A 57,671-nucleotide genomic window follows, 5' to 3' on the forward strand; every position below is an offset into this window, starting at 1 on the left:
GCTTGGAGCATCGACCATTAGCACTCCTTTCAATGAAATATACCACAGCCTGGAGACGGGCACGGCAGACGGACAGGAGAACACAATATCCAATATCCTTACCAAACGGTTTTACCAAGTGCAACGCTATATGACCATCAGCAACCACAGCTATCTGGGTTATGCTGTTGTATTTAACAAATCCTATTGGGATAGCCTCCCAAGTGACGCTAAGCTGGTGCTGCAGGAGGCACTTGAGGAAACGACGCGTTGGAACAAACGGGAAACAGATGAAAATACTAATCGGCTTAGCCAGTTGCAACAGACCGGAGACATTAAAATTACCCATCTGTCCGAGGGTGAATATACGCTCTGGAGGGAACGTCTGCGCGTGCTCTATCAGGAGTTCACTCCCATCATCGGGTCGGACCTGATGGATATGATTCAAGGACCATAAAGACCAAAAAGAACGTTATGACCGTATTCTTGTTTGCCAAGAACGTAGCTTTTACACTGGGGATACAAAAATAAAGCGTTTTCATAAACCAAAAGAAAGCGAGAGCGTATCCCTATGAAACTGAGAATTAATTTTAAAAACTTGACGGTTCAAGTCGTTATCGCTATTGTTCTTGGTATTCTTCTAGGCCACTTTTTCCCTACAACAGGCGAAAAGCTCAAAATACTCGGAGACGCCTTTATCAAGCTCATTAAGATGGTCATCGCACCCATTGTATTTTTTACAGTTGTACACGGGATTGCCAGCATGGGAGATATGAAGAAGGTCGGTCGCATCGGCGGAAAGGCCCTTCTCTATTTTGAAATCGTTACCACGATTGCGCTGGCTATTGGTCTAATCGTTGTTAATCTGGTAAGACCTGGAGCGGGCATTGATGTGAGCAAAGCAACCGGAGACGTATCTCAATATGCTCAAAAAGCAGCGGAATCAAGTCATGGGCTCGTTGATTTTATCGTCGGCATTATTCCTGAAAATGTAGTAAGCGCTATGGCAGGCGGAGAGTTACTGCCTATCCTGTTCTTTGCCATCCTCTTCGGGCTGTCACTTACGGCCATGGGACAGCAAGCCAAACCCGTCATTGTCCTGTTTGACAAATTGTCGCACGCCTTCTTTGGCATCGTCAATATGGTCATGAAATTATCGCCAATCGCCGCATTCGGTGCCATGTCATATACGATTGGGAAATTTGGCATCGGGTCGTTAGCCTCTCTCGGCAAGCTGATGGGCTCCGTTTACCTGACCATGGCTCTATTTGTTATCATTGTGCTCGGTCTGATTGCTCGCATGTATGGTTTCAGCATTTTCAAGTTTATCGCCTATATCAAAGAAGAAATTTTGCTTGTACTCGGTACTTCATCCTCCGAGTCTGCCCTGCCCCGTATGATGGACAAAATGGAGAAATACGGCTGTTCCAAATCAGTGGTCGGCCTAGTCATTCCAACGGGCTATTCGTTTAACCTGGATGGTACGGCGATCTATTTGTCCATGGCCGCCATATTCGTAGCTCAGGCATCCGGCGTCGATATGACCATATGGCAGCAGTTGACACTGCTTGGTATCCTCATGCTGACCTCGAAGGGAGCAGCGGGCGTCACTGGCTCCGGGTTTATCACGCTGGCAGCCACACTCGCGGCGTTCCCTTCCATCCCGCTGGCGGGAATGGCGCTGCTGCTCGGTGTGGATCGCTTCATGTCAGAAGCACGCGCCATCACCAATCTGATTGGTAACGGAGTCGCTACCGTCATCGTCGCCAAATCGGAAAATGAGTTTCATCCCGATAGACAGGCGGAAATTGCTTCTGCACCTGTTGAGCTTGAAACCAGCCCCTTAAACAGCCCGATTACGAAATCCATATAGCTAATGCACGCATTATGATAGAGCCGGTTTACGGCTCTTTTTTCGTTTCAACGGGACAGGATTTTAACAGAGGGAGGGATAAATGCTTTCCAGGATTGAAGTTCATGACAAACCGGGAGCGTGCTGATAAACGCTTTTACGAATCATTTGATCAAACGATCTTTTTAAAGCATCAGTTAGTAACTAAACAATTACATGTGTTAAAAGAAGGAGCACTTACCGCTCCTTCCTTAGATATTTCTATTACCAAACACCAACAATATTGAACGTTTAAGCCAAGCTAATACCGGAAAGAGATCTTTTTATTCTTGAGTTACACATTGGGCTCCCGTTTCGCAAACTCTTGTAACATACCTCTTATTTGTTCTACCAATATAGCAGGTGCTTTCTTGGGTGAACCCGTGTCAAACGGAGGCTGAGGATCGTATTCCAAAATCAACTGGACTCCTTTACTCATATCTTCTCCCAATTCCCATGCTATTAGCTGAAGTGCCATATCAATACCAGAGGAGACACCGGCTGCTGTAACCATTTTGCCCTGACGAACCACTCTCTCATCTGTTGGAATGGCTCCAAGAGATTGGAGCAGATCTAAGGAACCCCAATGACTGGTGGCTACGGTTCCATTTAACAAGCCTGCGGCGCTCAATATCAAAGAGCCGTTACAAACCGACGTGGTCCATTTCGTAGTTTCATGTATTTGGCGAATCCAATTTAACGTTTCTTCGTCATTCATTGGAGTTTTATAATTTGGCGGACTGCAACCTGGAACAACAAGAATATCAGCTGAATTAACTTCAGAAAAACTGTAATCGGCATGCAAATAACCCATATTTGAGTCTAGTTTGATTAACCCTTTTTTCTTAGCGACAAACTTCACTTCACATTTCAGTGTAGCAGCAAATACATCGTATGGGCCAATTGCATCTAATGCTGTAATTCCATCGAAAAGCATGATTGCGATTTTCATGATGATCTCTCCTTTGAAGTGGGATTTTATTCTTGCACACCAATACTAACATACATATACGGGGTATGGGTATATTCAATGCTGTGAAAGCAGTATCTTAATTTCAAACGCCTCTTGACACAAATATTGATTGAGAAATGTCCATGTAAACCTTTAATAGTACGTACCGTAAAAAGGCATACTTAAAAAGGGCTACCCCCAGGGTAGTCCTTTTTAGCATCATAAAGCTGCTCCATCATGCCTGCAAATCTGTTTATCGAGAGCCAGCTTAAGAGCTTTGCTTTCTTAACTGACCATAATATAAATCACTGTAAAAGCCTCTGTGAGCCAGCAACTCATCATGGGAGCCTTGCTCATCCAGACGGCCATCCTTTAAGACCAAAATCCGGTCAGCCTGGCGAATGGTATTCAACCGATGCGCGATGACGAAACTTGTTCGACCCTGCATGAGCCGCTCCAGTCCTTCTTGTATTTTTATCTCTGTAATAGTGTCGATGCTGCTGGTTGCCTCGTCGAGTACAAGGATGGAAGGGTTGGCCAAAATAGCACGGGCAATAGCCAGCAGCTGTTTTTGCCCTTGACTGATGCCGCTGCCGTTCGCTTCCAGCACCTTGTCGTATCCGTCCTTCATCCGCATGATAAAGGAATGGGCGTTGGCCAGTTTCGATGCTTGTTCAACCTCCTCATCGGTGGCGTCCAACCTGCCGAAACGGATATTTTCACGAATCGTCCCCTGAAACAGGAAGGAGTCCTGTAGCACAAATGCCATGCGGGAGCGCAAGCTTTCACGCTGTATGGTGGTGATATCGCGCCCGTCCAGCGTAATCATTCCCTTGTCGGGGCTATAAAATCTGGAAAGGAGCTGGATCAGTGTCGTTTTTCCTGCCCCGGTCGGACCAACCAGCGCAATCATTTCACCAGGTTTGGCTTCAAAAGAGATACCTTCCAGCGTAGCGCTTCCCTCATCATAACCGAAGGAAACATCCGTAAACTGCACCGTCCCCTCCACATGCCCTACCTCCACTGCGCCGCGTTCGTCCTTAGACTCTTCATCTTCATCCAATATTTCAAATACACGCTCAGCTCCGGCAATGGCGGACAGCAGGGTGTTCCACTGGTTAGCCAAATCGTTCAGCGGTCTGGTGAACTGGCGGGCATATTCTACGAATACAATAATTGTACCTATAGTGATGGAACCTCGAATGGCCAAAATCCCACCGATCCCCGCTACAATAGCAAAGCTGAGATTATTCAGTCCGTTCATCAGCTTCGGGATAAAGCCTGAAATCGTTTGGGCCCAGAAACCCGATAGCCGAATACGGTCATTACGCTCGCCAAAACCACGGATGACTCTCTTTTCCTGCGAAAATGCTTTAATAATCTGCTGCCCAGACAGTGTTTCTTCGATGTATCCGTTCAGTTCGCCCACATTCTTCTGGCGTTCCTTATATAAAGGCCCGGTGCGACGTGTAATCCAGCGCATCCCGGCAGCCATTAGCGGTACCACGATAAAGGTCAACAGGGTCATCAGCGGGCTTAACCACAGCATCACCGTGAGTGTACCGATTAGCGTCAATATGCTTGAAAAAATCTGAATGGCGGAGCTGTTCAACGTAGAACTGACATTTTCGATATCATTGGTCAGACGGCTCATGATCTCTCCCTGCTGACGTTTGCCGTAGAAAGGAATCGGTAGTCGATGCAAATGTGAAAACAGATCGAAACGCATGCGGTACACCGTCTCTTGGGCAATCTCGATCATCCAGATATTTTGCAGCCAGGAGGTCAGCGAGTTGAGCAGATATACAGCTCCTAATCCGATGAGAAAATAAATCCACGTGCGTCCGCCCGGACCTTCGAGAAAATCATCCACCGCTACACCGACCAGATATGGACCCAGCAGAGCCAGCCCGGAGCTGAGCAGTACCATGAACAATACCAGCATCAGTTTGGCCTTGCGACGGGCCAGATAAGCCCATATCCGTCCTAACGTACTGGACCAGTTCTTCGCTTTGGCCTTGCGGCGTCCTTCAGCTCCCGTCGGATTTCGCAGCACACCGGACGGCGGTGTAGGCTGACGGAACGGTTCAATGAGTTCCTTGAACATGCGACTCCTCCTTTCCGTATTGTGATTCATAGATGCGCCGATACAGATCCGAACTATCCATGAGATGCTCATGACTTCCACTTGCCATCAGGCGCCCCTCATCCAGCAGTAAAATTTGATCTGCTGATGCGGTCGAGCTGATTTTTTGCGTAATGAGAAATGTCGTGCAGGACAGGCCATCGAGTGCATTCAGTAATGCTGATTCCGTCCCTACATCCAGCGCACTTGTGCTGTCGTCCAGAATCAGAACCGCCGGCTGGCGCACCAGTGCGCGGGCAATCGAAAGCCGCTGTTTCTGTCCGCCGGACAGATTTACGCCACGCTGTCCGAGCATGGTGTCATAGCCTTGCGGCAAGCGTTCAATCATATTATGGATTTGCGCCATGCGTGCGGCTTCCTGGATCTGCTCCAGACTGGCATTTTCCAGCCCCCAAGCAATATTATCCCGAATCGAGCCGGTGAATAGCAGCACCTCTTGAGGAACATAGCCAATAGCCTCACGTAGTATGGACGCATCCAGTTCACGAGCGTCCTTTCCGTCAAAACGCACATGACCTTCAGCTTCTTCATACAGACGTGTAATCAACTGCACAAGTGAGGATTTTCCCGAGCCAGTGGCTCCCATAATAGCTATCCGCTCACCTGGTCGCGCCCTAAAAGATATATCCTTTAGTACAGCCAAATCACTGCCCGGATAATGAAAGCTCACCTGGTCCATTTCCACCTGTCCCTCAATCCGTGTGTTATGTGTTGGAACAGAATCCAGCGCTCGCCCATCTTCATTATGTGTTTCCAATACCTCTCGAATCCGCCCCGTAGAAGCAGTTGCCCGGGAAAATACAACAACGATACCAGATAAGGCAGACAAGGCCCCAATCGTCCGCAGTGAATAATTGACGACTGCGACCACCTGTCCTACACTGGCATCCCCAGTGGAAATTTGACCGCGTCCGAACCAAAGTACTGCAATAATCCCTGCATTCATCGTAAACAAAATGAACGGCATTGTCGTTTCCGTCCAACGTAGAGCGGACACCGTCCCCTTCATCAATTCGCCTCCGTAATGGGCAAAACGTTCGATTTCATGCCGCATCCGCACAAACACCCGAATCAGCCGAATTCCGGTCAGATTCTCCTGAATCACCCCGTTAACATCATCTAACCGACGCTGAACACCTTTAAACAAAGTGACCGTCCGCCGCATCATCACCAACACAAACACGAATAGCACTGGGGCCATAACCGCCAGTAGCAGCCCAAGCCTGAAATGTACAACCAGTGCCATCACAATACTGCCGATGACTACAAGCGGAACCCGTGTCATAAACCGCAAGCTCATAAACACCGTATCTTGTACTTGCGTGACATCCCCCGTCAGGCGCGTAATGAGCGACGAGGTAGCAAACCGTTTGAATACTGGATAGGAAAAGGATTGCACTTTACGATACAGCTTTTCACGCAAATCATAGCCGAAGCCCTGACTTGCATGTGAAGCAAAAAAAGAGCTGGATATGCCCGCCATAAAAGCGATAACGGCGCTCCCCACCAGTACACTGCCCCATAACCAGACGACGGACAAATCCTGCTGCCGGATGCCCTCATCAATGATTTTGGAGATCAAATATGGCTGCGATAGCTCTACCGTCAATTCCAGCAGCATCATCACGAGTGCTGCGATGGCTGGAATCCGATATTTTTTTAGAAAAGAGAACATCATCCCCACAAGCATTCCTCCAATTGCCGTCCAGATCAGCGTGTAATCGTTATATGAATCGAACCTGCTGTAAAACCAATCTATACGCACTTTATACAGCACTATATTGTATTATACCCCTCCAAACAACTTCGTTTAACCAGCAAATTGGAGACTTCGGTTGCGCCATAAAAGATATGCAAAAAACAGCTAATGTTTGTCGACCCTGAGGGACTTTGGTTCTTAGATTCATGAAAAAAGCGTTCCAGTCACGGTCACACTTACCGGACGGGAACGCTTTTTCGGTTATTTCGGTAGCTCTGCCGGATAATGCTGCAGCCAGCGCTTTAAGTCCGCGCTGTAGATAACACGCTTGGGGTCTTCACCGACCACGCGAAGCCGCTCCAGCAGAAATTTGATTTCATCGGAGCCTGCCTTGATTCCCTCCTGCTCCAGCATATATTGAACTGCACTTCTGCCCGAATGCTTGCCGAGCACGAACGAATGGTCAGTGCCCAGCTCGGTCGGATCAAGGGCCTGATAAGCGGCGCGCTCCTTCAGCAGACCATTGATATGTATGCCGGATTCATGGGCGAATACCATGTCTCCCACAATAGGCTTGCCTTCGGGAATGATTCGGTTGGAGGCTTTGGACACCAGTACAGCCAGCGGGCTCAGCAGTTCGGGGCGAACGCTGCAGGTTCCTTGATATAAGTCCCTCCAAGACATCACCACCTCCTCCAGCGCCGTATTGCCTGCCCTTTCCCCAAGGCCCGACACCGTGGTACTGGCCCATACAGCTCCCGCCTGCAAAGCTGCCAGGGTATTGGCAAGCGCTAGGCCATAATCGTTGTGGCAGTGGATCTCAAGCTCCACATCCTGCGGCACGCGCGATACAAGCCTGCCTATGCGGGCAGCTATAACATCGGGATGATGAACGGACAGCGTATCGGCATATCTGAACCGCCGTACGCCATCCCTGTAGAGCTGATTCGTCAGCTGCTCCAGGAACAGGTCATCTGCCCTTGAAGCATCCTCAAAACCTACGGAGACAGTTAATCCTTTACACAGACCGTAATCGACAGACTTGCGGATCAGCTCCGTCACCTGCGCAGGAGTCATCCCTAGCTTGGCCTTCATCTGCACCGTCGACACGGGAACCGAAATATGGGCCCAGCCGACACCCGTCGACTCCGCTGCATCAATATCCGAGAACACTGCGCGATTCCAGGTCATTAGCTTCATCTGAAGTCCAAGAGCGGCAATCCTGGCAATAGACCTGCACTCTGCCTTCCCCATTGCCGGAATTCCGATCTCAGCCTGCTCCACCCCCGCCAGGTCCAGCATGATGGCAATTTCAGCTTTCTCTTCGGCCGAAAAGGCAACGCCCGGAGCCTGTTCTCCGTCACGAAGCGTCGTATCACAAACATGTAACCGACTCATCTGCATCTCCTCCTGTTCCGCAGCACGGACAACGCGGGTTGCGCTTGACCGCTATGCTGCAGCTGCTCATATCCAGCACATTCATACGGTGCATGCGGTCAGTGAACAGATTGCCCGCGTCTGTAATCCATTTGACCGCTTCCAGTGCAGCCATGCAGCCAATCAAGCCGGAGGTGGCTCCCAGGACCGGGAATCCCAGAGGCTCCCAAAGCTGTCCTCCTTCCGGGTAGAGACATTCCAGGCATGCCGTCCTGCCGGGAACAATGGTCATCAACGATACTTCATAGCCGTACATGGCGGCTTCTATCATCGGTCTGCCATGTCGAACACATAGTCTGTTCAGCGCATATCTTTCCGGAAAATCATACCGTGCATCAATCACGATATCCGCCGCTTCTACCCATGGTCCAGAGGATTCTTCCGTGATTCTGTCGGCGTGGCCCTCAAGCTCGGTCTCCGGATTGATACGATGCAAATGCTGCAATGCCGTCTCCATCCGTTCCTCCCCGATTCGTCCGCTGTCCATCAGCATCTGCCGGTTCATATCCGGCAGATGGATTACGCCCTCATGGGCCAATATCAGCTTTCCCACTCCGGCAGCGGCCAGGTACATGGCCGCTGTCCCTCCCAATCCTCCGATGCCTGCAACCATAACAGTAGCCTGCTTTAGCCTGTTCTGACCTTCCACTCCCAGCAGCTTCAACTGGCGTCCGTATCTGCTGTCTTCCAGCAGCTGTACCATTCGTCCACCCCCTCCATGTACGGCCCCGCCTTTAAGATATTCGGTCCGCAGGATCTTGACACCCTATATGGTTGCCCTTCCTTACAGAAGGCTCATGATTCGGCTTTGCCGCTGCCCTCCTCAGCGTGCAGGATTTTGGCAAGCCACATGGGCGGATTGCGAGCCAGCATATGCTGGAGACGCTGGAGCTGCTCCTCAATGGTGCTGCCGAAGGCCACCTTCACAGGCATAATGGTCCGCTTGGTCACCTGTGCAGCGGCCGAAGCACCGATCTGTACCAGGAAGATCAGGGCACAGTCCTCGATCAGGCCAATTCGGCTGGCAATCTTGCCCGCTTCGTTCTCATCACTTCCCGGGGCTAACCGCCGATGCTCCAGGAACTGGACACCTGAGAGCCGGATTTCGAATACAGTGAACATGGGACTCTGCCCAAAATGAGCATTCACAAGCACCCCGTCTTCCGTCGCAAATGCAACCTTCATCCTCCCTTCCCCCTCTCGGCAAGCAATACATTGCCCACCTTGTTCACCCACTCCATGGTCCCACGGTACCCGACGCTTACGGATGTGTGGGCACCCAGTTCGTCATACACCGGCAAGCCTGCCGGTACGAAGGAGGCACCAGCCCGTGCCGCTCCCTTTCTTCCATGTGAATTACTGATCCATAAATCCACGCCCTGTGCGCTCTCCTCTGCATCATCCAGATCACCAATCCAGACTTCCCGTTCTGTCTTTTGCAGCGCGGGCGTGCTGCAGGGTGCAATTAGCCGCTTCAGTTCCACTCCCATCTCCTTCAGCCAGGCTGCGGTCGACAGCATATGATCCGGTTCAAGCGCCACTACAGCCGAAGCGCCGGAAAAATAGAAATGGGCATCCAGCATGCTGTCCAACAGATTTTCACGCTGCCAGCGAAAGCGGACGGGGGCAGGCTCGCAGCTGATCTTCTGCAGAAAATGTATAAACGTATCGCTCGCGGCCAAGCCAGACAGACCAGTGAACAAGTGGTAGGGAATGCCTGCGGCATGAGCCAGTCTGCGCGCGGGACGCTCCATGCTTGCGCCAATGGCAATGGTGCAGGAAGACTCCAGCATCTGGCAGGCTGAATCCAGCGGAGTTCCCCCTCTTGTTAAAGGGGAAAAGCCTGTCAGCAGGTGACCGGACAAGGAAGTGGAAATATCGGGGAGCGTAATCACCTCTAGGCCAAAGGAGGAGATAATATCCTTGATTTCCATGACGTCTCCGGCAGTCAGATAAGAAGCCGGCAGCAGATTGACCTGCGTCCGGCGCTGTTTTTTGGGGGTCTTGCCTCCGTTTGACACGAGTATGGCATCCATTAGCGACTCTACTGTGCTGCTGTAGCCCGTCTCCAGGGAACCGTGAAAATCAGGCAGCGATACAGAAAACAGCAGATTGTCCTTCAATGCCCGTTCTCGCTTGAATGCCTTTACCCTGGACTGAAAATCAACGCCTGCCACCTCGGTGAGGGCCGTGCTGATAACGCCGATGACATCTGGATGGTGCTTGGACCAAATATGATCCAGCGCCTCCTCCAGATTCCGGTCTGCGTCAAATATAACGTCCATCTCTTGCAGCGCAGAGGTCTGAACGGCGATCGGCTCGCGAAAATGGCGAGTCAGCAGTGCCTTGGAAAAGGCCGAACAGCCCTGAGCGCCGTGCAGCAAAGGCATTGAGCGATATATCCCCTGCAGAGCCAGCACGCCGCCTAAAGGCTGTCCTACCTTGAGCGGATTGACACTGACAGGCTTCGTGGTGGATTTAATCGGCAAATTCCGTCTCCTCCTCCCATGGAGCCAATTTGGCGGTCAGCTCCCATACTGGATGCTGCAGCGTATGCACAAGCTGTTTCGCCAGGGACAACAGCCCGTCATAACCCGCATAGGCCTTGTGCCGCTCCTGATTGATGTCCACAAAAGGAATCTGTTCCTTAATCGCCATATACATGTTCCGGCCCCCGGCAATGACCATGTCGGCCTTGCGGCTCCGTACGGTTTTGAGAATCTGCCGGGCGCCGCCTTCTGGAATGTATTCCGCATCATCCCCGATACGGGCAGCAATCCGGGATACATCCTCAGCAGTGCTCTTGTTTGTGCCTACACCCACCACCTTAATGCCCAGCTCCTGCAAAGCCGAAATGACAGACCAGCTCTTCACCCCTCCGGTATAGAGCACTGCCCGCTTTCCTTTCAGCTGCTTGCGGTAAGGCTCCAGCTCCAGCGAGAGCCTCATTTCCTCCCGTGCGGCCAGCTTATCCACCCGTCGCTCCACATCACGATCTCCGGTCAGGTAAGCCATCTGCCGCAAGGAATAACTCGTTTCCTTTGCCCCGTAAAATGAACCTTCAAAATAAGGAATGCCGTATTTACGCTCCATTTGGACCGCCAGACCTAGCAAAGCCCGACTGCATACGACCATATTGACCTTGGCACGATGCGCCCAGCCCACCTCACGGAACCGGCCATCCCCGGTAATTCGGGACAGGATACGCATTCCCGTCTGCTGCATCAGCCGCTCGATATGCCACATCTCGCCCGCAATATTGTATTCCCCGATGAGATTGATATCATGGGAGGTTGTCTGTTCCGGCTCGGTGCTGCCGATAATATGCTGGAACAGAACATCTCCGGCCAGCCGGGTCCCAAGATTCTTGCTGCCCACAAATCCCGGACTGTTCACCGGAACGATCGGCGTCCCCAGCCGCTCCGATTCAGCCTTGCAGACCCCCTCGATATCTTCACCAGTGAGGGCTGTGACGCATGTTATATAGACGAACACAGCGGAAGGAGCAAAACGGCTGACAATGTAGCGAATCGATTCATGCAGCTTCTGTTCACCACCAAAAATGATGTCCTGTTCTCCAAGATCAGTAGTGAAGCCATACGCCGACAGCTCCGGGCCGCTGGACAGGCTGCCTCTGCTCTCCCAGCTATTGCCGAGACACGCAATCGGCCCGTGCACCAGATGAGCCGCATCTGCAATGGGGACCAGTGTAATCTGGGCCCCGTCAAAGGAGCAGCCACCCGAAGCCTCCCCCGGCACAGGCCGGGGACAGGGCGTACTTTTGGGAATTTTGTTGCCGCAGGATACCTCCAGCCTTCCGTTAGACACAGCCGCCTCCATCCGCACAACCCCCTTATTTCAGATAGAATCCATTGAAATCACCAGCCAAGCTGCCAACTTCCTTCTACGCGATACAGCAATTAGCGCACCAGATCAAAGCTATGATCCGGAGCCTGCTCTTCCATGACATCCAGTACGGTATTCACGAATTGGGTGAGCAGATTCAGCGCACCCTGGTAGCCGATAATCGGATAACGATGCATATGATGCCTGTCGAAGATCGGGAAGCCTACACGCAGCAAAGGAATGTTCGCCTCTTTGGCCGCAAACTTCAGATGGGAGCTGCCAATAGCCAGGTCCACCGGGTCCTCGAACAGCAGCGAACGCATATGCCACAAATCCTGACCACAATGCACCGTCGATTCTGCACCGTAAGGGCTGGACTTCAGCAGAAGCTCTACTTCCTTCTCAAATTTCCGGTCCCCATTGGAGCAGACAATGTGCACTGGCTCCATGCCCAGTTCCAGACAAAAGCCAATCAGGCCGATGAGCATATCCGGGTCTCCCGCCATAGCCACTCGTTTGCCGTGCAGATAAGCATGCGAATCCATCATGGCATCCAGAATTCGGGCGCGCTCCTGCTTCAATGTCTCGGGAATTTCTCTTCCGGACAGATGGCTTATCTCTTCGAGCAAGCGATCTGTAGCGCGGATGCCCAGCGGCGTGGAGATGGAGGACACTTGTTGCCCCCAGGTTCGCTTCATATAACCTAATGTTTTACGAAGAGAGTGCTGCTGGATTGCCAACGTACCGGCTGCATCTGCGGCCTTGGGCACATCCTCAAGCGGCGTTCCCCCGTAATAGTAGCTGTACTCTCCAGTAGCGCCTGAATCAAAATTACTGCTGTGGTCACCCAGAATGGTATACGCAGCGCCAAACAATTCCAGTATGCGCCGCATTTCTGCAAAATTGCCCGTATACCCATCAAACCCAAGCAGTACATTCAGCTTCAATTCATGACCAGGCTGCGGCGTCCGTCCCGACTTGTTATACAGCGTCTCCAGTACAGAGCGCAGCATGGCGTCATAGCCTGTAATGTGTGAACCGGAAAAGCTGGGGGTATTGGCAAAAGGAACCGGCATATCCTCGGGAAGGGCTCCCTCCTGACGGGCATTGGCCAGGAAGGCAGACAGATCATCCCCGATCACCTCTGCCATGCAAGTCGTGCATACCGCAATCATCTCCGGCTGATACAAGGCAATGCAGTTCTCTATACCGTCAATGAGATTGCGCATGCCGCCGAATACGGCGGCATCCTCGGTCATCGAGGTGGATACGGCAGGAACAGGCTCTTTGAAGTGGCGGGCAAGATGGCTGCGGAAATAGGCCGTGCAGCCCTGTGAGCCATGAATGAACGGGAGCGTTTTTTCGAAGCCCAGCGCAGCCATGACCGCTCCCAGCGGCTGACAAGCCTTGGCCGGGTTCACGACTACGGCGGTACGGGCAAAATTCTTGTCCTTGTATTCCTTGGTCTTGGTGTACTCCAGGGTGGCGGTAACCTCCTCCGGCGAACACGGGGCCTCGAAGGCTCGTTTCTCCTCACGCTGGCGCACATATTTATCCTGCCGAAACAGCTGATTGTGATCGACAATATTCAGACGCTCGCTCATATCGACACCTCCACAGTCTGCTGGGACGACAGCAGGCTCCATACTGGACTGTTGATGGTCATATCCATATCACGCGCAAAAATCTTGAAGCCGTCAAAGCCATGATAAGGCCCGCTGTAATCCCAGGAGTGCATTTGACGGAAGGGAATGCCCATTTTGTGATACACATATTTTTCTTTGACTCCGGCGCCCATCAAGTCAATATTCAGCCGTTGGGCCAATTCCTCCAGCTCATAGGCCGTTGGATCATCGTACAGAATAGTGCCTTCCTTTACATTGGGAAACGTTTTTTCGTAATCATCCTTATGGGCAAATTCATAGCCTGTAGCCACAATTTCCATACCCAGATCCTCATAAGCACCGATGGTATGCCTTGCCCGCAGCCCGCCAATTAGAAGCATCACCTTTTTGCCTTCCAGCCGGGGGCGATATTTACGGATGACCGCCTCCATCTGTGGCATATATTGGGCGATGACCTGTTCACATTTCTCTTGAATCGTCTCGTCAAAGCGGGCGGCAATCGCCCTTAGGCTCTCCGCCGTCTTGGTCGGACCAAAAAAGTTATATTCCATCCAGGGAATTCCGTATTCCTGCTCCATTGTTGTGCACATATAATTCATTGAACGATGACAATGGATCAGGTTGAGCTTGGATTTATGGGCAATCCCCAGCTCATTGATCGTGCCGTCACCTGACCACTGCGCTATGACCCGCAGTCCCATTTCCTCCAGCAGAATGCGCGAGGCCCAGGCATCACCGCCGATATTGTAGTCCCCGATAATGGAGACATCATAAGGTCCGCACTCCTTCAGCTCCCGGCGACCCATCAGAAAATCGCGGATAGCATCATTGGCAATGTGATGGCCCAGAGACTGACTCACCCCGCGAAAGCCCTCACAGCGCACAGGAATGACCGGAATGCCCAGCTCCTCTGTCATCTTCTTGGCCACAGCTCCGATATCATCACCAATCAGCCCAACCGGACACTCGGATTGAACGGAGATACCTTTGGCCAGCGGGAACATCTCCTTAATTTCCCTGCAGATCACCTCCAGCTTCTTATCTCCGCCGAACACGATATCCTTTTCCTGAAAGTTGCTTGTAATCTGCATGGCGGTAAAATTGTTGATTCCCAATACCCCATTCGCATAATTGCGACGGGTGCCCCAGCTGTATTGTCCACAGCCGATGGGACCATGGCTAATGTGCACCATGTCTTTAATCGGGCCCCATACCACGCCCTTGGACCCTGCATAAGCGCAGCCCCTCGCCGTCATGACGCCTGGCCGTGATTTCATGTTGGACTTGATGGAACAGGTTCCGCAGTTCACAAGCTCCTCATCCGCGATCTCAAAATGCTTGGTCCGGTCCTTCTTTGACTTCTTGGGATATACCTCCAGTATCTCCTCTACGATCTGCTTTCCCTTATCCACAATACTGCTCATTTGGCCTATTCCTCCCTCCTGCAAGCTGCGCGCTCAGCTCCCCCATCATCACACAATGGCTCCGTCATTAAGCCTTCTGGCTGCGGTCTACTGCCCCGACGCCTCAGCTTTGTTAATTGCGGTCTCTTCATCCTCAATAATGCCGAATTCCATCAACAGATCCTCCAGCTCTTCCATGGAAATGGGAGTGGGAACCGTTAGCATATCGTTATTCAAAATCTTACCTGCCAGCTCTTCATACTCCGCAGCCTGCTTATGTTCCGGGTTATATTGGGTAACGGTCATACGGCGCAGCTCAGCGTGCTGCACAACATTGTCACGCGGCAAAAAGTGGATCATCTGCGTGTTCAGTCTTCTTGCAAGCTCTGTAATCAATTCCGCTTCCAGGTCCGTATTCCGGCTGTTGCAGATTAAGCCGCCCAAACGCACCCCGCCGCTGTTGGCATACTTCAATATCCCGCGCGCAATATTGTTGGCAGCGTACATAGCCATCATCTCGCCTGAGCATACGATGTAAATTTCCTGAGCCTTCTTCTCCCGGATCGGCATGGCGAAGCCCCCGCACACGACGTCCCCCAGTACATCATAGGACACGAAATCCAGCCCTTCGTAGGCCCCCTCTTCCTCCAGAAAATTAATGGCTGTGATAATGCCGCGCCCTGCACAGCCGACACCAGGCTCTGGCCCGCCGCATTCCACGTTCAGGATGTCTCCGAAGCCCTTCTGGACAACATCCTCCAGCTCCAAATCCTCTACCGTACCCCTTTCAGCCGCCAGATGCAGTACTGTCTGTTGGGCCTTCGTATTGAGAATAAGTCGGGTGGAGTCTGCTTTGGGATCACAGCCTACGATCATAATTTTTTGTTTGAATTTGGTCGCGAGCTGAGCCAGTGTATTCTGCGAGGTTGTCGATTTGCCGATACCGCCCTTACCGTAAAATGCAATTTGTCTCATATTTTCTCAGCCTCCAAAATGTTGAATGGGTGAATGCTTACTTCCCTTACTGCTCTGTACAGGATACATATAACGTAGAAATTTTACATATTCCAGAACGGATTCCTCAATATCCCCTCCGCATACAATAGGCAGCACGCCAGCTTCCTGCAATGCCTCTTTGGGGGCTTCGCCTATGCCGGACGACAGCAGCAATGCACAGTCATGCACCATGGAAAGGATCTCCTTCATCGTCTCGGCCTTGTCCCCATTGCAATCGGCTTTCCCATGACAGTAGGATTGCACCTTGCGGATGCCTATGAAATTTACGATGGTCCCATCGCTTTCATAGATCATGAACTCCTTGGCACGGCCGAAATGCTGATTCACCTTCCCTCCGCCACGGCTGGCCACAGCGATCAGAACCGGCTTTGAGGTAAAGCTTGCTTCAGGCTGATCTCCCGATAACGGGCAGCTGCAGCCGGCCCCAGTTGACGATTGTTTACGATGCGATTGTCCCTCCTTGCGTTCCATTTTCACTCTCACCTTCTCATCCAGTTCTGTCTGAAATTGTGCCCTTGCCCCTTCATCCATGGGGGGAGCAGCCGCTATGTTCTCCCATGTAAAATCCTGATTGCGATCCTCGCCCAGCAGTCCGATCGCATCCGCCCTGCACTGACGGCAATGGCGCATAATGACGGCTCCCGCGTCAGCACATTGCTGCTGCAGCTGCCGGACCAGACGGGGACGGGGGGCCTGTATCCCTTCCTGCTCATACCGGCTGCCGGGAGCGATGATGAGCGGCATAATGTTGTGGAGCACTGCGCCGTGCTCCTTGACCACCCTGGCTACCTCCGGCAGATGGGCATCATTGATTTCGGGAATCAGCACCGAATTCACCTTGCACAAAATGCCTCTCGAAGCTAGCATCTTCAAGCCTGCCAGTTGGCGGTCAATCAACAGCCGTGCGGCCTCCTCTCCTGTATAGCGTTTTCCTTCATCATAGACCCATCCATAAATGCGGCTCCCCACGACGGGATCTACAGCATTGATCGTGATCGTGACATGCGAAATACCCAACTCTACAATCCTGTCGACATGTCTGATCAAGGTAAGGCCATTCGTACTGAGACAGAATATGATATCCTTAACTGTCTCACGGACCCGGCGGAAGGTATCGAAGGTTGCGTCCGCATTGGCCAGCGGATCTCCAGGTCCCGCAATGCCGACAACGGACAGCTGCATGAGCTGTGACGCTACGCCGTAGGTCTTGCGCGCCGCCTGCTCCGGCGTAAGCAGTTCACTGACAACGCCGGGACGACTTTCATTGATGCAATCGAATTTGCGGTTGCAATAATGGCACTGAATATTGCATGCCGGGGCCACCGGAAGATGAATGCGCGCAAAATAGCGATGCGCCTCTTCGTTATAACAGGGATGTCGTCTGAGGATTTCTAATGCTAAGGGGGTCTCCGAGAGATCAGCTAAAGAGTCCATTCATTCCCTCCTCTCAACGTTATATTACCTAACACAAACCTCTTTTTTAGCCTGGAATATAATCACATCTTAGAGTCAGGAGTAAATCCAGTCAATTCACTTCTCCATGAAATCCCTGACATTTGTCCTCATTTCACATATGTGTCAAATTATGCGTTAGATAAGATATCACACTCTTCACATGTGTGCGGTTACATTTCATTTTCTCAATGACATCAAGCCGTAAAAAAAGAGAGTCCGTATACACGGCTCTCCTGATGAATAAGAAAATTTAAATTTTTCCACTCCTGACATGTTGGTAAAAAGCCTGTCCCCCAAATACATTCACACCAAAATATCCCTCAGTAAACGTACCGTCTTCCAGGTCGATGACTGGCTCACCGTCTACGTCAACGCGAATGCGCAGGCCCTCTGCCACGATTTTAATATGATAAAACATATCTGGCAGGACGAACCTCGGAACCTTGGTAAGCACCTGCTGGTCCTCGAATCGACCGTCTTTTTTATAAAACAGACGGATGGATTTCATATTGGGGTCCACATTCAAGTAATAGCCGCTTGATCCGTCAGCATTGGCACGGAAGAGCATGGAGCCTGCACTCCCATGTTCAGATAACTTCACATCTGCCTCATACGTGAAATCTTTCGCCTGCTCACTAGCCATGTAATTCGCATCCATGATATAGCTTCCACGTATCCCATCCGTTGTCACGATCCACTGCGATGCGGTAACATCCGGTTTCCAGCCCGTCAGGTTGGTATGAAACACCCCGCCGTGCACTTTGACCAAGGTACTGCCACGCACCTTACCCTCCAAGTCGGAAGCCGTAATAACAGCTTCTCCGAGCGAACTCGGCTCCATTAATGCACTTCCGTCTCCAGACGCGGTGATCTTCACAATTCCAGGATTACTGGAAGCCCAAATCAGCAAGTTTTCTTTTACCCCAGGCTCATTCTCCACACTCGCATACAAACGCTTTGACTGCTCCCTCGCAAGCTCCACATACGTGTGATCCATGATCACTCTGGCGAACGAAGCATCTGGCAGCCTCCAGCTGTTTCGTAGCGCATATACACGAAGGGAAACGATTTTGACCTCACCCTCTTGGACGAAAAAGCTCATCCCTCTTCGCGCCGAATCGGGCAAAATAATATCCGAAAATACGACTTCTCCGTCATTCCCAAACACCTCGACCGAGGATTCATCCACGAATATTCTCATTTGGATTCGATTTCCGACGGGTGCAAGTGATGCTTCATGAAGCGTTGAAAATAGACTGGAGAAATCAGTAAGCCCTGAATCAGCACGGTTTACAAACAATTGTTGTACGTCTGTTTTATAGCCGACTGCCGTTCTTTGCTCACCGCCATCCCGCACGTAAAAACCAAAAGTCAAGGCAACTCCAACGGAAGGCAGTTCGAACTCCGCTTCAATCTCATAGGCGCCTGCGTTCAAACCTTCCAGTATATTCGGAGAAGATTCCGTGACGCTCTGGTTGTCTAGCGAAAATAAACCAGAACGCAGCGAAGTCAGCTCGGATATCGGATGCTGCACAAGACGAATACCCTCGCGGGTATTTTTTAGCGACAACTCTCTAGGAAGGGTAAACTGGCCCTTCCAGGGAGAGGTCGGAAAGCTGAACGGGTAGTCCCAATTCGTCATCCATGCCAGCATAATGCGCCGCCCATCGGGTATATTCGAGAAGGACATGGAGGCATAGAATTCTTTGCCCCAATCGGTTCTTAACACATTCCCAGGCGAAAGATCATTAAGAAATTTGCCATCAGGCGTCAGCTGACCCATAAAATATTCAGCATCCGAACCCTTAGTGTTCGTGCTGGCTCCTGTGCTAATCATGAGCACCCATTTAAAATTAATTTCATGATTATCTTCATAGTCATCTTCATCATCGACCGGAAGCCGGAATAGATCCGGGCATTCCCACACCCCGCCACGTATATAATCGCCATAGCCGAAATTATCCGTCCATATCCAATCTATTAGATTCGTGGAGGTAAAAAAACGGATATGATCGCCTCCCGACACGACCATGATCCAGCGCTGATAGGTTTCGTCCCATACCACTTTCGGATCACGAAAATCCCAGTTGCCGGGGTCGTCTTCACTTTTGCCCGGATTCTCTATCACAATGGGACGGTCTTTCGGGTATTGCCATGTACGCCCCCGGTCCGTGCTGTAGGCAAGACCGATTCTCTGGTTGCCCCTGGGCTGATCGGGATTGAAAGAAGTATAATAAGCGATCAGCCCTTTTCCGCCATAGTCGCCGAATAAGTCGGAGGCATTGGTTAGGTCTGCTACAGCCGATCCTGACCAGATATGGCCGAGATCATTCCACTCCAATGCAAACGGTAGCCTTTTCCAATCCAATAGATTGGTGCTGACCGCATGTGCCCATTGTCCTCCATCCTGATGGAACAGGTGATACTCGCCTTCGAAATAAACCAATCCGTTCGGATCGCTGGCCGAACCTCTGGCAGGGGAATAATGATATTGGGGTCGGTACTTTTCTGTATAGTAATCCGGGGCCGGGGTGAGGTAGAAATCCTGAAAATAAGCTGTCCCCCCAGCTACCTTCATGCCTGTAAAACCACTGGAATAGCTGTTATCCACAATGTCAATCGCCGCAGGAGTATAGCCATCTATAAATACGCGAATCCGCTCTCCATGTGCGTTGATTTCCAAACTGTGTTTGCCGCCCGTTGTACCCGGATACGTCTGCGCCGACCTTGTAATCACCGTTCCGTCCGCCTTCTTCAGTTGTACACGAACCTGATTGCCTTCGCCTTGCACAGAAGCAACATATCCATCCTTTCCGTTCTGGCTCCCTCTCAAAAATAATCCTGCCTCCATTCCCGGTTCAGAAGGATTCAGCGTCATACTCCCTTCCAGTACCAAGTCTGTAGCTGCGGAGCCATATATTTTCAACGCACCTTCTGCACTTGTTCCCTCAGCCCTCTGTCCCCTCAGGTCAGGCTCCCATTTTCCACGGATCAGCAGCGGCTCACTTACATTGGTATCCATATCACTAACCTGAATGTTCTGAAACAAGGCCGAGCCATTCCAAACATTCAGCCCCAAATATCCTGCTGTATACGTCGTATCGACTATATCCATGATTGGACTATAGCCCTCATCCCAGTACACCTGAAGATGAGATCCTTCCACGCTCACCCTGAGATGATAAATATCTCCTTTTTTAAAATCTACCCGACGTTCCTCTTTCAGTCTTTCAGTGTCTCCGGCAGCATCCCGCAATCGCAACAATCCGGCATCCGGCGCGATCTGGAGCATGTAGGAGGAGCGTCCATCCTCACTGGAACGGAATACAAGCGCAGCCTCTGCATGTGTGTCTATGACCATAACATCTGCTTCAAAACTAAAATCCTTTGACATTGTCCCAGACATAGCTATCACAATTTCCTGTGGCTCCGACCTCAGTAAAAGACCCTGGACGTTATCCTCCATGTGCCCCTGTCCCTTAATCTGCCAATCGGTCAGGTTCGTTCGCGTGTTTGTAAACTCCACCTTCATCCCCTACCTTCTAGTACGGATCAACACCGCGCATCCACTACAAAATAACTGGAAAATCCGCTGTTTAGATCGTCATGGAGAACATCTCATTTCAGCGTATAAAGCTTTAGGGAAAATAATGTGTCGTGAAAATCCGAACAGCCTGACCGTGTCCGGTCTACATATACTTCCTGCGTATCGAAGCATACGACGAGCGTCTCCTGTTCGTCTGATACTCGCAATTCCCCCAATCTGTAATAAACCGTCTGTACAACAAATTTGAAAAGGCTTACAATTTTCATCTTCAATTTACCAAATCGAAATGTCATTCGTCAATTATTTTTGTAAAACAATTTATTTACATTTGACTAAAAATAGTATTAATAAGTTATGCTTTTATAAGAAGAAATGATAACAGTCATAACATATAATCCAACTTTGAAAGTTACCCATTAACAATGACCGCTTCACTTACACAGCATCGATCTGTCCTCTCTGTTTCCCATGCACACTTTTTTTGTCTAGCTTATATAAGATTGAATTTAAATTCATTTGCCGATCCGATGGAGATAAATATAAGTTATCAAATAAACTTTCCAAATGTAAATATTATTTGTTCATTTGTAATGTAAACATTGCTATTTTATGCGAACTATTATACATTTAAGATACATTTAGGGTCTAAACGGAGAGCCGTAAGAGGCAACTGTACCTCTCAGGCAATCCATTTATTAGTGAAGGTGGAACCTGTCTATGAAGAAAGAAAAAGTCACCATTCAAGACATTGCTGACGCTTTGGGAATCTCCCGAAATACCGCATCCAAAGCGATTAACGGTAATGACAACATCCCGGTTGATACTCGAAACAAGGTCATAAAAAAAGCCATTGAGCTCAAATATAAGCAATTTGCCTATATGGAAACGGAGAGTATCATCCCGAAAAATCAAGGTAACATTGCCCTGTTCACATGCAATCTGCCGAACAGCTCACATTTTGGCTCCTTCCTCATCAGTGGTCTGGAGAAAAGAATAAGCGCAGAAGGATATAACCTGTCGATTCATATTGTGCGGGAAAATGAAGTACATGCAGGAACACTTCCTAACAATTTTGAAGCTTCCAAGGTCGATGGAATCATTTGTATTGAAATGTTTGATCCACAATATAGTGAACTCGTTACGGATTTGGGACTGCCCACGATCTTTATTGATTGCTCTGTGGACATTTTTTACCCTGATTTGAAAGCGGATTTATTGTTGATGGAAAATGAACATAGCGTTTATTCTGTCACCAAAAGCCTGATCCAGGGAGGATTTACGCGGATCGGTTTTGCTGGGGATTATAAGCATTGCAAAAGCTTCAACGAGCGGTGGGTTGGATATAACAGAGCTTTAATCGAAGCGGGGCTAAATGTGGATTTATCTTGCTGTATCGTCGATCAAGACCGAAATTTTTTCTCCGAATCGGATTGGATGGATAAACAATTGGAGGGCATGAACGTGCTACCGTCTGCGTTCGTGTGCGCCAATGATTTTATTGCCGTCAGTGTCATGAAAGCGCTCAAAAATAAAAATTTGAAAATTCCTGCGGATATTGCTGTGTTTGGGTTTGATAACGCTCCTGAATCCCGGATTGTGGAGCCTCATTTATCCACCGTGCATATCTACAACAACGAAATGGGCATTACGGCGGCTGAGATGCTATTGGCGCGGATCAAAGATCCCTCCAGACCTTACCAAATCACGCATATCAAAACAGAGCCGATATTTAGAGAGTCCACTCCAGCTTTACAAATAGAAGGGTAAGAGTAAAAGAGGTGTTCTGACGACGCTCCGCGAACGGAACGTTGCTCCAATCGCTGTTGTATCCGGATTTAATTTAATGGCTTAGTGGTTAAAATCCGGATACAAAGGCGACCGCTGACGCTTTTTTGCAATCGTTCCGTCCTCTCCGCTACTTTCAGCGTTTCCCCTCATTTTAGAACTTTTCTAGCTATCTACTAAGGCTTTATGAATACAAAGAAAGAACAAGCCTATCAATGAATGAAACGCTAATGTAGGGAGTTTATGTTGAACACGGAATTAACGCTGTAACACAGAAGGTTTAAAGTAAAAAACAGATTGTATAGAGGAGGTTTTCTATTGGGAGAATTAGTTATTCTATTTTTATTTGCTATTACACTACATAATCTAGAAGAAGCATTATGGTTGCCAGCGTGGTCGAATCAAGCTTCAAAATTCCAGAAGCCTGTGGAGAAAAGCGAATTTTATTTTGCAGTAATTTTTATTACTTCTTTGGCTTATCTTTCAACCTTTTTTTATTTATTCTTCCCAAATTCAACTATAGCTAAATACATTCTTATTGGTTTCCTTGGTTCAATGATTATTAATACTATTTTCCCGCATTTACTTGCAACCATTGTGTTAAAAAGATATGCACCAGGACTCTTAACTGGTATTTTATTAATTATTCCTATTAATAGTTTTATTATTTATCAATTTTTTCAAAACAATGAATTAACATTTAGAGCGTTATTTTTATCAACACTTATTGTAGGAGGAATGTTGTTAAGTTTAATTCCTGGTTTATTTAAAGTAGGAAAATATGTTACTAAACAGTTTTATTAGAAACTGTAAAATCAGTTTATTAAGTTTTTTATTATAATAATAGATACTTTTAATAAATTAGGGAACTCCTTTTCGTTAGGAGTTCCCTAATTTATTAAAACATCAACATTTAAATTTAACAGAGCCAAACATTTAATAACTATTAATGCTGGGAAAGTCTTAGGCTATTCTTTTATAAATCCTTTGTTGATTCCGCCGACTCTACCTTTAATTCTTCTGCATCTATTTCTTTACCATCTATTCCTTTTTCATCTTTCTCCGATGCCTCTACCTCATCCGCTTTGTCGTTGCTCTCTTCCTCAATCGCTGCTTTTGGCGTGTAGAGCTTGGGAATCGGCACGTTCGCCCAATTCATATCGGATGCAAAGTAAAAGCTTGTATAGGATGGCTGGTTATAGGCCGAATTCTGGCGGGCCACGTCCGCCCGATACTGCGGATCATGCATCAACGTGTATAATTTATGTGTTGTAGGTTCGGTGCTCACATAGATACGGATCGCCGAGCTATCCGCTGTACGGACAAGCATTTCCTCGCGCCAATCTCCGAAAACGTCCGCAACCAGCGATGGCGTTCCTTTCGTATAATTGTTCGTTTTAGTTCCAGTTGCGGTCAACAGTGTGCCCCGTCTCCAGTCCTCAATGGTTGGAGTCACGTCAATCGCTCCGTTTACGATTTGGGTGGTCATATCGGCGGCCCATTTGATATTCATATTGGTGCCCGGCATCTTCGTATCGAGCTGTTTACCCGCAGCGGTCCACAAGCCCATGGCCCAGGTTTCCAGCCCTCGCTGTTCAGGGTCTATATCACCGATCATTCCCCGGCCTGTATCTTTACCGGAATATCCTCCGTAAATGACTTTGCCCGTTTTGGCATCCCTTAGAGCATAACCATAAGGAGCATAGGTACCGCCCTCATACACCATAAAGATTTCCTTACCTGGTCGATCCGGGTCAATGTCCGTCACATGCAGCGCATCGCCATGTCCCAGTCTAGCTGTTTGGCCCGGAATCGCGCTTTCAGGAGGCATGACATCAAACGAGCTGTACAGCAAGCTGCCATCGTGGTCGATCGTGGCGGCGCCGTACACGATTTCGTCCTTTCCGTCATCGTCCACATCCGAGACGCCAAACGAATGCGCTCCCTGTGTGGTCAAAGTACCGAATTGCGAGTCCGTTCCGTCACGCCCGTGCGGGCTGTCGTTAAATGGATTGGTCATCGGCGCCCAGCCGCTGTCCACCATCCAATGCTTTTGGAGATGGTGTCCATCCCATGTGTAGGTGACCAAGGTAGAACGTGTATAATAGCCGCGTGCAAATACAGCATAAGGCTTGCGGCCGTCCAGATAAGCCACTCCTGCGAGGAAACGATCGACGCGATTGGCGGGTTCAATCCGGGCCATGGCGTAATCCCCCCACATGAGGCCATCGTCATGACGCTCCGGCTCATAGCGGACGGTATCCAGCTCAGCCCCCGTTTTTCCTTTGAAAATAGTCAAATACTCCGGTCCATCCACAATGAAGCCTTCAAACTCTCTCAGCTTGTTTTTGTCGCTCCGTGCAGGCGCATATACATCCATAAAGTAGTCTGTCAGGCTTTCTGCATCCTTTCGGGATAACGGATAATTATACTTCGGAGCGATGCCAAAGCATTCCTCTAGCGTAGCAGGCCATTGTCCCTTGGCCACTTCTTCATGCTTCGTCCAGTTCATAAACATGTTCACCACATGCTCATAATAATCCGAGCGGCTTAAACGATAATCGTCCTTGTGCGTAATCCCTGCTTTACGATCCTCACGAGGCAGGGTAATATATTTTTCTTTTTTCGGCTTGCCCTTCTTATCAAAAGAAATCGTTTTGGTACCCGGAGCCGTTTTGAACATCAGCTCGGCTTTCCCATCGCCGTCAAAATCGTACACCATCATCTGTGTATAATGCGCACCTGATCGAATATTCACACCCAGGTCGATCCGATATAATAGCTTACCCTCGACCGTATATGCATCAACATACGTATTTCCGGTATACCCCTTCTGAGATACATCTTTGGAGTTGGATGGGTCCCATTTCACAAAAAATTCATATTGCCCGTCTCCGTCCACATCCCCCACACTCATATCGTTGGCCGAATAGGTATAGGATTCACCTGCTGGCGTTACTCCATCGGCAGGCTTTTGGAGAGGAAGTTCATAGTAACCCTGCTGCCATGGCTTCACTTTGACGCTGCGATCCTTTTCCCGCCCATTAACGACCGAAGCCACCCTGTACACTGCATTTCCGGTGCCTTCCTTATCCACATAGTTGGTGCTGTCGGTTACCGTCGCGATCTTCTTGCCGTCACGGTATACGTTAAAGTCCGCTCCCGTCAGCCCTGTTGAGCCGTAGCCATTCACTTCCTGGGCCAGCAATCGCCAGCTTAAAAATACACCCTCCTGCGTCACCGTAGCTATCAGTCCCCGATCCAGCTTTTCCAGTTGGATGCTGCCACTACGGTTCTGTTCAGCAGCGATTGTTGATTCCGCCTGTAGCGTCGTCGGTTCGGACAAGTCTTCCGCAGCCGCTGCTCCAGTCGTACCCGTCATCGCCAGCATCGCTGCCAACGCGGCGGTCAAGCTTCCCTTTCGCCATGCGCCTTTCCTTTGAGCCATCCAAGTCGTCCTCCTCAATTGTGTTGTGATGACAGCAAGTACGCCAAGATGATTGCGCTTACAAAATTCAAATTCTTTATTATTATAGTTTTGCAGTTCTCCCGAACGCGTTTAAATATCCGATGATTTCTCTTCACAAATCCGTGTTGTTGCCCATTTCAATTGAAATAAGCCCCACCAAGCAGCTTTCTTGAAGCTGAATATTGGTGTCCGGCATCTTTTCAGCCCCTGCTGTTCAGGGTCTACGTCGCCAATCAGGATCAATGTTCGTCATATATTGTGCATTCTCGTGTCCCAATGGCTGTCGCCGGAAATCACGCTATACAGCAAATAGCCGTCATGGTCGATGGTTGCAGCCCTGTTAGGCCATAACCGTTCGCTTCGTAAGCCAATAATTGCCAGGCTTAAAAATACTCTCTCTTGTGTAGCCGCAGCTACCAGTCCCCGATCCATCTTTTCCAGCTGTGAATGTTTACTCCCAAGGCCATGTGAGAATATGTGAAAACCATGAGATATGATAAATATGTATAAGCTGTGCTCAAAGGAACCCAACAAATTTTCTAAAAAATGATGTCACAAAAAGGCCAGTTACGATTGTTATATAGACATAAATACAAGGAGGTGAGCTCTTGCAGGCAACCATCCCCGGGGATACACAGGACAAATACAGCCAGATTGAGCTGGCCGTAGAGCGCGTCAAGGCAGGTGAACAGCAGGCTTATGAAATCATTATTCGGCAATTTGAGCGTCAGCTGTACACCTACTGCTTTTATATTTTGAGGAATCATGAAGCAACAGAGGACGCTGTTCAGGACATTTTCATCAGAGCCTATGAGAATCTTCATCAATACAGCAGACAGACCAGCTTCTCGGCGTGGCTATACAAGATGGCCTATCATCACTTAATGAACATCAAAAGGAAACACAGCCGCTGGCTCAAACTGGTTCAGCAGGTCAAGGAACAAGAGTCAATCGCTCAGGTATCCCCTCATAAAAGTGTTATTGAAGAACTGCTGACTTATCTTACACCAGAAGAGCGTCATATTCTGCTACTGAAAGCTGTTGAGCAATACAGCTTTGAGGAGATTAGCAACATTATGGGTTTAAAGTCAGCAACCATCCGCAAAAAATATGAGCGGCTTCGGCGCAAGCTGCTGGACCATAGAAGCAAAGGAGGACTTGTTAATGGACAAACACCCAACACCACCTTATGAGCGCGAAATGGACCAGTTGGAAAATTGGATTAATGAATCAGTCATGCCCAGAGGCAGTATGAGTGATCAGATTATGAAGAAGATTGGAGAAAGAGCCATGCCAAGAAAGACGCCAAAATCAAAGTTCGCAAAACGGGCTGTCGTGGCGGCATCCGTAGTCGGCGTATTAGGGGCAGGAGTGGTAGGCGCCGGATTTATATCACCGACCATGGCGGCCACACTGAAGCATATTCCCGGAATTGGCAGTATTTTTTATGGATTGAGTGTGGATGAAATTCAGACTGCTGTAGATAAGGGCATTCTCAGTCATCCTAATGAAAGTGTGACTCATGACGGGATTACACTGACATTGAGTGATGTTCTGTATGACGGCACGCGCCTGTCCTTCTCTATTGAGCGTAAGGGCGAGAATATGCCGGAAACCTCTATGAGTCCTTATCTACCTATGGATGCCAAAACTGAAAATAGCGATGAGGAATGGGTAAAGAAGCATAAAGTGCCTGAGAAGGATCAGCTTAAGGGGTACTTTCAATCTCATCCGGAAGTACTGATTAATGGCAAGAAGGTAGACTCTCACCAATACTTATACGGTGATGATCCAGAGAAAAAGAATTCAATCGTAGGGGAGTTCATGCAGTTGGGCTCCCTGCCGGACGAGTTTGAGTTGACGGTTAGAACTTCGATGACAGGTGTTGATGAACCCTATGAATTCAAGGTTCCGGTGAAAATAGACAACACGATGATTGTTGTCCAGCCGAATGAGACAAAGACCAGCGGCAGCTTCAGCTATACCGTGAAGGAATTGAAATCCACCTCAACTACGACTCGTCTAATGCTGGACAGTAAAGGTGAAGTACCTGCTTCCCAGGAGCAGACGGGAGAGTATGCGCCAACGATGATGTATTACGATATTGTGGATGATCAGGGCAACATTCTTGAGCAGCGCAGATTCGGATATTTCCATAGCAAGCCTAAGACAGAATACCATGTGGATGAGCTGTATGATGCTCTTAAGCCGAACACGAAATACGTAACGATTAAGCCGTTCACCTTGACCGTCAAGCCGGCTGATTGGAGCATTGTTGGTGAAGGCAAGGGAGCTGACGGCAAGCATAAAAGAGGAGATAAAACATACATCAAGGAACTCGAAATGAAGATTCCCCTGAATAACTAGTCACAAATTTATTCAATACATGAATTTCAAATTACAAGCTTCTATGAAAGGAGAGTATGTCTGATGCAACAGACAAACTTAAAATTTACATTTCTAAAACGGGTATTGCTTACAACATCGGCTTTCGCGATATTGGGATCAGGAGCAGCAATACCAAAATTCATATCCCCCATTGCAGCAGCCGCTAGTGACGCGAAATCCGCGCAAGCCGCTTCTTCCAATCTGAGCCTAACGCAGGACGGGGTTACACTGAAGCTTGGCGATGTGTTCTATGATGGCAAACGCTTGTCCTTCTCCATCGAACGTGGAGGCAAAAATTTACCTGAGGGAGTCATGAGCCTGTACCTCCCAGTAGATGCCAAGGCCAGTAAAAGCCTCAAGAAGTATATGGTTCCTGAGAAAGATCAAAAGAAGGGCTATATCAAGAGGCCTGAAATTCTGATTGATGGGAAGGCATTTAAAGGCTTTGGCTCGTTCGGAGACAAAGTATCTCAAAAGAACGCCGTAGAAGCTGAATACAATCAGTTGGATGCACTTCCAGACGAGTTTGAAATGACTATCCAGGTAGGGGTTACCGGAATCAGCAAGCCTTTTGAGTTTAAAGTCCCTGTTAAAAAGGACGGTAATATGGTGAGTATCAAGCCGAATAAAACCCAAAAGAGCGGGAAATTCAGTTACACAGTCAAACAACTCGATATTACCTCCCGTACAACCCGGCTGGTGCTGGATAGCGAAGGTCAAGTGCCTGCATCTTCCAAGCAGACAGGAAAATACGCTCCATCCATGATGTATTATGACATCGTAGATGATCAGGGGAAAACGCTTCAGCAACGGAAAGTCGGCTTCTATAATAGCAAGCCTAGAACGAAGTATCATATTGATGAGCTGTACAGTGCTATAGGCAGCAAACCCCAATATGTGACGATCAAACCGTATACATTTACAGTCGATCCCTCTAATTGGAGTATTGTCGGTCAAGGCAAGGGAGCCGACGGGAAATATAAAAACGGAGATAAAACATACATTAAGGAACTCGAAATGACCATTCCCGTGCCAGACCAATAACATCGATGCAAGAAGCGAGCAAGCCTGAAAGAGAATCCAGGCTTGCTCGTTTTGTTTACTTTACGTTAAGCCATTCCTTCCCCTGCTTACTTTACTGGTTCTACTGGTTATACTAGTGCCGAAGTGGCTTCCATTATCCGCTCACATTGCACCTGCACCAGTAAGGGAGCATCGGTAAAAAAGCTGGAAAGCGACCGAGCGCTCTACACAGGAGCTTGTCAAGCTTGTACAACATCGTCAAAGATAAGTTTAGGTTATCCTTAATTTGTATACCCCAATTAGTGAGGGACAAATGAACTGAAATCGTCCCGACTCGACTGGTCTGCATGATAAAACACGACATCTCCGTCCTGTAAATGAAAGACGTGTCCGTACGGGTCTTTTATCTCTCTGCGATATCCCTCTAGTTGCCATTGGTTCAGTAGTGGGCCATTAATATATTGCAAATGTGGATGCTCGGTGTCCCCCTGACGGAGCGACTCCAAATTAAAGCGAACCACGATAAAGCCTGTCTTCTTGAAAAAATCTGTATGCTCGTTTAGCTCCCGTTTACGGCTTTCATTACGTAAATCCGTCCCTTTGGTGACGGCGTACACATCGGCAGGCAGACTATATTCGCCATACCAGCGCTGAATCGACGCATTAGCGCGATCCACGCTGACCCCATCCGGGAGGTCTGTCTTCGGACCAATCAAGGTACGCACAGCCGCAGGCAGCACCAGCCAGTCGTAGCGTCCGATCCAGGTCTTGCTGCGTGCAATACGCTGGGCGTACACCGCCACATAACGTTCCAGCGTCGACTGATTCCTCTGCGTTTCGCTCAGCTCATGTTGATAGTGGTAGGCTGCTGTGTCCTGCATTTCCTCCATCGGCACATTGCGTAGCCGTTCATTCAAAATAACATATCGCTTCTCCCGATCCTCCGCCGATCCCAAACGGATAAATTTTCGGCTGCCGGAATGTGTATACAGATCCACCTCTTCCCGCTGTCTCCCATCTTTGCTCACCCAATAGAACGATGGCGTGATACGAATACCATCCTGGGCGCTAAACATATTACCTTTGGTTTTGAGGTCAAACTTGAAATGATAGCCTGTCTTGACCGCCACATTTGCATAACCTTCATAGGGGTGACTGCCGGGGCGAACGGGCAAGGTGAATGGCTCCTGGTTCCCTCTAGGCAACCCGTCAATATTGCCAAGCCCCGTCCAATAGGACAGGCCGCTATGCGTCGAGCTTCCTTTTCGCTGCCGAAACACCCGCTCCCAATGGTAATCTGTAATATCCGTGATATGAAAATCATACATCCTTCCGATGACCTCAATATTTACCACATCATTGGCAACATGATGGGCGATATCCGTGTTGGCATGGCGCTGTTCGATGAAACCATCCGGTGCATTTTCAGCAATGGTACGGAACTCAACTGTATAGTTGCCTTCATCCACCCATACCGGCAAATAAAAGTCTGTATCCAACTGCAGCACCGGAATGTCAATCCAAGTACCTCGCTGATAAAATTGTGTCTTCCCTTTGTCGTACACATCGAACGGAAATCGCACCTGTTTGGTTCGTACGTATTTGGCATACTCCCGATCACCATATCCGGGAATATTCAAATGCGGACCTGCTGTCGAAATCGTCACCCGGAAAGGACGCTCCAAAATAAGCGCCGACCGTCCCTTCGTAGGTTGGGTTTTCTGGTTATGAGCAGCATCGTCCGACACACTAGAAAGATTCACTACGGGAGTGTGGACAGTCACCGTATTGATTCCCTGTATCGGGAACGTTTTATCAGCACCTCCATTGATATTTCCTTTGAGAATAGCGTAAGTGATGTCACCGTTGCTGGGCGTATTGGACTTATTCATCTTATGCTTATCAATCACATGATCCGGACTGTACAACACATCCGGCCCAATCGCTCCCGAAGAGGGAATAACACCCGGCCTAGGGCCATTCACCTTGACGCGCTCCGGATTCATAATGATTTTGTTTTCAAAGGTCAGGGTGTCGTTCTCCACTTCGATTTCCTTAACAGCCCCCTCTGCCTTGGATTTCAGTACACTGCGGTCATCAGGCACACTCGGCTTGCTGCTGCCACCGTTTTTGCTACGGCTACCGCCATCCACTGTCCCTGGTGCAGGTGGCGGATAAAAGTTGCCCGTGGTCGCTGCAATATAGGAAGGGGGTGTATAGGATTGCGGACGTATAGTGATTGCTTCATTGGGTAACGCATAATTTCGGAGCGTAGCCTCCTTGATGCCGTACACCTCCAAATTGTCTATCGTCCAATAAGAGTACGGACGAACAATTTGGTAAGTATAGGTTCGCTTCACAGTTTCACTCCGCCGAGATTTTTTCTTAGGCCGCCAGGTCAACCGATATTCCCGTTTTACATTCACCGTATATGTACACTGGCCAGACATGTTCACAAACTTATGTTGAAAAAGGTATCTCTTGGATTGCACATGACCATACAGGCTCTCAGAAGTAGGAATACCTTTGGATACGTCAAATCGTTCCTGACCACGCTGGTCTGCTTTGATAACGGCAGATACTGACGGGTCCAGTTCGGTAGTTTCCAAGCGCAGGCCAGGAACGGGGCGGGAGCAGACAACACCTTTGGTCGGCTGTTCCTCGCCTTGGCAATCTGCGGGTGCTCCCTCTTGGCTTTCTCCAGGCTTAGGACAGCCCTGACCTTCTTTGTAATACAAATAAGCGGTAAACTGCTCAAAAGAACCGTCATAGGTAAACCCGGGTACAATTCCCGGCAAAATATCTCCGCTCGGCGGTTTACCTGTCGTACTTTTCTTGTAACCCACATACTCATATTTTGGGTTGGTTGGCGGGGTAAAATCATACGGTTGATCAGGTTTTAGTTCATCTTCTATTGGTGTAAATACGTTGTTAAGAGATTTTCCATCAGTGGTAAAATGCTTGACGATTAGACCGCTCTCCAGTTCGATCTTAAATAGAATGGGCTGGTAGATGCGGTATGCTTCAACATTAGCAGCACAATTCGGACAGGATTCATCCTTGATATTTTTAGGCCTAAAGGCATTCAATTTCATGTTTACAGTTATCGGAATAATTGTAGTGTCCGTGCCGATCCCTTTCTTTTGAAAAGGACGAATATTTCCATCGGTTGTTCCGAGACTTATAGAATCACTGTATTCTGCGTAGCTATCTTGTCGCGATTCACTAAAATATTTGGATGGATCTGATGCCGTATATAGTCGAGCCTCGACGTTTTTAATCTTCCTTCCTGGAAATTGAAACTTGTATGTGAAAGTGGCCTCCCCATCCATACCTTTGTTGGGTTGTTTATGATCGGTAACCCATATATTACTGCTATTTTTCCACATGTCAAAGTACATCATACCAACAAAGTAGCGATCATTCTTATCTGCAAAATAGGAAAGCGGCGTAACTTCCGTATCTGCTGCTACTTTGTCAATGGGAAAATAAAAAGGCGGGAGCTGCAATAGCAACAGAACCCCCGCCAGCAATACGACCATAATACGTTTGGCCTTCTTCATCAGCCTAGTTTCCTTTCCACGGATTGACCATCAACGGAATAAAGTCATCTGCTGCCAAGCGAAATCCGATATATTCAATATCTCGCAACTTCAAGGATTTATAGTTCTTAATCCCGTTAAAAAGCTCATCTCCTGATGAATAAATAGGGTAATATAACATTCTCGTACCATCGCCGTTGTCCGTAGTCAGTTCTTCAACAGCATAACGATAGCGTGTGTCATTATTCCTTGAGATATAGAAAAGATTCCCTGCGGTAGATTTAGTTTTAGCTCTAATTCTTAAGTAAGGCGTACCTTTTGCGTTGGTATAAGGTTCAATACTGTAAACGTCACGTACTAGCTTTAGAGGCAGGTCAGAAACTTTGAAAATCATCACTTTGTCATATACTTTTCCTTGCGCATCTTTTAAAAGATATGGGTTAGACGTGAATGCCTTCTTATACGGCTCAATACTCACCGCCTGATGCCCCGTATCCTCCAACGCAGCAATTTCCTTCTTCCCAATCCAGACCCAGCGGCTGACCTTATCCCACTCTACCGTTTGCCCCAATCCTTCACTTACAAGACGAAGTGGCACAAAAGTACGGTTCTGCTTCAAAATAATCTTCGTTTCGTATGTTTTGGTCTGTCCATCCACGGTAGCTGTGTTCTGTCCAACCGTCATATTGACCGCATGTGTATCATTTTTGATCGACACAGCCAACTGACCGTCTGTTTTCTCCCAGCCTACCTTAGCCCCCAGCGCTTCGGATACAAATCGGATCGGAACCATCACATAATCGTTACCATCCTGAAAAGGTTTAGCGTCCGGAAATTGTATTTTTTTCGCGTTTAACAAGACTTCAATTGGTTTGGAGTTGCTTGCCGCCTCCGTCGTTGGAATTCTACTTGTTGCACCCCATAGCAACGTGACTGCGGTCAAACTCAACATCCATTTTTTCATACTCATCTCTCTATCCCCTTTGTCTGCTTAAACTTTAAATTATGTATATCATCTCTAATCTCATAAACTTATCGCATCCCCACTTTCGGAAAATACTGGATACAACTTATATATTATAGGGTTTCCCTATTACAAAATCTATAAGAAAAACTTCTAATACAAAGCAATCCAAACAAATAGACTCTATTGAGCAATCCCTCTCCTAAATTATAGAACTAACTCTTAAAAAAGTTATATTTCTGGAAATCTCAACAAAAAAGGGCTGCCTCTCCCCTATGAAGGAAGAAACAGCCCGTGTGCTTCACGCGCAACAAAACTATGAATATATCAGCTCATACCACCATATGCATTATTCCAGCATCATCCAATATTTCTTACATCATAAATCATACCGGACTAAAAATCAAACGTTACTTTTTTCTGACGAAACATTCCAAAGATCATTCATGTATACCTGAACTTCCAGCTTGATAGAGTTGCTCATACACGTCCTTGTTGACCATCCTCAGCCCAAACAGTCTGCGGATACGCTGTCCCGGCTTGGCCTTGAAGGTCACTGTCGCTCTATCCTTACCTTCGAGATATGCAGCCGGAATAGCGGCATTTATGTTGTAAAACTTGTCGGCCTCATCAAAACCTTCACTAAAATGCTCAAGCGGATGACCGTTAATCAAAATATCAAAACCGCAGTTTGGCATTTCCAGCGTAGCCGTGTAGGTGATCACCAGTAGCATCGGAACATCCGGGTCCGTATTCAAATCCAAAGAGAACCAGCCGTCAATTCCCGCATTCCGGTAAGGTCGGTTATTCACATATCCGGTGCGAGTCGAAGCATCTCCCTGGAAGTTATGATCCCGCTCCGGCTGCATTTCTCCAGGTTGGGCAAAGTCAATCGTGCACTGCTCCAGAATGGCCAGCTTTTCGCGTGCCGCTGTGTATTCCTTTTCCGCCTCCTGCCACGCTTCCTTCGTAAAAATGTCCCAGTATACCGAATAAGTACGGTCATGCATTTTATAAAGAGGAGATAATTCCACATCCCGGGGATGTCCTGCATTCAAGGTGTGGAACGTATTCGTCTTACCCTCCACGGGCTGTATCCAGGCATCCAGCTCTTCCGTTTGGGGGATGAATACTGGTGTGTACAGGAAATCCTTGGCTTTAGGATCTTCTAAGGGCCCCAGGTCGCCTGCCAGCACCAGCGGTCCATACATGACAGCCGCCCGACCCGGGTTATCCGGCATCTGCTCCAGTCTCAGCGACATCGGAATCTTCACCTCTACGACATCACCATCAATCCACGTTCTGGCGATAGAGACAAAGCTGCCCGGCTCGGATACGACCGACTGTTCGTTGCCATTTACACGGATGGTGATCCCTTTTTCAGCCCAATATGGATAGCGAATGAGCAGCATAAATGGGGCAGGTTGATCACATTGAATTTCGAGCGTCGTATGATCCGTATCTGGATAGGATGTGGTTTGTTTTAGCGTAACGCCTGTGTCCTTCCATTCCAGCGTGGAAGCGATGAACTGATTGACATATAGCTTATCGTGATCGTGAAAATAAATACCGCTGCCGTAGCTCGCATGGTTTTCCATCCCTGTACCAACACAGCACGTAAAATCATCAAATTTGCTTTCAAAATGCTTGTGCCCGCCCATCGCCAGCGATAGAAAATACGTTACGCCCCCGTGAACAGGGTCCTGCGAGGCCAAAATATGATTGAATAGACCTCGCTCATAAAAGTCCGCTTCCTTGGCGGAAACATTCCATTGAAACAGATGATTAGTCAGCTTAAGCATGTTATAGGTGTTGCATGTCTCCGTCGTATGCGGCCCGATGCGATCATTTAAACCATCCGGCGCTCCAAAATATTCTCCAAAGCTATTACCGCCAATGACATACGAATGATGATCCACCACCCGCTCCCAAAAAAATTCCACCGTTGCCCGGCGTTTCGTATCATTAGTCAGCTCATATTCCTTGGCAAGCCCGATCAGCTTCGGAATCTGCGTATTGGCGTGAATGCCCTGTAAGCAATCCTCCTGCGAGCTAAGCGGGTCCAGCACCAGCTTGTGCCAGAAGCACTCAGCCAGCCGCAAGTAGCGCTCTTCCCCGGTATCCGCATACAAGTCCGCCAATACCTCATTCATGCCTCCATATTCGCAGAACATCATCTGCTGCATCTGCTCATCGCTCATCGGCTTCAAAATTCCTTCGAGCCAGTCAGCCAGCTTGCGCTCTACACCTAATGCCTTGTCACAGCCTGTCAAATGGTACGCATCACGCAGACCAGCGAATAATTTGTGCAGTGTATACAAGGGAGCCCAGGCACCGTTCAGGTCAAACCCCTTCGAACGAATATTTCCGGCAGACACCTCTTCAAAAAGTTCCTTTCCCCCCGGGATACCAGATACATATCCATCACCATGCGCCTCTTGGCAAACGTCCAGTTCATCCGTAATGTAGTGTGCGATTTCTTTAAAGCGATCATCGCCCGTAGAAGCATACATCATGGAGCAAGCGGACAAATAATGTCCCAGTGTATGACCAGAAATAGTCATGGCTTCCCAGCCTTCATATTGAGGTGCTTTGGGCGTGAGTCCGGCATATTCCCGAAAACGCGCCAGCAGGCGGTCAGGTTGAAGCTCCAACAGATAAGATCGGTTCAGCTCCATCGCCTGTTTGAAGGGACCTTCAGCCAAGACCACCTCGTTCAGTGCGAACGGTCTTGCTTTCATATGGGCTTTTGCTTTAAGAGTCATATTCCGTTCCTCCTTTAAGGCGAATTTGGGATGAAAAAAGCGCATTTCTAGTACAGCGAACCGTTACACGCCGCTGCCAGTTATTTGCCCCCACTGCTGGTACAGCTGTGTTCTCGCCTCTGTAATGCCGGGATGAAACTGAATCAGCGCATTCTTCCGTGTAAAATGGACCTCACGGATCGCCTCCTGTACCCGCTGCTCCCCGCCTGCTCCGCCGAGTCCAGCGGCATGGAGTATTGATGCGGCGGCTAATCGCCCTTGAGCCACCGCGACCAGCCCGCTTTCGATGCCGGTAATATTTCCGGCAACGTACAGCCCTTTGAGCGAGGTTTCCATTCGCTCACCATGCAGTGGAACATGCCCGCCCAGCTCAGGGCTGTACACGAATTTGCACCCGGCTACCGCCGCCAGCTCGGCGAGCGGATACAAGCCGCCGCTTAGCGCTACAAAGTCGGCGGGTTCGACGCGCTCGCTGCCGGGAATAGGTGAGCCGTCCGGTTTAACGTGGACCAGGGTCACGGATTCGACCCGGTCCTGCCCGTTGACGGACAGCACTGCCGTCCGCAAACGGATCGGGATATCCCACAGACGGAAGCCTCTGTGGGGATAGCAGCGCGCGATGAGTTTCTCCATCCGCATCGCCGCTGCCAGCCTGCCGCCTGCACGCATCCAGGCGGCAGGGGCCAGCCCCGACAGCTGAAGCAGCAGCTTCGCGGAGGCTGTCGGATCTGCTGCCGCGCCAGCCAGCGGATTAGCGCACGGTAGTGTAATCGCCGCCACCTTCACCCCGGCGACGGACAGCTCGCGGGCAATCGCCATGGACAATACGTTCATGCCTACAATGATGCCGCGCTCTCCCGGCTTGACGTAATGAACGTTGGTCATCACCTGGGCGGCCCCGATAGACATCACGCCCGGCAACGTCCAGCCGTCCAGTGGGACGGGGATTTCGGCGGCTCCAGTCGCCAGCAGTACGTAATCCGCAGTGAACAATCCACAGGAGGTGGAAATTTCCCACGTTGTCGTATATTCCATACCATGTACGGAAACGCCGCAGCGAATGTCCACCCCAAGCTCCCCGCAACGGGTAATTAGCTCATCCGAAACGTGTTTTCCAACCCACCAGCCTTTACCGCCTTCTTCATGATATTGCCCGGGCATACGTCCACCCGGTTCCGTAAACTCATCCAATACCGTGACTGGCAATCCTTGCTCAGCAGCCGATGCCGCTGCGGACAACCCGGCGGGACCTGCGCCAATGACGATGAGATGCGCCATTTTATTCATGTCACAATTCTCCCTGTGATTTCATTCGAAAGCTGCCGTCCAGTTTCCACCACCATACCTTCCTCCAGCTTGGTCAGGCAGGAACGGACGGTGCCGAGCGGGTGGACCGTCAGGCGGCATTCATTACAATGCCCAATGGCGCAATATACGCCCCTGGCCGTGCCGGATTCCTCATGTCTTCTCAGCATACGGACCCCGCTGGCCAGCAGCGCTGCCGCCAACGGTTCTCCAGCCAATCCCTGCATGGGACGACCGTCAAAAATGAAAGATACCTGCCGTCGCTCCGGCTTCGGTCCCAAAATAGGATGATTCACAATACGCGCGCGGCTCATAGGGAACCTCCCTCTGCCAGCTGACCGAACGTTACGGGACGTACCGGGGGTCTTTGCGATAACAGCTCCGCCTCCCGGCGGGCAGCAGGATACTGATTGTAAAACCACGATTCCACCAATTGTCGGCATACCCTGCCCTGACATGCTCCCATTGTCACTCGCGTAGCCATTTTAAGCTGGCGCACCGTGCCCACTCCCATGCGGCAGGCCTGTTCCATCTGTGCGATACTCACTTCTTCACAGCGACATACGAGCAAATGACCTGACGCGCCAACCGTCTCACTTCGTCCCGTCGCCCGCTTACTCATAGCTGATCGCGCAGGTTTTAATCGCGGAATAAAAATCCAGCGCCGCCTGGCCCTGTTCCCGGGTATGTGAGCTGGATTGCTTGAGACCGCCAAACGGAGCCTGGTATTCAACACCGGCCGTCTCCTGATTAACCCGTACCATTCCGGCGTTCGCTTCATCCAGAAAACGATGAGCGAGCTGCAAATTGCGGGTGAACAGCGAGGCGCTTAACCCGTAAATAGAATCATTGCACAGTCGAATCGCATCCTCGAAGTCGTCCGCCTGCACGACACCAATCACGGGTCCAAAAATCTCCTCCTGAATCAACGGATGGGACGAATCCAGTCCAGTTGCCACCAGTGGACGCACATAATACCCGTTATCTGTCCCGGTGGCGGCTCCGCCTTCGGCCAAAATGTCAGCTTCCCGGCGGGCCATCGAAACATAGGACATGACCTTCTCGTACTGACCTATGGATGCCACAGGTCCAAGATACGCACCGGGGTCGAGCGCAGGGGCGATCTGTATTTTTTCCACCGCTTGGCGTAAGGCTTCCGTGAACGTCTCATAAACAGACCGCTCGACGATCACCCGGCTGGTGGCCGTACATTTTTGCCCGGCTGACCGAAAGGCACCGCTGGCAATCATCGCTACCGCCTGCGCCACATCCGCGTCCTTCAGCACAACGGCGGCATTTTTACCGCCCATTTCGGTCTGGTACTTGATGTTACGGCGCGCGCATCGCTCCGCAATGCCCAAACCTGTGGCGGTAGAACCCGTGAAGCTGACCGCATCCAGTACCGGATGCTCCAGTAAGGCATCGCCAATACGGCTACCCTGCCCAATGACGAGGTTCAGTACCCCGGGCGGAAGCTGTACCGCCTCGAATAGCTCGGCGACCCGTACTGCGGTTAATGAAGCATGTTCGGCAGGCTTCCAGATGACCGTGTTTCCGCACAGGAGTGCAGGCGCGATTTTCCACAGCGGAATGGCTACCGGAAAATTCCATGGCGTAATAACAGCCGTTACACCCAGCGGAATGCGCTTCGTATATTGCAGCACTCCCGGCTCATTCGAAGGAATGACTGTACCGATGGAACGTACGCCCTCTGCCGCATAGTATCGGAGCAGATGGACACCGCGCATGACCTCTCCGCGCATCTCGGTAATCGGCTTTCCCATCTCACGGCTAGCCAGCTCAGCCAATTCAGGTAAAGTTGCCTCCAGTAACCCGGCTGCTTTGAACAAATAAGCTCCCCGTGCTGCGGGACTTAACGCGACCCATCCCGCCTGAGCCAGCCGTGCCGCATCCCCGGCCTGTGTAATATCGCCCGTATCTGAAAAATGGACGACTCCCACCTCCTCCTTCAAGGCCGAAGGATTGCGAACGACCATTTCTTCGCCGGAAGGGCTCAGCCACTCACCGCCGATCCAATTTCGGCTCTCCATCGTCTTCACCTCCATTTAGAATGAAACCCCGCTCGGACGAACCGCCACCTCAAAGGCTTCGCGAATGCCGTCATAATCCGCCTGCGGCAGCGCAAGTCTGGGCGGACGTGTCGAACCGACCGGAAATCCAGCCAGCTCCATCATATATTTAATGGACTGTACCAACTGCGGGCTGGCATCGTAGTGAAATAACGGTAACAGTCTGCGGTATAAAGCGGAAGCTTCCGCCATATTGCCCGCCTGTGCTAGCCGGAACAGCTCTACCCCTTCCTTGGGCAGCGCATTCGGTACCCCCGAAATCCAGCCTGTCGCGCCGAACAACGCTCCCTCCATAGCCAGATTATCCACCCCAACCATGACCTCCAGCTCTGTCTGGTCCAAAATAGCGTGAATACGTCGTACATCACCGGAAAATTCCTTGACTGCTACGATATTTTCAATTTGCGACAAGTCCGCAAGAATATCCGGAGTCAGATCAACCTTGTAATCATGGGGGTTGTTATACGCAATGATCGGCAAGCCCACCTCCGATAACGCTTCATAATGTGCCGTTACCTCGTGGGGAAGTGGGTTGTAATTAATGGGCGGCAGTGCCATGACACCCGCTGCCCCGGCATCCTTCGCATGCTGAACCCAATGCACCGCTTGCTTGGTGGATGGAGCCGCCGAGCCGACAACGACCGGAACACGCCCCGCGGCAGCATCAATTACTGTATGCACAACCTGCGACCGCTCTTCTGGAGACAGAGCCGCATATTCTCCCAGCGATCCCGTAGGAACCAGTCCGCTAATACCGTTTGCAATCAGATGCTCGCACAGCTCGGTCAGACGCTTGTGGTCGACCTCCAGCTCTGTCGTGAACGGTGTAACCAAGGCCACATATACACCTTCAAAACGTGCCATATGCTCACCAACCCTTTCCTAAACCCTTTTTTATACCATCTCCAACGGCAACAACTACATCAGAAGAATTTTGCTTCATTCGATTCCCAACGCTCAAAAATGAAATATTATAGACGAACTAAACCGTTTCTCTCTATATATTGCTGATGGAAAGCCACGCTTGGGAATGATGTAAAAAGCTCACATCAGCAAAAAACCTTCTTTAAGCGGGTCCTCGGGGTCCAGCACAAATTGATGATGTCCCGTCACCCAAGCCGAACCTGTAATTTGTGGAATGACTGCCGGATAAGGACCTATCTGCGTCTCGCCCACGATTTCAGCCCGGAACATGGAGCCTGTGATGCTTTCATGCACAAACGCCTCATGCAAGCCCAGCTTTCCCTTGGCGTGCAGCACCGCTACCTTGGCCGAGGTTCCTGTACCACAAGGGGAACGGTCGATACCTCCCGGTGGAATGACGACGACATTGCGGCAATCGGCCTGTGAAGCCACAGGCTCCCCGTAAAATTCAATATGCGTCAATCCTTGAATAACCGGATTTTCAGGATGTACTACCTCAACAACAGCATTCACTGCCTCCCGAATCTGCACCGCTGTTCGTACAATCTTTGCCCCATTGCTCTGCTCTAGTGCAAGACCGATGGAAGCCGCCTCTACAATGCCGTAGAAGTTACCTCCATACGCAATATCTAGCCTGACTTGACCGATGTCCTCTACATCCACCTCCACCTCACGGCGATACACAAAGGAAGGGATGTTCGTGAACGTTACTTGTCGCACCTTGCCAGCATCCACATCCAGCCGCACTTGAACCGGGCCTGCCGGAGTGTCCAGCAATATAGATTTTTTATCCGCAGCAATCAGTCCGCCTTCCATTAGCGCCGTGCATACTCCAATCGTATCGTGACCGCACATCGGTAAATAGCCACCGGTCTCTATAAAGACCACACCGATATCAGCATCTGGGTGACACGGTTCTGTTAAAATACAGCCCGACATCACCTCATGCCCTCGCGGCTCGAACATCAGCAGACGGCGAAAATCATCATGATGCGCTGCCATATAAGTCATTTTTTCCAGCATCGTATGACCTACCAGCTTAGGCGCGCCGTGAATGACCGTCCGCGTCGGATTTCCTCCCGTATGGGTATCAATTGTAGTAATTCTGCCCGGTACACTCATCCGGTTACCTCCCCATGAACCTCGTGGCTGGTAAAAGCCTCTCCAAATCGGTCATATCGCAGCGGCTCCACCGGAATGCAAGTGGGTTCGCCTCGTACCATTTCGGTCACCAGCTTTCCCGTAACCGCCGCAAGGCTAATGCCATCCCCTTCATGCCCAGAAGCGATAAACAGTCCCGGTACTTCATCCACGGCTGATACAATCGGCAAATGATCAGGTGTCCATGGACGCAGGCCGGTATATGCCCTCATCAGCGGCACGTTTGCCAGAACTGGAAAAAAGCGAATCGCCCTGCGGGCAATTAATCTGATCACCTGCTGGTCGACCCCCATATCCATACCGACAAACTGACGGCTGCTGCCGATCAGAATGTTTTGTGATGCGGTTGGCTCGAATACCAGCGCTACACCGTATTTTTCATAAACGTCTTCCACACTCCGCTGTCCACCGAACTTGCTCATCAGGTACCCGAACTCCATCACCTTTCGGTTCCCAATAGAGGGCATTCGGGCAGACACCAATATATGTCCTTTGCGCGGCATGATCGGAAGGTTCAAACCGAGTGAATGACCGATGCTGCGTGTCCACACACCTGCCGCCAATACCACTGCCCCTGCATGAATCACACCGCCCAGCGTCTCCACCCCGCGGACGTTTCCCCCTTCGTCCTTGAGGACAGACTGTATCGGCGTGCGTGGCAATAGCCTCGCTCCCATCCGACGCGCAGCCCCGGCCAGTGCATACGTCATTAACACCGGATTCACGGTGGAATCTGTCGCACACTCCAGCCCGCCCGGCAAATCTTTTGCCAAATGCGGCCATTCCTCTCGCAAATCCTGCTGATCCAGCATGCGAAACGGAAGTCCTTCCTGCTGCTGCCGGGTTACCCACTGCTCTGCCGCCTGCATCTCCTGATCATTTTCACAGACCAAAATGCTGCCCGGCGCACGGTACTCAAATTCATCCTCCAGTTCTCTAGCCAGCTCTGCCACCAGCTCCTGCGATAACAGCGACATTCGACTGTCGAATCCCGGCTCCTTGTCGATGGCTAAAATATTTCCATCACAACGGGACGAAGTGCCTCCAGCAATCTCCCCCCGCTCAGCCAGCACCACCTTTAAACCCGACTTTGCCGCATAATAAGCGATGGCTGCACCGATGATCCCGCCGCCTACAATGACCAGATCCACCGCATCGTGTTTCATTCGTTTCCCCTCCTTTCGACCGTTTCAACCTGAATGCAAAAACAATCAGGTCGCTCTGCCCCAAATGTCTACTATGGTAAGTTCAGTCAAAGTAAGTTCAGTCAAAAAATTTGGGGCAGCCGCGCTGGGCTTCCAGTTACAACTTGAGCGTAAAGCTTTGTGTCACAGGCTTGCTCAGCTCGTCATAATCCCGTAGCTGTATGGTGAACGTATACGTCTTGTTCGCTGCTTCGCTGTCTGCCGTGCCGCTGATCGTTCCTGTGAAGCGATCCAGTTTGAAGCCTGCGGGCAGCTGACCACGCGTTACCGTCCAATCGTAAAACGGTACGCCTCCCTTGGCCTCCAGCTTGGCCGTGTACGCCTTCCCTTTAACGGGTGCTGGCAATTCCTTCGTCATGATTTCTGGCGCGAGGAAAAGAGTCAGGTCTTTACGCAGCGGCCAGCCTGCTTTTTCTGCTACCAGCAGCGAGAGCTTCGTGTTCATCCAGCGCCGGGTCGGGAACAGATGGCGCCAGCCTCCATTTTGTCCACTCAGTCTGTCGACCTCTGCAAGCTCCCCGGAGAGATGATAACTGTCGTCCAATGCAGCCGGTCTGTGCTGATAAGCCATAATATCCGGGTCATTGCCCGCCGCTTCCTTCAGCGCCTTCACGCCCGGGAACGTGTCGCTGAACACAATCGCATGACCGAATTCATGCATGATCAACCCATGCACATCCGTCACCTTGGACAGATCGGATTGATACCATTCTTCATCGTCCACGGATGTGAATGGAATCGCATCATCATAGAAATCCAGAATCAGACTATACGAACGGTTTAAGTTCCCCGGGACGGTCACGCCGTTACGTGTATGATAATTGCCGTTAGCGGCCGGAAAGCCCGTAGAATAGGGCCCGTTCAGCCCTCTCATAAACACCCACATGCCTTTGTAGGGTTTGTCATTCGTCACCTGTATTTCATTTTGCCAGTCGTCTCCCGGCAGATGGTTTACCTCCGCGTTGGCAGGAACCTCATCGAAAGGAGCCAGATCAAAGAAATAGAACCAGTCCTTTACCGCCAGCTCTGCAGCTTTTTTGGTAGCCGCATCATTGAAATAAGGCATGATCGTATCGAATCTATAGTCAAAATGGAGCGGGACTGTGGGCTCTTTATTATCGTCCTGATCCAACACGCGAATCGGAATGGACTGAGTAGTCGTGTGACCATCATTTCCGGCAATGGACATAGACAGCGTATAGTTCTCTATTTCACCGTTTCCTCCAATCCGGTCAGGATGGATGGCCAGCCGGAAATCTTTTTCCTCCTGCGCACTGGCAAAAGTCAGCGTTTTGCTTGCTCCTTGCGCCGACAACGTACTTGGCAAATCCATCATCAGCCGGGACGTGCCCTGCGCATTCAGCGTAACCGTCACTGGAAAAGCAGCGTCCGCAGGCGGCTTTACCTTTAACTTTACATACGGATTCGCCAGATACCCTTGCCAATCAACCAGTTCTATACCGTAATCGTTTACCGATCGGCTAAAGATGTCGATAACTTTTGCATCTGATTCCGGCTCGGCATAAGCCTGTTGACTCGGAATAGCTGGTGTCAAAGCAACGATGAGAGAAACCGCCAGCGCGGTTAGCCATATTTTCGCATGTCTTTTTTGCGTGTTCATTCGATCCCTCCATATCGTTTTTCGGATGACTTGCAGACCAGATAAATCGAACTGGAAAGTTACAATATTAAAGTAAAAAGTATCCTTACAATAAAAGCAGCTCCTTCGGTGAGGAAGTCAGTACCTGTACACCGTCATTCGTGATTAACACATCATCCTCAATACGAACCCCGCCGAAGCCTGGAATATAAATGCCCGGTTCCACGGTAATGACATGACCCGGTACGAGCACCGACTTACTTTCGCGGGACAGCCTTACCTGCTCATGAATCTCGAGACCAAAGCTGTGACCCAGCCCGTGACCAAACTGCTCCCCATAGCCATAGGAGGCAATCACATCCCGTCCCAGACTGTCCCCCTCCCGACCACTTAGTCCGGGACGAAGTCCTGCAATCGTCTTCATATTCGCTTCCAGTACAATGGCATACAATTCCTCATGTCGTTTTGAGGGCTGGCCCACGAATACGGTACGCGTGATATCCGACAGATAACCACGCACATTTGCGCCAAAATCCATCGTGACGAACTCATTCTGACCAATTTTCTTGTCACTAGCCAGTCCGTGCGGCAGCGCCGAGCGCTCACCTGAAGCGACAATGAATGCAAAACCACCCGATTCCGCGCCTCCGAGCCGGAGCTGGTATTCCAGCTCTGCCGCAATCCGCCGCTCTGTAACCCCAGGCTGAATATAATTTAGCACCTCCGTGAAGGCGGCATCCGTAATACGCGTTGCCTCACTTATGGTCCGAATCTCTTCTTCGTCCTTCACAGCGCGCAACCGTTCAATTACATCCTCCATTTGCACGTACTCCAATGAGCCTAGCGCGGCTTGAAGCTGTCCCGACTGTTGAAGTGAGACATGACGGCTCTCCAAACCTAGCCTGTGGACACCCAATTTACTTGTGAGATCAGCGACGGTTTGGAAGATTTGCGCCTCATGCCGAATCACTGAATATTCCACTGCCTGATCTGTTGCCTGCATCATATAGCGGAAATCCGTCACCAAAAAAGCCTCTTCCTTCGTAACAAGCGCGATTCCAGCCGAGCCTGTAAATCCGGTCATATAACGTCGATTGGGTCCATGTGTAATAAGCAGTGCATCTATCCCTAGAGCCGGGAATTCCGAGCGTAATCGGGCCAGTCTGCCCGGAACACCCTGTAACGGTTTTGCCGAACCGATGGGTTTATCCAAAGCTACAGCCGCCGCCTCCTGATCTTCCTTTTGCGTAGCTTTGCTTCCCGAAACTTTCGCATTTTGAATGCCTTCCTCTTTCACTCGTACGCCTCCTTATTCCACATTTCTTTTCAAGGCATATGCCTTAGAACACACACTCCACTTGCTTTTGAACACATGTATGCTCTTCTCGCTGCCGCTTTCCCGTAAGTCCTGCGCCCACTCCTCCTGCTCTTTTTTCAAGTGTATCCGTGCGCTCCTGCCTTCCTTTTAGCCTTTGATCCCTGTCAATGTGATGCCTTCAATAAAATAGCGTTGTCCGATAAAAAATATCAGGACGATCGGAGCCAAAATCGTGCTGGAAGCTGCCATCAGGTAAGGCCAGTTCGTATTATTCAGCCCCCGAAAGGTCGCTAGCCCCAGCGCTAATGTAAAATGCTTTTCGTCACTCAAATAAATAATCGGACCCAAAAAATCGTTCCACACATCAATAAAAGTAAATATCCCGATCACGATCAGTGCGGGCGAAGATAAAGGAATAATGACACGCCATAGTACCGTTAGAGGTGTGCCTCCGTCCATATAAGCTGCTTCGTCCAGATCGCGTGGGATCGTCAGCATGAATTGTCGCATCAAGAAGATGTTAAACGCCCCTCCACCGAACCATGCAGGAACAATCAGCGGCAGAAATGTATTCAGCCCGCCCAGCTCACGCCACATGACGAAAGTGGGAATCAGCGTCACCGCATAAGGTAGCATCATCGACCCGATTAGCAGGGAAAAGATCAGATTACGTCCAGGCCAGCGCAGGCGGGCAAAGGTAAACGCCGATATAATTGAAGTCAGCATCACTCCTGCCAGCACACACACCTCAATGATGAACGTATTCATAAAATACCTGCCGAACGGTACCGAAGTCAGCGCTTCCGGGTAATTGCTCCATTGAAAAGGAGAGGGTATCCACTCTGGCGGGAACACGAAAATTTGGGATGTCCCCATCAGAGAGCTACGAATGAGCCATACAAATGGCAACAGCATTAAAACACTGCCTATAATTAAAACGATATACAGTACAACACGGCTCATTTGGAATGGCTTGGCACGGGTGGCGGTAGCAGGACTGCGGGAGCGTTCAGGCTGTGGCAGCGGATGTTGCGGTGTTTCTGAAGGATTGACAGAAGAAGTGGCCTGGTTCATGAACGTTCCCCCCCTTCATAGTGAACCCACTTTTTGGACGTGGAGAAAATCAGGACAGTTAGCACCATGATGACGAAAAATAAAATCCAGGCCAGCGCTGAGGCGTAGCCGATTTTAGTCTCCGTAAAGGCCGTACGCCACAAGTAGAACACATAAAACAGGGTTGAGTTGTTAGGTCCCCCGTTGGTCATGACATACGCCTGATTGAATGCCTGAAAGGTACTGATCAAAGACATCACCAGATTGAAGAAAATGGTCGGTGTCATCGAAGGAATGGTAATGTGGAAAAATTTATGCCACCTATTCCCGCCATCCACCTCAGCTGCTTCATACAGATGGGTGGGAACCGACTGAAGTCCCGCCAAAAAGATAATGACCGTGTTCCCGATCCCCCAGGTGCTCATCATGATCAGCGAGGGTATTGCAGTGCTCTCGTCATAAATCCATTTGCTCCCCGGCAGTCCAACGCTCTCCAGCAGCGAATTTAACAGACCAAAATCCGGGTTGAACATCCACAGCCACAGCATCGTGTTGGCAATACTCGGTACAATGGTAGGTAAATAATAAATCGTGCGGAACACCGACAAACCCTTTACCTTTTGATTTAATAACATCGCAATGATAAAAGCCGCCGCCAAGCCGAGAGGCACGCTGCCCAGTGCATAATACGTGGTCACGAACATAGATTGGGAAAAGGTAGCATCCTCGGTCAAAATGGTTCGGTAATTATCCAATCCAATAAAGGTCATCTGTCCACCAATCGTCCAATCGGTTAAGCTGAATACGAACGAGGCCGCGATCGGTCCAATCGTAAATATCATTAATCCCAGGATGGCAGGAAGCGCGAATAGCAGACCCCAGTTTCGCTCCATGCGCATCATTCCTGATTTTGGTCGCTTCATGGGCCGTCCTCCTTTCGCAGCTGTCCTGCCGCATTATTCATCCGGGTATACTCCTTGAAGCAATGGCTGAATGATGGGTTCCAGCTCATCCAGCGCCTGCTGCGGCGTCTTCTTGTTCGTCCAGATCAGATCCAGCCCCGGGGTCAGCTTGGAACCGATATCAGGCCAGTTGCGAAGGGTAGAAGTTGACGGCTTGATTGCATAATCTCTGGCATACTCGATGCCTGCCTTCTGAAATTCCGGTGGATGTGCAGCATTATTCGTCCATGACTGGATGGCCTGCTCATCGGTATAATATTTTTCCTCGATAGGCATCCACAGACCGGACTTGAACAAGTCTACCTTTTCGGGATTGTTATGGTACAAATAAAATTCGAGCGCTTCCTTCGGATGTTTGGTGCTCTGGAAAATGACCGTGGCTCCCGCAACGATCATCGTCTTGGGCTCTTTTAGCTTTGGCAGAACGCCGATACTCCATTGCAGTTGCTTATTGTTCGAAAAATCGAGCAGGGACCATGTCCCGTCCACCACCATGGCGACTTTTCTCGTCTGAAGCCGAATCGTGTTGGACGGCATGTCCTGCTGCTGGATCAAATCAGGAGAAACATGCTCCTTGAAAACCAGATCCTGCAGCTTCTGAAAAACCTCCACCGACTCAGGACTGTTCAGGGTGTACTTCTTGCCTGTTTTGTCGGTCAAACCTCCGCCATTACTCGCCAAAAGCGGTCCCCAGGAGCTGCGGTCGTTGCCGAAGGCAAAGCCGTATTGCACAATACTTTTCGGATCAAATCCGCTGTCCCCCGGATGCTTGCCGTTCTGATCCTTGGTCAGCTTTTTGGCAATTTCCAGAAATTCATCCCATGTCCACGCTTTTTGAGGATCAGCCGGAGGGACGGGTACCCCTGCTTCTGTAAACAACTCCTTGTTGTAAAATAACTGCATCACTTCCAATGCGGTGTAATTGCCGATAGACTTGCCGGGTTCGCTATAGAGATAGGAGGATTTGAGCTTGTTTTTTAATTCGGGATATTCGTCATAATAGGAGGATAAATCCAGGAGTCTGCCTTCACTTGCCCACTTCATCGTGAGCGAATCGCCCAGGTAGGCGATATCAGGAAGCTGATTGGCAGCCATTAACGTGTTAATTTTCGTCGTATAGTCACCAGGGACATGCTCGCCCTTCACTCGGATGTTCGGGTGGGATGCATTAAAGCTTTGAATCATTTTTTCCATCGCCTGCTTCTCGTCATTACTTCCCCAGTACATGAACTTGAGTTCGACCGCATTGGGGTTAACCGGTTCGCCAGCGTTACCACTGCAAGCCGTCAGCCCTGTCAACATCGCAGCCATCACGAGAGCCATCCATGTCCGTAACCTTCGTTTCAGCAAATCAACCGGCCCCTTCCTGAACTGGTTTCTCCTTACAAGCCTATTATGCGCCGAGAGCCTAGAGCCGACCACCCAACGACTCCAGACTCTCTTTGTTTTGGTATGATTTTTTTAACAGCGCGTTTACAAAAATGTTTTACGAAACTCCGTCGGGGTCAGTCCGGTATGCTTTTTGAAGGCAATGCTAAAATAGTTCGTATCTGCGAATCCCACAATCTCTGCCACCTCCGCCACCTTGCGATTGGGGTCCAGCAGCAGTTCTCGGGCTCGCTCGAAGCGAACTCGCGTCTGGTAGTCGGCGAAGCTTTCACCTGTAACCTGCTTGAAACGGGCACTCAAATATTTGGGGCTCATATTCATGTAAGCCGCAAGATGGTTCAGACCGCCATCCTCCTGAAGATGCTCACGAATCCATTCCTTGGCCCGTTGGAATTTGCGCGGAATCCCCTTCTCACGCGATTCCCGGACGTGGCGACCCACCCGGACAAAATAGCGCGATACATAGTCAATCATCTCGGGCCCATGCCGTAATCGGGACAGCTCCAACAACGGGTCCTGCTCCTGTATGGACGTTTGTCCTACAGATGCATCGCTCTGAACGATCCGCATGACGAACAGAACAAGCTGAGTGACGATCATTTTTACCTGCTTGACGGGCAACCCTGCCAATTGTCCTGACCATTCCTGTAAAATCGCATGTACGGCAGCATCATTGCCAGCTCGAATTTCCGTAATCATCAGCAGTTCCTTCTCCAGCAAATGACTGCTGTTCGACTCGGTCGCCTGAATGCTCTCATAGGGGATGATCTGGCTATAGCCCACCCAACCTCGATGCTCCGCCGCCTGCACAGCTTCCTCATATGCTTCGGGAAGTTGCTCCATCCGTTCTACGGGACGGCTAATCCCGATGGATACCGACCGGTTCAATCGTTCCTGCACTGCCTGCCGGATCTGCTGTGCCGTCCGCTCCGCCGCCCTGCAAGATGCTGCCGCCAGCAGCACAACACGCCGATCGCGGGAAACTGCCGCTCCGTGCGCCTTCGCCCCGGCTGCTGCCGCAGCTTCCCAAGCCAACTCGACGAATACATGGCTGCTTCTATGCATGGAACCCTGCGGCTCGCTAGTGGCAGCTGCTGCTTCCTGCTGCGAGGCTTCCTCCAGCTCGCAGCACAGCACGGTATAAGGCGGCCCACTCGTCTCGCCGAAAAACTCCAGCTCGTCCATCTCTCGAATGACCTCAGCTGAGGGGCGCCGCTGCTGGAGCAGATCCAGCAGCAGATGCTCCCTGTACAATGGCTCCAATGAACGATGACGGTGAATGGCTTCCTCCTCGCTTCTTCTCCATTGCGCAATGCGATCCTCAGCGCGCCTCAAAGCCGCTTCAAAATCCCCGCTCGTCACCGGCTTGAGCAAATAATCGACCGCTTGAAGCGAAACCGCCTGACGAATGTACGTCATAGATTCGTACCCTGTCAGGAATAATAACGGAGTCTGCTGATCCTTTTCCCGAATGGTTTTTGCTATGTCTAGTCCACTCATATCCGGTAAATTAATATCCAGTAAAATCATGTCCGGTCGCCGCTCCATATACAAACGTAATGCCGTTGCGCCGTCACCCGCCACATCACTGACTTCCACTGACAGGCCACTTTCCGCCACCATCAGCTTCAGTCCTTCCCGAATATGATATTCGTCGTCCACAATCAGCAGCCGGTACATGCCATCCCCCCTTTCTTATTCGGTTCGAATCGGTGCCAGTAAGGTAACCGAGGTATACTGACCCTGCTCGCTTGTCACGGACAGTCCATATTGCGGACCATAGTGTCGAAGACGTTCATGTACATTGCGCAGGCCAAAGCCAATGGCACTCCCCCGCTCAGCATCGAGCGACTTCCGGATATCGTTCAGACGCTCGGCTCCAATACCGCCCCCATCATCACTGACCGTCAAACGCAACGCATCACCTTCCCTTGTACCGGATAACATGATATATCCACGGTCGGTGCGCCCTTTTAAGCCGTGGTAAATGGCATTTTCGACGAGCGGCTGGAGGATAAGTTTGGGTACATAAAACCCGCAAATATCCTCCTCCACCTCGCAAATCCACTCGAACGAATTCCGGAACCTGAACTGCTGCACCCTCACATAGGCGCTTACATGCTCGACTTCCTGCCCCAAACTAATTTGCTCGCGCCCATAACTTAGCGAGATGCGAAAACATTTACCGAAGGCACCGATTACCTCTGCCATATCCCGTTGCCCATTCGCCAATGCCATTCCCTTGAGCGACTCCAACGTATTGTACAAAAAATGTGGATTAATCTGCGCCTGAAGCGCGCGAAACTCCGCTTGCTTACGCGATAGCAACGCTTCGTAAACCTGCCCGTACAGCTCATGATTTTTTTGCATCATATGAAGAAAACGCTCCCCGATCTGCCCTACTTCATCCTTAGGATTAAAAACAACGGGAGTAGGAGCTTCGAAAGCTTTGGCTGAGCCTGTGGGGCTCACACTCCCATCCACCGCCATTAATCGGCTCAACTGAAGCAGAGGCCGACGAATCGTGTCACTCAGCCGATAAGACAGCATCCAGCCCAGCACTAATGCAATCAAAAAGGTCCAGATGCTCCAGGCACCGATTTTCCGCGCATCCTCGAACAGCACGGACTGATCTACTTTTTGCAGCAGCGTCCACTGTCCTTCATTTAACGGGCCGTAGGAGATCATCACCTGGCGCCCGTTCCATGTTCTCCAGTCCTTCGTAAGCACGGGTCTATCCACAGCGGATTTGGCAATCTGTCGCAATAGCGACTTGTCCGCAACGCCCTGCTCCGGCAATCGGTATACAGGCTCGCCCTCCTGATCCAGCACCCACATCTGGGTATTGCCGTCTGTTTCATGAAAAGCAAGCCCCCGAAACAGACTGGCCTTGTCGATTTCCAGCAGTAAAAATCCGAGTGGTGCATAGTCTCCAGTCGTTTTTCGAAGCAGCTTCCCGACATAAATGCGATCCTCCGCCATCCCGCGCCCTGATTCAAACGGCGAATGAGCCATCCACATCATGGGCCGCTCGGCGAGCAGGCGGCGATAGTACACACGTGCTTCCTCTAATGTAGGAAGGCCGCCAAAACGGACTGAAACATTCCCCTGATAGAGAGAATGCTTGAGCCCGCCATTGGCGGCATATATGAGAGAGGACGTGATATACGGCTTGGTCTGGGTTTGCGTACGGACGACCATGCTGAGTGTTTCATCGTTCCGTAAGTATTCATAATCATCTTCCGGCTTGGTCTCCAGCGTGGATTGCACATCAGGATTGCCGAGAATGGCATTGGTCAGATCATTCAAATCAGAGAGCGTCGCATTGACGTAATTTTCACTCATTTGCCGGGATTGCATAGCTAGCGCTTCCGACTTCTCACCAAGTGAATGGGCCGCGATCCGGTAAAAAGTAAAGGTCAGCACCACCATCGGAATGACGGTGAGCACCAGCGTCAATACAATGAATTTCCCACGAATCGTAGGAATCCCGGTAAACTTTTGACGACCACGGCCTCCCATTCATCTGCCTCCCTTACACATAGGCTGGGAGCCATGCCCCGTGCGCTGCGATCAGGTCATCACACAGAGAAACGATATCATCCATGGACAGCTCGGCTGATGTGTGCGGGTCCAGCATAGCGGCGTGATAGATGTGCTCTTTTTTTCCGGTTATCGCTGCTTCAATCGTCAACAGCTGGGTATTAATGTTCGTCCGGTTCAGTGCAGCGCATTGGGGTGGCAAATCCCCGACAAAGGTCGGCGTAACCCCGTTACGATTCACCAGACAAGGTACCTCCACACATGCTTCCTTCGGCAGATTTGTAATTAAACCTGTATTCATCACATTGCCGCCAATGGCAAAAGGCTGATCCGTTTCGATCGCCTCAAATATATAAGAAGCATATTCGTTCGACCGTTCATGGCGCAGATCCTGATTGCCCAAAAGCTCCTCACGCATCGTTTCCCATCGTTCAATCTGGCTCACGCAACGACGCGGGTATTCATCCAAAGGAATATTGAAGCGTTCAATCAGCTCAGGGTATGCCCGTTTGATAAAATACGGATGATACTCCGCGTTATGCTCGGACGATTCTGTAATGTAATAGCCGAATTTCAGCATCATTTCAAAGCGAACCATATCATGATGCTTTTCCTGCTGCTTGGCGGCGGCCCGTTTTTTAATCTCAGGATACAAATCCACACCGTCCTTGCTTACTTCGAGCAGCCACGCCATATGATTGATGCCTGCGATTTTCGCCTTCACACCTTCCTGCTCCAGCCCGAGGCTTTTGAACAGTTCCGGTATACACGCCTGCACGCTATGGCATAGCCCTACCGTACGGACACCGCCATATACGTTCATCACATTCGTCAGCACTGCCATCGGATTCGTGTAGTTGAGAAACCATGCATCCGGGCACACCTCGCGCACATCTGCCGCAAAATCGAGCATCACCGGAATCGTACGTAAATTGCGGAAAATGCCGCCAATGCCGACCGTATCGGCAATCGTTTGGAGCAGACCGTATTTTTTGGGAATTTCAAAATCCGTAATCGTACACGGATCATAGCCGCCCACCTGGATGGCGTTCACCACATATGTCGCTCCACGCAGCGCTTCCTTGCGGTCGGTGTAGGAGCGGATCACACAGGTGCTCCCTGTCGTTTTTTTCAAATTGGATAAAATATTTTCCGAATCTTTCAGCCTTACGGGGTCAATATCGAACAATGCCAGCTCAAAGCCCTGTAAAGCAGGCGTCAACATACAATCGCCAAGCACATTTTTAGCAAATACCGTACTGCCTGCACCCAGAAATGTAATCTTGCTCATACTTTGTCCCCCATTCACATTTTTTGTTCGCAGCTTTGCACTCCAAATGCAAGGATACCCACCGCCACTCTCCCCTTTGCAGGAAGAAAGTGACGATGGGAAATGTTAGGCCATGACTATGCGTTGTTGCCTCCCACTCAGGATCCCCCCGCTGATCTAGCGGAACTGATGGACGGAGCCGGGATGACAGGTGTTAGTGGGGTTGTTGAAGTTGCTGGGGGTACTGGAGTCCCCGGGCTAACCGGAGTTTCCGATTGAACTGCAGCCCCCGCTTCGATGACAATAACTTTCGCAATGGCCTTCAACTCTGTTCCTTCTACATTGCCCTTCAATTCAAATGAACCTGGAGAAGCATATTGTGCAGGATCAATATTTTCCCACTCTACAGCTACCCATTTGGTAGAGCCTTCTCCATACGTTGCTTCCACTACACTTGGCAGTTCCGGTTGTTCACCCACATGAGTCGTTACATTTACTTCTTTTAAAGCGGTGATTTTCTCAGTTGCCGTCAGGCTCTGTGCTGTACCAGAGGCCAGGCCTGCCACCTCGGAAGCATTCAAAGCACGGCTGTAGATACGGAATTCATCCACCAGGCCGTCGAAGTATGGATCAGGGTACTGAGATTTGCCGATAAAGTTATTTTTGGTCTGACCCAGACTGGTAGGATTCAAGGTCAGGTTGGTATTGCGTCCCACTTCTTTTCCATCCACGTACAGGATACCTGTGGAACCCGAAAGCGTGACCGTAACATGCTTCCATACGCCTGTCGGCAGTACTGGGCCTTCAATCGTCTGCTCCTGTCCCTGCCCGTTACCTTGGTTGGTAATGGCAAACAACATGGTATTTCCAGCTTTAGGCGTCAGGAACATATATTCATTCGTCCCGGAGCCGAAGTCAAAAATCCGCACATAATCGTTCAGGCTGTTCGCTTTGACCCAGCCGGATACGGTCAATTGCTGTGCCCGACTGACTATGCCCGCCGGGAGCTGCACATAGCTGTCCTTGCCGTTCAGGCTGACAGCATTGCCTGTTTTACCCGCAGCCCATGCAACGGTTCCCTTAACGGTAGCATCATTGCCGCTGTCTGATGAATCCGCAGCAAGAGCACCGCTTGTTTCGTCAAACTTGTAAACTGCAAGCTGTTCAGGTAACGGTGCCGCCGGTTCAGCTATTACCGTAACTTTAGCGTCCGCTGTCAACTGGGAATCGCTAGCTGTTAGCTTGAATATATACGTTCCTGATTCGGAAACGTCCACCTTCGTACGTAGTGTTGTTTTGCTGCTGAATGTAACCTTCGCGTTCTGTGGTCCTTCAACCAGACTCCACTCGCTCGTCACCTTACCTTGTGGAAGTCCATCATCCGTGGCCGTGCCTTTCAGAATGATCTGATCCGGCAGCTTTACCTTGGAAGTTTTACCTGCATCTACGACAGGCGCTTTGTTCGGATCAGGTGTGGTCGGTGTTAGCTCTACCGTGTAGGAGGATGCTGTTCCAATTTCCAATTTAAGCTTGTTGGAAGGCGCATACGCATTAAATTTACCTTGCGATTGCCCGCCCACTTTAACCAAATACGTTCCTTTCTTCAAGCCATCGAATGTAACGTACGTGGAATGGGCTTGGCCCGGCGTTTGATTTTTCAGTTGGAACCATACATAATCCTTGGATGTTGCCAGCTTGGCTTCTGTATATTGATCCTTCTCCAGCTCGATATACAGCTTTTCTGTGATCAGATTGACCCGTTTGAACAGGCCGTCCAGCGGCTTGATCGTATACACGTTACCGCTTTTGCTCACCTCTGCACCGTAGCCCGTCAATCCGAAAATGGGATCCATCGCGATATCGGCGCTTAACGTTTTGAGCGCACCAAACAATCCGAGGTCAGCCTCACCGCTCATGCCGCGCCAGCCGTTAAAGAGCGGAACATTTTTACCGCCGCCGGTGCCGTTCGTTCCGTTATTGCCTTTTTCCGCTTGATACGTCCATGCGACCGCCCCGATGTTCTCAGGGTCCGAGCTGATTTGTCCGGAGTTAATCGCTCCGACATTGGCAATTTTAGCAGCATAGGACAGCCGTTGTTGTTCCTCACGGTGATTGTCCTCATGATGCCGTATCCAGTCATCCATCGCATATCCCGCAAGCGAAGTCGTGTACTGGAAGTTAAACCAGTTCTCCCCGGTAATCGTCACCGGATCGGTATAGTAGTACCATACCGGCATATGACCGCGTGACGCACGGGTTTTGGCATTAATTTTACTCATCATTTCCAGGGCTTTATTTTGCTCGCCTTCTGTATCTATATTCTGCTTGGCTAACGTATATACAGCCTCTTCCCCTGTATTGTCATAGCTGTATTCAGAGCCGTAAGGATACTTTGTATTTTTAAAATTGTTATATTTGCGATCCATTTTTTCTTTGAGATCGTTCGCTTCATCATCATAGCCTTCATCATGAAGTGCCTGAATAATATCCGGCGTGGTCAGTTCGCCCATCAGGCCCGTTTCCCAGTTGTACGCGACTGGTCCTTCATACAACGCTTTGAAAATGTTATACGCCCGCAGCAGATATGTTTCCTTCGGATGTTTGTAAGTCACAAGATCCGGGTATTCCTTCGCAATCTTGTACATGCTGAAATACGTGTTGTATACATGCGGATACGCATACCCTCGATAGGTCGGTGTATCGTTCGGTTCCGGCATCAAGAAATCATGAATTAAATAATCCTCATGATGTCCGTTCATCAGATTCGTCCAGATCGCCGTCTCCAAATAATCGTCTACTGCCCGCACCTCTTTGGCGACTGGAGACAGTGTATTTTTCTCAGCCAGGAACTGTCCGTGCGTCAGACCCCAGTCATCCCCCCAGCCCCAATAACCATTGAAAATGTTGCGTTTGGATTT

43 protein-coding genes (2 of these 43 only partly in view) are annotated in these 57,671 nt (G+C 50.1%); 8 read left to right on the forward strand and 35 right to left on the reverse strand.

Translation table 11 applies throughout. The features are described from left to right. From AC6EJC_RS05550 to AC6EJC_RS05560, 3 genes are all read left to right on the forward strand, one after another. Window positions 1-436 carry the 3' portion of a DctP family TRAP transporter solute-binding subunit gene (locus tag AC6EJC_RS05550; RefSeq protein WP_444953101.1) on the forward strand. The gene continues 599 nt to the left of window position 1, outside the view, so only the last 436 of its 1,035 coding nucleotides appear in the window; the start codon falls outside the window, past its left edge; its stop codon occupies window positions 434-436. A 114-nt stretch (window positions 437-550) separates the two neighbouring features. After that, window positions 551-1,852 (forward strand): dicarboxylate/amino acid:cation symporter, encoded by a 1,302-nt coding sequence (locus AC6EJC_RS05555; protein ID WP_444953102.1) that lies wholly within the window; start codon window positions 551-553, stop codon window positions 1,850-1,852. A gap of 104 nt (window positions 1,853-1,956) precedes the next feature. Next, on the forward strand, window positions 1,957-2,118 hold the full coding sequence (locus AC6EJC_RS05560; protein ID WP_444953103.1) for a hypothetical protein: 162 nt from the start codon (window positions 1,957-1,959) through the stop codon (window positions 2,116-2,118). Between the two features lie 47 nt (window positions 2,119-2,165). On the opposite strand, the gene AC6EJC_RS05565 is transcribed toward AC6EJC_RS05560, so the two are convergent. The 13 genes from AC6EJC_RS05565 to AC6EJC_RS05625 all read right to left on the reverse strand — a co-directional run bounded on the left by AC6EJC_RS05565 (window position 2,166) and on the right by AC6EJC_RS05625 (window position 20,982). Next, on the reverse strand, window positions 2,166-2,822 hold the full coding sequence (locus AC6EJC_RS05565; protein ID WP_444953104.1) for a DJ-1/PfpI family protein: 657 nt from the start codon (window positions 2,820-2,822) through the stop codon (window positions 2,166-2,168). A gap of 268 nt (window positions 2,823-3,090) precedes the next feature. Then, complete coding sequence (locus AC6EJC_RS05570; RefSeq protein ID WP_444953105.1) at window positions 3,091-4,929, reverse strand: ABC transporter ATP-binding protein; 1,839 nt, start codon at window positions 4,927-4,929, stop codon at window positions 3,091-3,093. Continuing rightward, window positions 4,910-6,646, reverse strand: coding sequence for an ABC transporter ATP-binding protein (locus AC6EJC_RS05575; RefSeq protein ID WP_444953178.1), 1,737 nt, complete (start codon window positions 6,644-6,646; stop codon window positions 4,910-4,912). The genes AC6EJC_RS05570 and AC6EJC_RS05575 overlap by 20 nt, the downstream gene beginning before the upstream one ends. Window positions 6,647-6,928: 282 nt before the next feature. Then, a complete protein-coding gene (locus tag AC6EJC_RS05580) occupies window positions 6,929-8,065 on the reverse strand; it encodes a hydroxymethylglutaryl-CoA lyase-like TIM-barrel protein (RefSeq protein WP_444953106.1) in 1,137 nt (378 codons plus the stop codon). Further along, on the reverse strand, window positions 8,043-8,807 hold the full coding sequence (locus AC6EJC_RS05585) for a HesA/MoeB/ThiF family protein (protein ID WP_444953107.1): 765 nt from the start codon (window positions 8,805-8,807) through the stop codon (window positions 8,043-8,045). The genes AC6EJC_RS05580 and AC6EJC_RS05585 overlap by 23 nt, the downstream gene beginning before the upstream one ends. A gap of 92 nt (window positions 8,808-8,899) precedes the next feature. Next, window positions 8,900-9,289 carry a NifB/NifX family molybdenum-iron cluster-binding protein gene (locus AC6EJC_RS05590; protein WP_444953108.1) on the reverse strand — a complete coding sequence of 130 codons (390 nt, stop codon included), beginning with the start codon at window positions 9,287-9,289 and terminating at the stop codon, window positions 8,900-8,902. After that, window positions 9,286-10,593 carry a nitrogenase iron-molybdenum cofactor biosynthesis protein NifN gene (gene nifN, locus AC6EJC_RS05595; protein ID WP_444953109.1) on the reverse strand — a complete coding sequence of 436 codons (1,308 nt, stop codon included), beginning with the start codon at window positions 10,591-10,593 and terminating at the stop codon, window positions 9,286-9,288. The genes AC6EJC_RS05590 and nifN overlap by 4 nt, the downstream gene beginning before the upstream one ends. Beyond that, window positions 10,583-11,944 (reverse strand): nitrogenase iron-molybdenum cofactor biosynthesis protein NifE, encoded by a 1,362-nt coding sequence (gene nifE, locus AC6EJC_RS05600; RefSeq protein ID WP_444953110.1) that lies wholly within the window; start codon window positions 11,942-11,944, stop codon window positions 10,583-10,585. Before nifE ends, nifN begins: the two co-directional genes overlap by 11 nt. Before the next feature lie 80 nt (window positions 11,945-12,024). Continuing rightward, window positions 12,025-13,554, reverse strand: a complete 1,530-nt coding sequence (gene nifK / locus AC6EJC_RS05605) for a nitrogenase molybdenum-iron protein subunit beta (protein WP_444953111.1) — start codon at window positions 13,552-13,554, stop codon at window positions 12,025-12,027. Beyond that, window positions 13,551-14,999: a nitrogenase molybdenum-iron protein alpha chain gene (gene nifD / locus AC6EJC_RS05610; protein WP_444953112.1), complete on the reverse strand. Its 1,449-nt coding sequence runs from the start codon at window positions 14,997-14,999 to the stop codon at window positions 13,551-13,553. The genes nifK and nifD overlap by 4 nt, the downstream gene beginning before the upstream one ends. 87 nt (window positions 15,000-15,086) lie before the next feature. Then, window positions 15,087-15,953: a nitrogenase iron protein gene (nifH, locus tag AC6EJC_RS05615; protein ID WP_025683102.1), complete on the reverse strand. Its 867-nt coding sequence runs from the start codon at window positions 15,951-15,953 to the stop codon at window positions 15,087-15,089. A 6-nt stretch (window positions 15,954-15,959) separates the two neighbouring features. Continuing rightward, window positions 15,960-17,429 (reverse strand): nitrogenase cofactor biosynthesis protein NifB, encoded by a 1,470-nt coding sequence (gene nifB / locus AC6EJC_RS05620; RefSeq protein ID WP_444953113.1) that lies wholly within the window; start codon window positions 17,427-17,429, stop codon window positions 15,960-15,962. Window positions 17,430-17,700: 271 nt separating this feature from the next. After that, the gene (locus tag AC6EJC_RS05625) at window positions 17,701-20,982 is read right to left on the reverse strand and encodes a glycoside hydrolase family 32 protein (protein WP_444953114.1); all 3,282 of its coding nucleotides are present in this window, start codon (window positions 20,980-20,982) and stop codon (window positions 17,701-17,703) included. Between the two features lie 732 nt (window positions 20,983-21,714). Between AC6EJC_RS05625 and AC6EJC_RS05630 the strand changes: the two genes are divergently transcribed. Both AC6EJC_RS05630 and AC6EJC_RS05635 read left to right on the forward strand, forming a co-directional pair. Then, the gene (locus AC6EJC_RS05630; protein WP_444953115.1) at window positions 21,715-22,764 is read left to right on the forward strand and encodes a substrate-binding domain-containing protein; all 1,050 of its coding nucleotides are present in this window, start codon (window positions 21,715-21,717) and stop codon (window positions 22,762-22,764) included. Window positions 22,765-23,100: 336 nt separating this feature from the next. Next, window positions 23,101-23,586, forward strand: coding sequence for an HXXEE domain-containing protein (locus tag AC6EJC_RS05635; protein ID WP_444953116.1), 486 nt, complete (start codon window positions 23,101-23,103; stop codon window positions 23,584-23,586). Window positions 23,587-23,758: 172 nt separating this feature from the next. On the opposite strand, the gene AC6EJC_RS05640 is transcribed toward AC6EJC_RS05635, so the two are convergent. After that, window positions 23,759-26,230 (reverse strand): rhamnogalacturonan lyase, encoded by a 2,472-nt coding sequence (locus AC6EJC_RS05640; RefSeq protein ID WP_444953117.1) that lies wholly within the window; start codon window positions 26,228-26,230, stop codon window positions 23,759-23,761. A gap of 270 nt (window positions 26,231-26,500) precedes the next feature. Then, window positions 26,501-26,683 (reverse strand): hypothetical protein, encoded by a 183-nt coding sequence (locus AC6EJC_RS05645; RefSeq protein ID WP_444953118.1) that lies wholly within the window; start codon window positions 26,681-26,683, stop codon window positions 26,501-26,503. 176 nt (window positions 26,684-26,859) lie between these two features. Here AC6EJC_RS05645 and AC6EJC_RS05650 point away from each other — a divergent pair, with 176 nt between their 5' ends. The 3 genes from AC6EJC_RS05650 (at window position 26,860) to AC6EJC_RS05660 (ending at window position 29,683) form a co-directional block, all read left to right on the forward strand. Then, window positions 26,860-27,444, forward strand: coding sequence for an RNA polymerase sigma factor (locus tag AC6EJC_RS05650; RefSeq protein ID WP_444953119.1), 585 nt, complete (start codon window positions 26,860-26,862; stop codon window positions 27,442-27,444). Then, a complete protein-coding gene (locus AC6EJC_RS05655; RefSeq protein WP_444953120.1) occupies window positions 27,416-28,618 on the forward strand; it encodes a DUF4179 domain-containing protein in 1,203 nt (400 codons plus the stop codon). The genes AC6EJC_RS05650 and AC6EJC_RS05655 overlap by 29 nt, the downstream gene beginning before the upstream one ends. A 63-nt stretch (window positions 28,619-28,681) precedes the next feature. Further along, a complete protein-coding gene (locus AC6EJC_RS05660; RefSeq protein ID WP_444953121.1) occupies window positions 28,682-29,683 on the forward strand; it encodes a DUF5643 domain-containing protein in 1,002 nt (333 codons plus the stop codon). Window positions 29,684-29,961: 278 nt separating this feature from the next. Here AC6EJC_RS05660 and AC6EJC_RS05665 read toward each other — a convergent pair whose 3' ends face one another. The 20 genes from AC6EJC_RS05665 to AC6EJC_RS05760 form a co-directional block, all read right to left on the reverse strand. Then, window positions 29,962-33,225: a DUF5704 domain-containing protein gene (locus tag AC6EJC_RS05665; protein ID WP_444953122.1), complete on the reverse strand. Its 3,264-nt coding sequence runs from the start codon at window positions 33,223-33,225 to the stop codon at window positions 29,962-29,964. 4 nt (window positions 33,226-33,229) lie between these two features. Continuing rightward, a complete protein-coding gene (locus AC6EJC_RS05670) occupies window positions 33,230-34,174 on the reverse strand; it encodes a copper amine oxidase N-terminal domain-containing protein (RefSeq protein WP_444953123.1) in 945 nt (314 codons plus the stop codon). 434 nt (window positions 34,175-34,608) lie between these two features. Continuing rightward, window positions 34,609-36,933: a glycoside hydrolase family 127 protein gene (locus tag AC6EJC_RS05675; RefSeq protein ID WP_444953124.1), complete on the reverse strand. Its 2,325-nt coding sequence runs from the start codon at window positions 36,931-36,933 to the stop codon at window positions 34,609-34,611. A gap of 63 nt (window positions 36,934-36,996) precedes the next feature. Continuing rightward, the gene (locus tag AC6EJC_RS05680; RefSeq protein WP_444953125.1) at window positions 36,997-38,220 is read right to left on the reverse strand and encodes an NAD(P)/FAD-dependent oxidoreductase; all 1,224 of its coding nucleotides are present in this window, start codon (window positions 38,218-38,220) and stop codon (window positions 36,997-36,999) included. Beyond that, entirely contained in the window at window positions 38,217-38,552 is a 336-nt protein-coding gene (locus AC6EJC_RS05685; protein ID WP_444953126.1) for a (2Fe-2S)-binding protein, read from the reverse strand. Before AC6EJC_RS05685 ends, AC6EJC_RS05680 begins: the two co-directional genes overlap by 4 nt. Further along, window positions 38,549-38,860, reverse strand: a complete 312-nt coding sequence (locus AC6EJC_RS05690) for a (2Fe-2S)-binding protein (RefSeq protein ID WP_444953127.1) — start codon at window positions 38,858-38,860, stop codon at window positions 38,549-38,551. The genes AC6EJC_RS05685 and AC6EJC_RS05690 overlap by 4 nt, the downstream gene beginning before the upstream one ends. Next, window positions 38,853-40,289, reverse strand: a complete 1,437-nt coding sequence (locus tag AC6EJC_RS05695; protein WP_444953128.1) for an aldehyde dehydrogenase family protein — start codon at window positions 40,287-40,289, stop codon at window positions 38,853-38,855. Before AC6EJC_RS05695 ends, AC6EJC_RS05690 begins: the two co-directional genes overlap by 8 nt. A gap of 15 nt (window positions 40,290-40,304) precedes the next feature. After that, window positions 40,305-41,192 carry a dihydrodipicolinate synthase family protein gene (locus AC6EJC_RS05700; protein ID WP_444953129.1) on the reverse strand — a complete coding sequence of 296 codons (888 nt, stop codon included), beginning with the start codon at window positions 41,190-41,192 and terminating at the stop codon, window positions 40,305-40,307. Between the two features lie 180 nt (window positions 41,193-41,372). Further along, a complete protein-coding gene (locus AC6EJC_RS05705; protein WP_444953130.1) occupies window positions 41,373-42,374 on the reverse strand; it encodes a proline racemase family protein in 1,002 nt (333 codons plus the stop codon). Beyond that, complete coding sequence (locus AC6EJC_RS05710; protein WP_444953131.1) at window positions 42,371-43,579, reverse strand: NAD(P)/FAD-dependent oxidoreductase; 1,209 nt, start codon at window positions 43,577-43,579, stop codon at window positions 42,371-42,373. Before AC6EJC_RS05710 ends, AC6EJC_RS05705 begins: the two co-directional genes overlap by 4 nt. A 136-nt stretch (window positions 43,580-43,715) precedes the next feature. After that, window positions 43,716-45,239 (reverse strand): Ig domain-containing protein, encoded by a 1,524-nt coding sequence (locus AC6EJC_RS05715; protein WP_444953132.1) that lies wholly within the window; start codon window positions 45,237-45,239, stop codon window positions 43,716-43,718. Window positions 45,240-45,324: 85 nt separating this feature from the next. Then, the gene (locus AC6EJC_RS05720) at window positions 45,325-46,431 is read right to left on the reverse strand and encodes a M24 family metallopeptidase (protein WP_444953179.1); all 1,107 of its coding nucleotides are present in this window, start codon (window positions 46,429-46,431) and stop codon (window positions 45,325-45,327) included. A gap of 96 nt (window positions 46,432-46,527) precedes the next feature. After that, window positions 46,528-46,656: a hypothetical protein gene (locus AC6EJC_RS05725; protein WP_444953133.1), complete on the reverse strand. Its 129-nt coding sequence runs from the start codon at window positions 46,654-46,656 to the stop codon at window positions 46,528-46,530. A gap of 27 nt (window positions 46,657-46,683) precedes the next feature. Continuing rightward, entirely contained in the window at window positions 46,684-47,610 is a 927-nt protein-coding gene (locus AC6EJC_RS05730; RefSeq protein WP_444953134.1) for a carbohydrate ABC transporter permease, read from the reverse strand. Next, window positions 47,607-48,512, reverse strand: a complete 906-nt coding sequence (locus tag AC6EJC_RS05735) for a carbohydrate ABC transporter permease (RefSeq protein ID WP_444953135.1) — start codon at window positions 48,510-48,512, stop codon at window positions 47,607-47,609. The genes AC6EJC_RS05730 and AC6EJC_RS05735 overlap by 4 nt, the downstream gene beginning before the upstream one ends. 33 nt (window positions 48,513-48,545) lie before the next feature. Next, on the reverse strand, window positions 48,546-49,901 hold the full coding sequence (locus AC6EJC_RS05740; RefSeq protein WP_444953136.1) for an ABC transporter substrate-binding protein: 1,356 nt from the start codon (window positions 49,899-49,901) through the stop codon (window positions 48,546-48,548). A gap of 123 nt (window positions 49,902-50,024) precedes the next feature. Then, window positions 50,025-51,620 (reverse strand): response regulator, encoded by a 1,596-nt coding sequence (locus tag AC6EJC_RS05745; RefSeq protein ID WP_444953137.1) that lies wholly within the window; start codon window positions 51,618-51,620, stop codon window positions 50,025-50,027. 15 nt (window positions 51,621-51,635) lie between these two features. Continuing rightward, window positions 51,636-53,462, reverse strand: coding sequence for a cache domain-containing sensor histidine kinase (locus AC6EJC_RS05750; RefSeq protein ID WP_444953138.1), 1,827 nt, complete (start codon window positions 53,460-53,462; stop codon window positions 51,636-51,638). Window positions 53,463-53,475: 13 nt separating this feature from the next. After that, window positions 53,476-54,774, reverse strand: coding sequence for an alpha-glucosidase/alpha-galactosidase (locus AC6EJC_RS05755; RefSeq protein ID WP_444953139.1), 1,299 nt, complete (start codon window positions 54,772-54,774; stop codon window positions 53,476-53,478). A gap of 137 nt (window positions 54,775-54,911) precedes the next feature. Further along, on the reverse strand, window positions 54,912-57,671 hold the 3' portion of the coding sequence (locus tag AC6EJC_RS05760) for a DUF5695 domain-containing protein (protein WP_444953140.1). It continues 1,266 nt past the right edge of the window; only the last 2,760 of its 4,026 coding nucleotides appear in the window; its start codon lies off the right edge, out of view; its stop codon occupies window positions 54,912-54,914.

This window comes from Paenibacillus sp. TY11 (assembly GCF_059772165.1).

What these genes read in the sequence shown, in the direction of transcription:
- AC6EJC_RS05735 (WP_444953135.1), bottom strand. Translation starts at nt 48,512, where the DNA reads ATGAAGCGACCAAAATCAGGAATGATGCGCATGGAGCGAAACTGGGGT.
- AC6EJC_RS05665 (WP_444953122.1), bottom strand. Translation starts at nt 33,225, where the DNA reads ATGAAGAAGGCCAAACGTATTATGGTCGTATTGCTGGCGGGGGTTCTG.
- nifE (WP_444953110.1), bottom strand. Translation starts at nt 11,944, where the DNA reads ATGGAGGCGGCTGTGTCTAACGGAAGGCTGGAGGTATCCTGCGGCAAC.
- nifH (WP_025683102.1), bottom strand. Translation starts at nt 15,953, where the DNA reads ATGAGACAAATTGCATTTTACGGTAAGGGCGGTATCGGCAAATCGACA.
- AC6EJC_RS05640 (WP_444953117.1), bottom strand. Translation starts at nt 26,230, where the DNA reads ATGGCTCAAAGGAAAGGCGCATGGCGAAAGGGAAGCTTGACCGCCGCG.
- AC6EJC_RS05660 (WP_444953121.1), top strand. Translation starts at nt 28,682, where the DNA reads ATGCAACAGACAAACTTAAAATTTACATTTCTAAAACGGGTATTGCTT.
- AC6EJC_RS05560 (WP_444953103.1), top strand. Translation starts at nt 1,957, where the DNA reads ATGACAAACCGGGAGCGTGCTGATAAACGCTTTTACGAATCATTTGAT.
- AC6EJC_RS05630 (WP_444953115.1), top strand. Translation starts at nt 21,715, where the DNA reads ATGAAGAAAGAAAAAGTCACCATTCAAGACATTGCTGACGCTTTGGGA.
- AC6EJC_RS05580 (WP_444953106.1), bottom strand. Translation starts at nt 8,065, where the DNA reads ATGAGTCGGTTACATGTTTGTGATACGACGCTTCGTGACGGAGAACAG.
- AC6EJC_RS05745 (WP_444953137.1), bottom strand. Translation starts at nt 51,620, where the DNA reads ATGTACCGGCTGCTGATTGTGGACGACGAATATCATATTCGGGAAGGA.
- AC6EJC_RS05645 (WP_444953118.1), bottom strand. Translation starts at nt 26,683, where the DNA reads ATGGATCGGGGACTGGTAGCTGCGGCTACACAAGAGAGAGTATTTTTA.
- AC6EJC_RS05680 (WP_444953125.1), bottom strand. Translation starts at nt 38,220, where the DNA reads ATGAATAAAATGGCGCATCTCATCGTCATTGGCGCAGGTCCCGCCGGG.
- AC6EJC_RS05570 (WP_444953105.1), bottom strand. Translation starts at nt 4,929, where the DNA reads ATGTTCAAGGAACTCATTGAACCGTTCCGTCAGCCTACACCGCCGTCC.
- AC6EJC_RS05690 (WP_444953127.1), bottom strand. Translation starts at nt 38,860, where the DNA reads ATGAGTAAGCGGGCGACGGGACGAAGTGAGACGGTTGGCGCGTCAGGT.
- AC6EJC_RS05750 (WP_444953138.1), bottom strand. Translation starts at nt 53,462, where the DNA reads ATGGGAGGCCGTGGTCGTCAAAAGTTTACCGGGATTCCTACGATTCGT.
- AC6EJC_RS05670 (WP_444953123.1), bottom strand. Translation starts at nt 34,174, where the DNA reads ATGAGTATGAAAAAATGGATGTTGAGTTTGACCGCAGTCACGTTGCTA.
- AC6EJC_RS05730 (WP_444953134.1), bottom strand. Translation starts at nt 47,610, where the DNA reads ATGAACCAGGCCACTTCTTCTGTCAATCCTTCAGAAACACCGCAACAT.
- AC6EJC_RS05695 (WP_444953128.1), bottom strand. Translation starts at nt 40,289, where the DNA reads ATGGAGAGCCGAAATTGGATCGGCGGTGAGTGGCTGAGCCCTTCCGGC.
- AC6EJC_RS05675 (WP_444953124.1), bottom strand. Translation starts at nt 36,933, where the DNA reads ATGACTCTTAAAGCAAAAGCCCATATGAAAGCAAGACCGTTCGCACTG.
- AC6EJC_RS05575 (WP_444953178.1), bottom strand. Translation starts at nt 6,646, where the DNA reads ATGATGTTCTCTTTTCTAAAAAAATATCGGATTCCAGCCATCGCAGCA.
- AC6EJC_RS05565 (WP_444953104.1), bottom strand. Translation starts at nt 2,822, where the DNA reads ATGAAAATCGCAATCATGCTTTTCGATGGAATTACAGCATTAGATGCA.
- AC6EJC_RS05585 (WP_444953107.1), bottom strand. Translation starts at nt 8,807, where the DNA reads ATGGTACAGCTGCTGGAAGACAGCAGATACGGACGCCAGTTGAAGCTG.
- AC6EJC_RS05710 (WP_444953131.1), bottom strand. Translation starts at nt 43,579, where the DNA reads ATGAAACACGATGCGGTGGATCTGGTCATTGTAGGCGGCGGGATCATC.
- AC6EJC_RS05705 (WP_444953130.1), bottom strand. Translation starts at nt 42,374, where the DNA reads ATGAGTGTACCGGGCAGAATTACTACAATTGATACCCATACGGGAGGA.
- AC6EJC_RS05555 (WP_444953102.1), top strand. Translation starts at nt 551, where the DNA reads ATGAAACTGAGAATTAATTTTAAAAACTTGACGGTTCAAGTCGTTATC.
- AC6EJC_RS05755 (WP_444953139.1), bottom strand. Translation starts at nt 54,774, where the DNA reads ATGAGCAAGATTACATTTCTGGGTGCAGGCAGTACGGTATTTGCTAAA.
- nifB (WP_444953113.1), bottom strand. Translation starts at nt 17,429, where the DNA reads ATGGACTCTTTAGCTGATCTCTCGGAGACCCCCTTAGCATTAGAAATC.
- AC6EJC_RS05655 (WP_444953120.1), top strand. Translation starts at nt 27,416, where the DNA reads ATGGACAAACACCCAACACCACCTTATGAGCGCGAAATGGACCAGTTG.
- AC6EJC_RS05590 (WP_444953108.1), bottom strand. Translation starts at nt 9,289, where the DNA reads ATGAAGGTTGCATTTGCGACGGAAGACGGGGTGCTTGTGAATGCTCAT.
- nifK (WP_444953111.1), bottom strand. Translation starts at nt 13,554, where the DNA reads ATGAGCGAGCGTCTGAATATTGTCGATCACAATCAGCTGTTTCGGCAG.
- nifD (WP_444953112.1), bottom strand. Translation starts at nt 14,999, where the DNA reads ATGAGCAGTATTGTGGATAAGGGAAAGCAGATCGTAGAGGAGATACTG.
- AC6EJC_RS05715 (WP_444953132.1), bottom strand. Translation starts at nt 45,239, where the DNA reads ATGAACACGCAAAAAAGACATGCGAAAATATGGCTAACCGCGCTGGCG.
- AC6EJC_RS05625 (WP_444953114.1), bottom strand. Translation starts at nt 20,982, where the DNA reads ATGAAGGTGGAGTTTACAAACACGCGAACGAACCTGACCGATTGGCAG.
- AC6EJC_RS05685 (WP_444953126.1), bottom strand. Translation starts at nt 38,552, where the DNA reads ATGAGCCGCGCGCGTATTGTGAATCATCCTATTTTGGGACCGAAGCCG.
- AC6EJC_RS05700 (WP_444953129.1), bottom strand. Translation starts at nt 41,192, where the DNA reads ATGGCACGTTTTGAAGGTGTATATGTGGCCTTGGTTACACCGTTCACG.